This is a genomic window from Comamonas humi (assembly GCF_054782535.1).
The window spans coordinates 1-56100 of record NZ_BAAGSH010000009.1; the positions used below are offsets into that span (position 1 = coordinate 1).

At 66.9% G+C, this 56100-nt stretch carries 51 protein-coding genes (1 of these 51 only partly in view); 30 read left to right on the forward strand and 21 right to left on the reverse strand.

Features of this window, described 5'->3' with window-relative positions; genetic code table 11:
* Positions 1–795: 795 nt before the first annotated feature.
* Positions 796–1104 carry an antibiotic biosynthesis monooxygenase family protein gene (locus tag ACYVKR_RS11280; RefSeq protein ID WP_460481001.1) on the forward strand — a complete coding sequence of 103 codons (309 nt, stop codon included), beginning with the start codon at positions 796–798 and terminating at the stop codon, positions 1102–1104.
* A gap of 183 nt (positions 1105–1287) precedes the next feature.
* On the opposite strand, the gene ACYVKR_RS11285 is transcribed toward ACYVKR_RS11280, so the two are convergent.
* The 3 genes from ACYVKR_RS11285 to ACYVKR_RS11295 form a co-directional block, all read right to left on the reverse strand.
* Positions 1288–1512 (reverse strand): hypothetical protein, encoded by a 225-nt coding sequence (locus ACYVKR_RS11285; protein WP_460481002.1) that lies wholly within the window; start codon positions 1510–1512, stop codon positions 1288–1290.
* A gap of 376 nt (positions 1513–1888) precedes the next feature.
* On the reverse strand, positions 1889–2593 hold the full coding sequence (gene serB, locus ACYVKR_RS11290; protein WP_460481003.1) for a phosphoserine phosphatase SerB: 705 nt from the start codon (positions 2591–2593) through the stop codon (positions 1889–1891).
* Between the two features lie 19 nt (positions 2594–2612).
* Positions 2613–3494 carry a LysR family transcriptional regulator gene (locus ACYVKR_RS11295; protein ID WP_460481004.1) on the reverse strand — a complete coding sequence of 294 codons (882 nt, stop codon included), beginning with the start codon at positions 3492–3494 and terminating at the stop codon, positions 2613–2615.
* A 262-nt stretch (positions 3495–3756) separates the two neighbouring features.
* Here ACYVKR_RS11295 and ACYVKR_RS11300 point away from each other — a divergent pair, with 262 nt between their 5' ends.
* The 9 genes from ACYVKR_RS11300 to ACYVKR_RS11340 all read left to right on the forward strand — a co-directional run bounded on the left by ACYVKR_RS11300 (position 3757) and on the right by ACYVKR_RS11340 (position 14737).
* Positions 3757–4842: an ABC transporter ATP-binding protein gene (locus ACYVKR_RS11300; RefSeq protein WP_460481005.1), complete on the forward strand. Its 1086-nt coding sequence runs from the start codon at positions 3757–3759 to the stop codon at positions 4840–4842.
* A 13-nt stretch (positions 4843–4855) separates the two neighbouring features.
* Complete coding sequence (locus tag ACYVKR_RS11305; protein ID WP_460481006.1) at positions 4856–6502, forward strand: ABC transporter permease; 1647 nt, start codon at positions 4856–4858, stop codon at positions 6500–6502.
* Between the two features lie 24 nt (positions 6503–6526).
* Entirely contained in the window at positions 6527–7510 is a 984-nt protein-coding gene (locus ACYVKR_RS11310; protein ID WP_460481007.1) for an ABC transporter substrate-binding protein, read from the forward strand.
* A 172-nt stretch (positions 7511–7682) separates the two neighbouring features.
* A complete protein-coding gene (locus ACYVKR_RS11315; RefSeq protein ID WP_460481008.1) occupies positions 7683–9965 on the forward strand; it encodes an FdhF/YdeP family oxidoreductase in 2283 nt (760 codons plus the stop codon).
* Positions 9966–10086: 121 nt separating this feature from the next.
* Positions 10087–11475: a cytochrome ubiquinol oxidase subunit I gene (locus ACYVKR_RS11320; RefSeq protein ID WP_460481009.1), complete on the forward strand. Its 1389-nt coding sequence runs from the start codon at positions 10087–10089 to the stop codon at positions 11473–11475.
* A gap of 13 nt (positions 11476–11488) precedes the next feature.
* On the forward strand, positions 11489–12496 hold the full coding sequence (gene cydB, locus ACYVKR_RS11325) for a cytochrome d ubiquinol oxidase subunit II (RefSeq protein ID WP_460481010.1): 1008 nt from the start codon (positions 11489–11491) through the stop codon (positions 12494–12496).
* A 21-nt stretch (positions 12497–12517) separates the two neighbouring features.
* The gene (locus ACYVKR_RS11330) at positions 12518–13429 is read left to right on the forward strand and encodes a bestrophin family protein (RefSeq protein WP_460481011.1); all 912 of its coding nucleotides are present in this window, start codon (positions 12518–12520) and stop codon (positions 13427–13429) included.
* 91 nt (positions 13430–13520) lie between these two features.
* Positions 13521–14582: a GTP 3',8-cyclase MoaA gene (gene moaA / locus ACYVKR_RS11335; RefSeq protein WP_460481012.1), complete on the forward strand. Its 1062-nt coding sequence runs from the start codon at positions 13521–13523 to the stop codon at positions 14580–14582.
* Positions 14583–14596: 14 nt separating this feature from the next.
* The gene (locus ACYVKR_RS11340; protein WP_460481013.1) at positions 14597–14737 is read left to right on the forward strand and encodes a hypothetical protein; all 141 of its coding nucleotides are present in this window, start codon (positions 14597–14599) and stop codon (positions 14735–14737) included.
* A gap of 18 nt (positions 14738–14755) precedes the next feature.
* Here the strand turns inward: ACYVKR_RS11340 and ACYVKR_RS11345 are convergent, their stop codons facing one another.
* The gene (locus ACYVKR_RS11345; RefSeq protein ID WP_460481014.1) at positions 14756–16180 is read right to left on the reverse strand and encodes an aminotransferase-like domain-containing protein; all 1425 of its coding nucleotides are present in this window, start codon (positions 16178–16180) and stop codon (positions 14756–14758) included.
* A 470-nt stretch (positions 16181–16650) separates the two neighbouring features.
* Here ACYVKR_RS11345 and fusA point away from each other — a divergent pair, with 470 nt between their 5' ends.
* Positions 16651–18678, forward strand: a complete 2028-nt coding sequence (fusA, locus tag ACYVKR_RS11350) for an elongation factor G (protein WP_460481015.1) — start codon at positions 16651–16653, stop codon at positions 18676–18678.
* 62 nt (positions 18679–18740) lie between these two features.
* Here fusA and ACYVKR_RS11355 read toward each other — a convergent pair whose 3' ends face one another.
* Genes ACYVKR_RS11355 through ACYVKR_RS11365 form a run of 3 tightly spaced genes read right to left on the reverse strand, consistent with a single transcriptional unit; the run spans position 18741 to position 21357 of the window.
* Positions 18741–19175 (reverse strand): RNA-binding S4 domain-containing protein, encoded by a 435-nt coding sequence (locus ACYVKR_RS11355; RefSeq protein ID WP_460481016.1) that lies wholly within the window; start codon positions 19173–19175, stop codon positions 18741–18743.
* Between the two features lie 27 nt (positions 19176–19202).
* A complete protein-coding gene (locus tag ACYVKR_RS11360; protein WP_460481017.1) occupies positions 19203–20651 on the reverse strand; it encodes a sensor histidine kinase in 1449 nt (482 codons plus the stop codon).
* Between the two features lie 19 nt (positions 20652–20670).
* Complete coding sequence (locus ACYVKR_RS11365; RefSeq protein ID WP_460481018.1) at positions 20671–21357, reverse strand: response regulator; 687 nt, start codon at positions 21355–21357, stop codon at positions 20671–20673.
* A 131-nt stretch (positions 21358–21488) separates the two neighbouring features.
* Between ACYVKR_RS11365 and ACYVKR_RS11370 the strand changes: the two genes are divergently transcribed.
* The 9 genes from ACYVKR_RS11370 to ACYVKR_RS11410 all read left to right on the forward strand — a co-directional run bounded on the left by ACYVKR_RS11370 (position 21489) and on the right by ACYVKR_RS11410 (position 32070).
* The gene (locus tag ACYVKR_RS11370; RefSeq protein WP_460481019.1) at positions 21489–22454 is read left to right on the forward strand and encodes a Bug family tripartite tricarboxylate transporter substrate binding protein; all 966 of its coding nucleotides are present in this window, start codon (positions 21489–21491) and stop codon (positions 22452–22454) included.
* 108 nt (positions 22455–22562) lie between these two features.
* Entirely contained in the window at positions 22563–23150 is a 588-nt protein-coding gene (locus ACYVKR_RS11375) for a tripartite tricarboxylate transporter TctB family protein (protein ID WP_460481020.1), read from the forward strand.
* A complete protein-coding gene (locus ACYVKR_RS11380) occupies positions 23150–24664 on the forward strand; it encodes a tripartite tricarboxylate transporter permease (protein WP_460481021.1) in 1515 nt (504 codons plus the stop codon). Before ACYVKR_RS11375 ends, ACYVKR_RS11380 begins: the two co-directional genes overlap by 1 nt.
* Positions 24665–24866: 202 nt before the next feature.
* On the forward strand, positions 24867–27341 hold the full coding sequence (locus ACYVKR_RS11385) for a heavy metal translocating P-type ATPase (RefSeq protein ID WP_460481022.1): 2475 nt from the start codon (positions 24867–24869) through the stop codon (positions 27339–27341).
* Between the two features lie 310 nt (positions 27342–27651).
* A complete protein-coding gene (locus tag ACYVKR_RS11390; protein ID WP_460481023.1) occupies positions 27652–29055 on the forward strand; it encodes an amino acid permease in 1404 nt (467 codons plus the stop codon).
* A 23-nt stretch (positions 29056–29078) separates the two neighbouring features.
* Positions 29079–30179: a 4-hydroxyphenylpyruvate dioxygenase family protein gene (gene hppD / locus ACYVKR_RS11395; RefSeq protein WP_460481024.1), complete on the forward strand. Its 1101-nt coding sequence runs from the start codon at positions 29079–29081 to the stop codon at positions 30177–30179.
* A 12-nt stretch (positions 30180–30191) separates the two neighbouring features.
* A complete protein-coding gene (locus ACYVKR_RS11400) occupies positions 30192–30500 on the forward strand; it encodes a 4a-hydroxytetrahydrobiopterin dehydratase (protein ID WP_460481025.1) in 309 nt (102 codons plus the stop codon).
* 5 nt (positions 30501–30505) lie between these two features.
* Positions 30506–31384, forward strand: a complete 879-nt coding sequence (gene phhA / locus ACYVKR_RS11405) for a phenylalanine 4-monooxygenase (RefSeq protein WP_460481026.1) — start codon at positions 30506–30508, stop codon at positions 31382–31384.
* Positions 31381–32070 carry an SDR family NAD(P)-dependent oxidoreductase gene (locus ACYVKR_RS11410; protein WP_460481027.1) on the forward strand — a complete coding sequence of 230 codons (690 nt, stop codon included), beginning with the start codon at positions 31381–31383 and terminating at the stop codon, positions 32068–32070. Before phhA ends, ACYVKR_RS11410 begins: the two co-directional genes overlap by 4 nt.
* Before the next feature lie 67 nt (positions 32071–32137).
* Here the strand turns inward: ACYVKR_RS11410 and ACYVKR_RS11415 are convergent, their stop codons facing one another.
* The 10 genes from ACYVKR_RS11415 to cyoA form a co-directional block, all read right to left on the reverse strand.
* A complete protein-coding gene (locus ACYVKR_RS11415; RefSeq protein WP_460481028.1) occupies positions 32138–32776 on the reverse strand; it encodes a TetR/AcrR family transcriptional regulator in 639 nt (212 codons plus the stop codon).
* Positions 32777–32938: 162 nt separating this feature from the next.
* On the reverse strand, positions 32939–34222 hold the full coding sequence (locus ACYVKR_RS11420; RefSeq protein ID WP_460481029.1) for an O-acetylhomoserine aminocarboxypropyltransferase/cysteine synthase family protein: 1284 nt from the start codon (positions 34220–34222) through the stop codon (positions 32939–32941).
* A 243-nt stretch (positions 34223–34465) separates the two neighbouring features.
* Positions 34466–36295: a gamma-glutamyltransferase family protein gene (gene ggt, locus ACYVKR_RS11425; RefSeq protein WP_460481030.1), complete on the reverse strand. Its 1830-nt coding sequence runs from the start codon at positions 36293–36295 to the stop codon at positions 34466–34468.
* 70 nt (positions 36296–36365) lie between these two features.
* Complete coding sequence (locus ACYVKR_RS11430; RefSeq protein ID WP_460481031.1) at positions 36366–36908, reverse strand: response regulator transcription factor; 543 nt, start codon at positions 36906–36908, stop codon at positions 36366–36368.
* Positions 36901–38205, reverse strand: a complete 1305-nt coding sequence (locus ACYVKR_RS11435) for an ActS/PrrB/RegB family redox-sensitive histidine kinase (RefSeq protein WP_460481032.1) — start codon at positions 38203–38205, stop codon at positions 36901–36903. Before ACYVKR_RS11435 ends, ACYVKR_RS11430 begins: the two co-directional genes overlap by 8 nt.
* A gap of 112 nt (positions 38206–38317) precedes the next feature.
* Entirely contained in the window at positions 38318–39046 is a 729-nt protein-coding gene (locus ACYVKR_RS11440; protein ID WP_460481033.1) for an SURF1 family protein, read from the reverse strand.
* A gap of 59 nt (positions 39047–39105) precedes the next feature.
* On the reverse strand, positions 39106–39549 hold the full coding sequence (gene cyoD, locus ACYVKR_RS11445; protein ID WP_460481034.1) for a cytochrome o ubiquinol oxidase subunit IV: 444 nt from the start codon (positions 39547–39549) through the stop codon (positions 39106–39108).
* The gene (cyoC, locus tag ACYVKR_RS11450; RefSeq protein WP_460481035.1) at positions 39550–40185 is read right to left on the reverse strand and encodes a cytochrome (ubi)quinol oxidase subunit III; all 636 of its coding nucleotides are present in this window, start codon (positions 40183–40185) and stop codon (positions 39550–39552) included.
* Positions 40178–42181: a cytochrome ubiquinol oxidase subunit I gene (cyoB, locus tag ACYVKR_RS11455; RefSeq protein WP_460481036.1), complete on the reverse strand. Its 2004-nt coding sequence runs from the start codon at positions 42179–42181 to the stop codon at positions 40178–40180. The genes cyoC and cyoB overlap by 8 nt, the downstream gene beginning before the upstream one ends.
* A gap of 15 nt (positions 42182–42196) precedes the next feature.
* Complete coding sequence (gene cyoA / locus ACYVKR_RS11460) at positions 42197–43249, reverse strand: ubiquinol oxidase subunit II (RefSeq protein WP_460481037.1); 1053 nt, start codon at positions 43247–43249, stop codon at positions 42197–42199.
* 185 nt (positions 43250–43434) lie between these two features.
* Between cyoA and ACYVKR_RS11465 the strand changes: the two genes are divergently transcribed.
* Positions 43435–44775 (forward strand): MFS transporter, encoded by a 1341-nt coding sequence (locus tag ACYVKR_RS11465; protein ID WP_460481038.1) that lies wholly within the window; start codon positions 43435–43437, stop codon positions 44773–44775.
* 236 nt (positions 44776–45011) lie between these two features.
* On the opposite strand, the gene ACYVKR_RS11470 is transcribed toward ACYVKR_RS11465, so the two are convergent.
* Positions 45012–47015: a peptidase U32 family protein gene (locus ACYVKR_RS11470; protein WP_460481039.1), complete on the reverse strand. Its 2004-nt coding sequence runs from the start codon at positions 47013–47015 to the stop codon at positions 45012–45014.
* Positions 47016–47295: 280 nt separating this feature from the next.
* Here ACYVKR_RS11470 and ACYVKR_RS11475 point away from each other — a divergent pair, with 280 nt between their 5' ends.
* Together ACYVKR_RS11475 and ACYVKR_RS11480 are read left to right on the forward strand one after the other, a co-directional pair.
* Entirely contained in the window at positions 47296–47982 is a 687-nt protein-coding gene (locus ACYVKR_RS11475) for an FMN-binding negative transcriptional regulator (RefSeq protein WP_460481040.1), read from the forward strand.
* A gap of 5 nt (positions 47983–47987) precedes the next feature.
* Positions 47988–48203: a hypothetical protein gene (locus tag ACYVKR_RS11480; protein WP_460481041.1), complete on the forward strand. Its 216-nt coding sequence runs from the start codon at positions 47988–47990 to the stop codon at positions 48201–48203.
* A 67-nt stretch (positions 48204–48270) separates the two neighbouring features.
* Here ACYVKR_RS11480 and ACYVKR_RS11485 read toward each other — a convergent pair whose 3' ends face one another.
* On the reverse strand, positions 48271–50088 hold the full coding sequence (locus tag ACYVKR_RS11485; RefSeq protein ID WP_460481042.1) for a glutamine--tRNA ligase: 1818 nt from the start codon (positions 50086–50088) through the stop codon (positions 48271–48273).
* A 194-nt stretch (positions 50089–50282) separates the two neighbouring features.
* Between ACYVKR_RS11485 and ACYVKR_RS11490 the strand changes: the two genes are divergently transcribed.
* The 3 genes from ACYVKR_RS11490 to ACYVKR_RS11500 all read left to right on the forward strand — a co-directional run bounded on the left by ACYVKR_RS11490 (position 50283) and on the right by ACYVKR_RS11500 (position 52064).
* A complete protein-coding gene (locus ACYVKR_RS11490; RefSeq protein WP_460481043.1) occupies positions 50283–50612 on the forward strand; it encodes a hypothetical protein in 330 nt (109 codons plus the stop codon).
* A 122-nt stretch (positions 50613–50734) separates the two neighbouring features.
* Positions 50735–51187, forward strand: coding sequence for a type II 3-dehydroquinate dehydratase (gene aroQ, locus ACYVKR_RS11495; RefSeq protein WP_460481044.1), 453 nt, complete (start codon positions 50735–50737; stop codon positions 51185–51187).
* Positions 51180–52064 (forward strand): alpha/beta fold hydrolase, encoded by an 885-nt coding sequence (locus ACYVKR_RS11500; RefSeq protein ID WP_460481045.1) that lies wholly within the window; start codon positions 51180–51182, stop codon positions 52062–52064. The genes aroQ and ACYVKR_RS11500 overlap by 8 nt, the downstream gene beginning before the upstream one ends.
* Here the strand turns inward: ACYVKR_RS11500 and ACYVKR_RS11505 are convergent.
* Positions 52061–52381, reverse strand: a complete 321-nt coding sequence (locus ACYVKR_RS11505) for a hypothetical protein (protein ID WP_460481046.1) — start codon at positions 52379–52381, stop codon at positions 52061–52063. The genes ACYVKR_RS11500 and ACYVKR_RS11505 overlap by 4 nt on opposite strands.
* A gap of 257 nt (positions 52382–52638) precedes the next feature.
* On the opposite strand from ACYVKR_RS11505, the gene ACYVKR_RS11510 reads away from it, so the two are divergent.
* Positions 52639–53829 carry an aminotransferase-like domain-containing protein gene (locus tag ACYVKR_RS11510; protein ID WP_460481268.1) on the forward strand — a complete coding sequence of 397 codons (1191 nt, stop codon included), beginning with the start codon at positions 52639–52641 and terminating at the stop codon, positions 53827–53829.
* Positions 53829–54044, forward strand: a complete 216-nt coding sequence (locus ACYVKR_RS11515) for a SlyX family protein (protein WP_460481047.1) — start codon at positions 53829–53831, stop codon at positions 54042–54044. The genes ACYVKR_RS11510 and ACYVKR_RS11515 overlap by 1 nt, the downstream gene beginning before the upstream one ends.
* On the opposite strand, the gene ACYVKR_RS11520 is transcribed toward ACYVKR_RS11515, so the two are convergent.
* Positions 54038–54949 carry an HTH-type transcriptional regulator ArgP gene (locus ACYVKR_RS11520; protein ID WP_460481048.1) on the reverse strand — a complete coding sequence of 304 codons (912 nt, stop codon included), beginning with the start codon at positions 54947–54949 and terminating at the stop codon, positions 54038–54040. The genes ACYVKR_RS11515 and ACYVKR_RS11520 overlap by 7 nt on opposite strands.
* Positions 54950–55020: 71 nt before the next feature.
* Here ACYVKR_RS11520 and ACYVKR_RS11525 point away from each other — a divergent pair, with 71 nt between their 5' ends.
* Together ACYVKR_RS11525 and ACYVKR_RS11530 are read left to right on the forward strand one after the other, a co-directional pair.
* A complete protein-coding gene (locus ACYVKR_RS11525) occupies positions 55021–55683 on the forward strand; it encodes a LysE/ArgO family amino acid transporter (protein WP_460481049.1) in 663 nt (220 codons plus the stop codon).
* Positions 55684–55794: 111 nt separating this feature from the next.
* A protein-coding gene (locus ACYVKR_RS11530; protein ID WP_460481050.1) for an EamA family transporter crosses the window boundary here: on the forward strand, positions 55795–56100 show its start. Its footprint extends 564 nt past the window's final position; only the first 306 of its 870 coding nucleotides appear in the window; its start codon is at positions 55795–55797; its stop codon lies off the right edge, out of view.

The window sequence follows — 56100 nt, forward strand, 5'->3', positions numbered from 1 at the left end:
CACGTGGGTCAGGTTTGGATGGAAATCCCGGGGGTTACTGGGTCAGTTCTGCGTGGAAATCAACACGCTGGCCTGTGACTCCGGCGGCACTCGGTGGAGGCTCGGTGCCTTCCGGTCCGAATTGGCCTCGATGTCAAGTTTTTGCGGGTCTTTCGGGCTATTGATGATAGGCATGACCAATTCCATTTCGACGGCATTCACGGTGCTGGCTGTCGCTGGCCAAGCATCGTACCCAGCGCATCATGCGCTAAACCGTAGCGCTCATCATCATGCCCCTGATGCAGGTTCGTTTCATAGGCATGTATGCCAGTGTGTATGCCGAATAAATTAAACCTGATTTTTTATGATTGAAAATCAATGACGTACGGTATTTGTATTTAAGACGCAGGACTATGTTTTGCATAGCGGGTTTCTTCGTTTATGTGATGCCGTGTGAGACGTGTCTCATATCCAGCAGTCCATGCGGTCACGCCATTGGCGTGTCGTTGGGCTGAGCCGTAGCGTTCCATAGGGCCTTGATGTAGCGTCCGGTGGTCTTGTCGGAGTGCCCGTAGATATGCTTGATCGACCCGCCGGAGCTGTATAGAAACGGTCGCGCAAGATGCTTTCGATCAGCGTTTCGCAGCTTCATCGACCGGCAGAAAATGCGAACGGGATTTGAGCTGCCCTTGGTAGCCTGTGATCTCGGCGAGCAACATTGCTAGCCGGCGAGCGCGGATAATGCCGCGTGCCACATGGTGTTGGAGGCATGCCGTGCCTCCGCATCCAGCGGCCCCTTTATCCTCGGAGACATCCATGATCGTTGAAATTGCTGACTTCAAAATCGACCCCTCGCGGCATGACGAGTTCGGGCAGGCGCTGCAACAGGCCGCGCAGACGGTGCTGTCCAAGGCTCGCGGCTACCGCGGCCATGGCATCTATGCCTGCATCGAGACGCCGAGCCGCTATGTGCTGACGGTGCATTGGGACTCGCTGGAGGACCATATGGAGGGGTTTCGCGAGTCGCCAGCATTTGCGCAATGGCGAGGCATCATCGGCCCGTATTTCGTGCAGCCCCCGCATGTGGAGCATTTCTCCATCGTGGAGGGCGCCGTGCCGCAATAGGCATGCTTGGCTGAGTGAAGGCGCGCGCTGGGTTCAGTCGCTCCTTGAGTAGCTAGGCCTAGTTCGCTGGCGAGCATGTGTCTCGCAGCATGGTGCCATTGATGAAGTGCCTCGCTTCCTTGCCGATGTCCCTTGGCGGCTACAAGACTTCGCCCTGCAACTCGGAGCAGCCCAACTGCCAGCTCAACCCTGGTGCAATCCCTCCCGAATGCGGCGTATGGCGACGCGCAGTGCGCGCGCGTCTGCATCGGCCTGGCTGTCGCATGGTTGCTTATCCCTGACATCCTCCAGCGCCTGGCCGGTGGCTGCAATCTGCAGCCGGGCCAAGGGTAGCCATATGCCGGGTAATTCGTCGTGGGGATGGGAGTCGGGGGTGATCTTCACGCCCATGAAAAGAGAGCTGCTCATCGCTGTTTCCAAAGAAGGATAGGAGTATCTTGCCATCCTGGCTCCCTGTTGCGAAAGAGGATCCCGCGTTTATTCCCAGTGTGAGGGGGATATGGCAGCGAGTGAGCTATGCGTTGGCTTGCACCAAAGAAAAGGCCCGCGAGACAAGCTGCGGGCCTAGAAGAAAATGCCGATGCCCTTGGGGCTGCTGGAGGAAGATAGATAGAGAGGGAGGGTGGAGACCTCTAGCTCGGCGAAAAGGAATGGGCAGATGTTAATCGCTCGCTTTGACAAAGGCCATAGTACATTTTCACTATCGCAATCGTAGCAAGGCGCAGGCCTTGCCAATCTCGTGCTCGGCACCGTACATGGGGTGCCGGTGCCGTGCGGCGGCAGCTCAGCGCAGCACTTCGAGCAGGCGGTCCAGCCCGCCGGTGTCGATGGCCACGTCGGCCTGTGCACGTACGACGGGCTTGGCATGGTAAGCAACAGACAGGCCTGCAGCCCCCATCATGGGCAGGTCGTTGGCGCCGTCGCCCATCGCGATGGACTGGGCTGCATCGATGCCCATGTCGCTGCAGGTCTGCAACAGCATGTGGCGCTTTTCTGCCCCATCCACGATGTCGCCCCAGGGTTGGGGCAGCAGCCGCCCGGTGATTTTCCCGTCTTGCAGTTCCAGCACATTGGCGCGCACGTCGTCTAGGCCCAATCGTTCACGCAACCTGTCGGTGAAGCAGGTGAAGCCCCCGGTCACCAGGATGCAGCGCAGGCCAGCAGCCTTGCAGGCGGCGATCAATTCAGACACTCCAGGGTTCAGGCGCAGGCGCTGCTCGTACACCAGGTCGAGTACGCTCTGGGGCAGGCCGCGCAGCAGGGCTACGCGCTGGCGCAGGCTCTCCTTGTAGTCGGGCAGTTCGCCGCGCATCGCAGCCTCGGTGATGGCGGCTACCTCAGGGCCGCGGCCTGCCATCTCGGCCAATTCGTCCACGGTCTCGATGGAGATCAGCGTGGAGTCCATGTCGAACGCGATCAGGCGATAGTCCGATAGCCGCCGTGCTGTGGCCGCGTCGCGCAGCCACAGGCCAGGAAGAAATTCATGCATGCGAAACCCTTTCAAGCAATCAGAGATGCCCCAGCCAGTCAACGAACTGGCGTGCCAGCGCCGCCACCGGTGTCTCGGTGCGGTACATGGCGTAGATGCCCAGGCTGGGCAGGCGTGGCCCTTCGAACAAGGGGCGCAGGCGGCCTGCCTGGATGTCTTCCTCGAGCAGGCACCGAGGCGCCATGGCCAGGCCCAGGTCGTTCGTGGCGGCCTGCAGGCAGAGGAACTGGTGATCGAACACCGGGCCGGGCAGCTGGGAGGGCACTTCCAGCCCTGCCAACCCGAACCAACGCGGCCAGGCGTCCATGCTGCCGCGCACCTGTAGCAGTGGGTGGCCCAGGCAGTCGGCCGCGGTCTGGATGCGGTTCTTCTGGATGAAGCGCGGCGAAGCCACGGGCAACAGGTAGTCGTCCAGGCAGCGCACGCAGGTGTGCCCTGGCCGCTGCATGGGCGTGCGCCTAACCACCACATCGCTGCCCGCATCGGCGCGTTCGATGAAGGGGCGCCCGAGGGTCGATAGCTGCACCTCCACTCCGGGCGCCAGCGCCTGGAAGCCCGCCAGGCGCGGGATCAGCCACTTCATCGCGAGCGACGGCGAGGTGCAGACGCGCAGCACGCGTTGCGCGCCTGGCGACCTGGCGGCAAGGGTGGCCGAGGAGATGCGGTCCAGGCTGGCCTGCACCTCCAGGAAGTAGGCGCGGGCATGCGGCAACAGCACCACGCCGCGAGCCTCGCGCGCGAAGAGGGCATGGCCGAGGTAGTCCTCCAGGATACGTATCTGCTGGCTCACCGCGCTGTGGGTGATGCTCAGCTCTTCGGCAGCGGCCGTGAAGCTGGCATGGCGCGCGGCAGCCTCGAAGGCACGCAGCGCCTTGAGCGGGGGCAGCACGCGCCTGGCCATGTCCTGGTGTCAGCCCCGGGCGATTCCGGCCCGGCATGCTCCGCACGGCGCGCAGGCGGGCCGGTATCGGAAAAAGGCAGGGCAGGGGAGCGGCATGGTGGTTGGATGGGGTGCTGTGGCCCGGTGGGGCCGCGTATTTTCAGCGCAGCCATCTTAGGATGTAATCCGTTAGAAAAACTAACGGCTGGGCCAATAAATCAGCGCTTGTGTCGGGGCTCCGCGTTTTCTAGGATCGACGCCTGGCTTCAGTCCTCCTTCCCCCATGGCATCCATCACCATTGACGGTCTCGTCAAGCAATTCAGCGGACAGACCGTGCTGCAGCACCTGTCGCTGCACATCCCGGACGGCGCGTTCTACACCCTGCTGGGCCCCAGCGGCTGCGGCAAGACGACGCTGCTGCGCTGCATCGCGGGCTTTTATGAGCCCGATGGCGGGCGCCTGCTGTTCGACAAGGACGATGTCACGCGCGTATCCACCCACCACCGCGATATCGGCATGGTGTTCCAGGACTATGCGCTGTTCCCCGATAAATCGGCTTTCGACAATGTGGCCTACGGGCTGCGCGCGCGCAAGGTGGCCAAGCCCGAGATCGCACGCCGGGTGGGTGAGGCCCTCGACAAGGTGGGCCTGGCCGCGCTGGCCGATCGGTATCCCGCCCAGATGAGCGGTGGCCAGCGCCAGCGCGTGGCATTGGCACGTGCGCTGGTCATCCGTCCGCGCGTGCTGCTCATGGACGAGCCGCTTTCGAACCTCGACGCGAAGATGCGCCTGCAGATGCGCGACGTGATCCTGGACCTGGTGCGCGAGGCCGGCATCACCACCGTCTTCGTGACCCACGACCAAGAAGAGGCCTTGGCCATGTCGGACCGCATCGCCATCATGGACCGCGGCAGCATCGCCCAGCTCGGCACACCTGAGGAGCTGTATGGCACGCCGGTCAACGCCTACGTGGCGGACTTCATCGGCTCGGCCAACGTGCTGCCCGTGCCTGCCCAGGTGATGCCCGGGCGGTTTGACGATGGCGTACCCGCTCATGTGCGCTACCAGCTTGCCGGCCGTGAGCTGGACGGTGTGCAGGGAGGGCAGACCCTCGATGCGCAGGGCGTCCTGATCGCCCGGCCCGAAGATCTCTCGCTCATGGCGCCTGCGCCGCATGTGCCCAACGCCCTGCCTGGCCAGGTGCTGCGCAGGCAGTACCTGGGCTTCAAGACTGCCTATCGCGTGCAGTTGCAGGACGGCCCCGAAATCCGGGTCGAGCAGCATGCGGGCAATACCGTGGCCGACTTCCATCCTGGCGACCGGGTGCAGGTGCTGATGCCCGCGCACAGCCGCGTGGTGGCCGCTTGAGACGGAGGGCTCCATGAAAATCCAATGGTGGCCCTGGGGTGTGCTGACGGCCGTGAGCCTGGCGCTGCTGCTGTTCTTCGTGCTCTACCCGCTGGCCGTGCTGTTCGGCAACAGCGTGCTGGACGATTCGGGTGCCTATTCGCTGGGTGCCTTCGCCACGCTGGCGCGAGACACTGAGTACCTGCAGGCCTTCCGCAACACGCTGGTGCTGGGCTTCTCCGTCACCGCGTGCACGGTGCTGGTGGGCGTGCCCTTCGCCTACATGGTGGCGCGCTACGAGTTCCCGCTCAAGAACCTGGTGGCCGTGCTGCCGGTGCTGACCATCGTCATCCCCGAGATCATCGTCGGCCAGTCGTGGCTGCTGATCCTGGGCAACAACGGCCTGTTGACCAACTTCCTGGCCGGGCTCGGCATCGAGCTGCCGTCGTTCTATGGCTGGACGGGCATGGTCTTCTCGATGACGCTGGTGTACTACACCTACATCTACCTGGGCGTGCTCGCGGCGCTGCGCGGTTTTGACGGCCAGTTGGAGGAGGCGGGACTGAGCCTGGGAACCTCGCCCCTGGTCACCAAGCTGCGCGTGCTCGTGCCGGTGATGCTGCCCGCAGTGCTGGTCAATGCGCTCGTGGTGTTCACCCTGGTGGTCGGCAATTTCGCCCTGTCGATGATGCTGGGCAGCCGCGTGCCCCTGCTTTCGGTGATGACCTACAACACCTTCGTGAGCGAGATGGGGGGCAGTCCCGCATTGCAGAGCGCCATGTCGGTGGTCTCCATCGCCATCGTGGCCGTGGTGCTGTTCTTCCAGAAGCGCGTGGTGGAGCGCAAGGTCTACGCCATGACGCAGGGCCGTGCTCCTGTACCAGTGCGGGTGCGCTCGGGCGCGGCGCTGCTGTTCACCGGAGCGGTGGGCCTCATCATCCTCGCGTCCATGCTGCCGCTGATCGTGGTGTTCATTGCCGCGTTCACCGAGACCAGCGGCCCGGTGATGCGCTGGGGCTCATGGTCGTTGAACAGCCTGCAGCGCGCGCTGCATGGCGCACCCGAGCCCATCCTCAACTCGCTCTGGTTCTCCTCGCTGGCCACGCTCGCGGGGGTGGTCTTCGCGGTGCTGGTGAGCTACCTCACCATCAAGAAGCGCAATGTATTCACCCAGGCGCTGGACTACATCGTGGTGCTGCCGCTGACCATCTCGGGCACGGTGCTGGGCATCGCGCTGGTGCAGACCTTCAACACCGGCTGGCTCATCCTCGCGGGCACCTCGGGCATCATGGTGCTGGCCTATACCGTGCGGCGCCTGCCATTCGCGGTGCGCAATGCATCGTCCACGCTGTTCAACATACCGGACTCGATCGAGGAGGCCTCGGTGAGCCTGGGCGTCTCGCCGCTCATGACCTTCTTCAAGGTCGTGCTGCCGGCGATGAAAGCTTCGCTGATCTCGGCCGCCATCCTCATGTGGGTCACCACCATCTCGGAACTGTCGGCCTCGGTGGTGGTCTACACGGGCGGGCTGGAGACCATGCCCATCGCCATCTTCCGCCAGGTGGACGGCGGTCGCCTGGGCCTGGCCTCGGCCTACGGCGCCGCGCTGGTCAGCGTGATCCTGCTGCCCATCGTGGTGGCCATCAAGGTGTTCCGCGTCAATCTGTTCTCCAGCAAATAAGTGTTCCCAACCGAAAGGCCTTTCATGAAGATCAAGACCCTTTTGCAATCCATGCTGGCCACCGTGGGCCTGGTGGCTGCCGTGGCGCACGCGCAGACCGTGGTGCTGTACTCGTCCAACAACACGGAGACCATCGAAACCGCGCTCGGCGTGGTCAAGAAGCAATCGTCCTCGCTGAACGTGCAACAGGTCACGGGCGGCACCGGATCACTCATGAAGCGCATCCAGGCCGAGGCCAAGAACCCGCGTGGCGATGTGCTGTGGAGCGGGGGCTTCGGCACGCTGGGGGCCTACAAGGAGTTCCTGGAGCCCTACAAGGCACCTGGGGTCGAGGCCGTCCCGGCGGAGTTCCGTGGGCCGAACGACCTGTGGGTGGGCACCAATGTGCATGTGATGGTGATGATGGTCAACGAGCGCCAGCTCAAGGGCCTGGCTGCGCCCAAGACCTGGTCCGACCTGATGAAACCCGAGTGGAAGGGCAAGTTCGCCATCACCGATCCGAGCAAGAGCGCCACAGCCTACATGCTGGTCTACGGCCTGCTCAAGCAGTTCGGCAAGGAAGGACTGGAGAAAATCGCCGCGAATGCCGTGGTGACTTCTTCTTCCGGCACAACCTACAAAGGGGCGGCGGCGGGTGAATATGCCGTCGGCCTGACCCTCGAGTACGCCGCGCAGGAGTATGTGGCCGGCGGCCAGAAGGAGATCAAGCTCGTGTACCCGAGCGAGGGCAGCTACCTCGCGCCCGAAGGCATGTTCATCGTCAAGGGCGCGAAGAACATGGCCGCAGCCAAGACCCTGTACAACGGGCTTCTGAGCAAGGAGGTGCAGGAGGCCTTGCTGGTGAAGAACTTCCGCCGGCCCACGCGCACCGACATCGCCGTGTCGAAGCTGACCTCGCTGCCCGATCTGAAATCCATCAAGATCTTCCCGCTGGACCAGGAAAAGGCCTCGGCCGAATACGAGCAGTTGGTGGCACTGTGGAATCTGGCGGTGAACAAGGCTCGCTGAACGCTGCGCCACCCGTTTTTCCCTGCCGCGGCCAGGAGCACACGCACATGCTCCTGGCCGTTGCCGTTTGGTGGTTCTGCCAACTGTGCTCTTTTCCGGGGGGCTGAACTGAATACTTCCAGGGGGCCCAGGTCTCTCTACAGTAGCCTTATCAAGCGAAATGGAGATTCCCATGGCAAAACGCGAAGTTCCTGGCATTCGCCGTTACGACAGCCCGGCTGGCGGCTGGGGGGCACTGAAGGCCACGGCACAAGCCGTGCACCAGCAAATGGAGGTGCTGGAGGCGCCCATCGTGCTGATGCGTACCAACCAGCCCACGGGCTTCGACTGCCCGGGCTGCGCCTGGCCGGACAAAGAGCACCGCTCGACCTTCCAGTTCTGCGAGAACGGTGCCAAGGCCGTGACCTGGGAGGCCACCAGCAAGCGGGTCACGCCCGAGTTCTTCGCGCAGCACACGGTGACGGAGCTGCTCAGGCTCAGCGACTACGAGCTCGAGGATTTTGGGCGGCTGACGCATCCCATGGCCTACAACGCGGCGGACGACAAGTTCTACCCGGTGAGCTGGGACGCCGCGTTCGAGCGCATCGGCCAGGTGCTGCGCGGCCTCGAATCCCCCGACCAGGCCGAGTTCTACACCTCGGGACGCGCTTCCAACGAAGCGGCCTACCTGTTCCAGCTCTTCGCCCGTGAATTCGGTACCAACAACTTTCCCGACTGCTCGAACATGTGCCACGAGGCCACCAGCGTCGGCCTGCCGCAGTCCATCGGCATCGGCAAGGGAACGGTGTCGCTGGACGACTTCGAGAAGACCGAGCTCATCATCTCGATGGGCCACAACCCGGGCACCAACCATCCGCGCATGATGGGTACCCTGCACGAGGCGGCGCGCCGGGGCGTGCCGATCATCGTGTTCAACCCGCTCAAGGAACGGGCACTGGAGCGCTTTGCCGATCCGCAGAACATGATCGAGATGGCGACCTTCAGTTCGACGGCAATCGCCTCGACCTACTTCCAGGTCCGGGCCGGCGGCGATGCCGCCGCGCTCAAGGGCATCATGAAGGCGCTGCTGGACCTGGAAAGCAGCCAGGGCCAGGTCCTGGACCGCGACTTCATCGCCGAGCACACCGAAGGCTTCGATGCGCTGGTCGCCGACCTGGCCGGGACGCAATGGCCGCAGATCGAGAAGGAGAGCGGCCTCACGCGTGCCCAGTTGGAGCAGGTGGCCGAGGCCTATGCCAAGTCCAAGGCGACGATCATCGCCTATGGGATGGGCCTGACCCAGCACAACACCGGCACCTGGAACGTGCGCCTGATCGCCGACCTGCTGCTGATGCGCGGCAACTTCGGCAAGCCGGGCGCCGGCATCTGCCCGCTGCGCGGCCACTCCAACGTGCAGGGCAACCGCACGGTGGGCATCACTGAGAAGCCGTCGGAGGAGTTCCTGGGCAAGCTCGAAGCAGTCTTCGGCTTCCAGCCACCGCGGGAGCACGGGCACGACGCGGTCAAGACCATGCAGGCCATGGTCGATGGAAAATCGAAGGTGCTGATCTGCCTGGGCGGCAATTTCGCGGTCGCCATGCCCGACCCGGAGCTCGCGTTTCCCGCGATGAAGCAGCTGGACCTCAGCGTCCACCTGGGCACCAAGCTCAACCGCTCGCATCTGCTGGTCGGCAAGGAGACCTTCATCCTGCCCGTGATCGGCCGCACGGAGCTCGACATGCAGACCAGCGGCGCGCAGTCCATCACGGTCGAGGACTCGATGTCCATGGTGCATGCCTCGGCGGGTCGGCTGCGCCCGGCCTCGCAGTTCCTGCGCTCGGAGCCGGCCATCGTGGCGGGAATGGCCGTGGCCACGCTCAAGGGCAGCAAGACCGACTGGATGCACTTGGTGGACGATTACGACCGGATCCGTGAACTGATCGAGCGCACCATTCCCGGATTCGACGACTACAACGCGCGCATCCGCGTCCCCGGGGGCTTCCGCATGCCACTGCCGCCCACCGAGCGCCAATGGCCCACGCCCTCAGGCAAGGCTATGTTCTCGGTCTTTCCCGGCGTACGCGAGAACTATCTGCCCTGGGACGACGACGTGCTGCGCCTGGTCACCATCCGCAGCCATGACCAGTACAACACCACGATCTACGGCATGGACGACCGTTACCGCGGCGTCTTCGGCCGGCGCGACGTGCTGTTTATGAGCCCCGAGGACATGGCGGTGCACGGCATCGAGCATGGCGACCTGGTCGAGATCGAGACCGTCTCGCAGAACCGCTCGCTGCGGCTGGGCGGCATCACGGCCATCGAGTACGACATCGCGCCGGGCTCGGTGGCGGCCTACTACCCCGAGGCCAACGTATTGGTGCCGCTGGACTATATCGACGAGGAGAGCGGCACGCCGTCGTACAAGTCGATCCCCGTGCGCGTGCTGCGCCAGGAGCCCCCGCAGGCCGCCTGAGCAGGCAAGAAGAACACGGCACCGGGCCTCTTGCTTGCAAGAGGTCGGGGACGTGCTCGCCCTGCCGTTCCTCGCCCGTTCGCCTTGCCGCCATCCCTGCAACAGACAGGAGATTCCCACCATGGAAATGTTCGACGCCCTTCACCTGGCCCGGCTGCAGTTCGCCTTCACTGTTGCCGTGCATATCATCTTTCCGGCCATCAGCATCGGCATGGCCAGCTTCCTGGCGGTGCTCGAGTGGCGCTGGCTGGCCAATGGCAACAAGGTCTACCAGGACATGTTCTTCTTCTGGTCGAAGATCTTTGCCATCGGCTTCGGCATGGGCGTGGTGTCCGGTGTCGTCATGGCCTACGAGTTCGGCACGAACTGGAGCGGCTTCTCGCGCTTTGCCGGCAACATCACCGGGCCGCTGCTGACCTACGAGGTGCTCACCGCGTTCTTCCTCGAGGCTGGCTTCCTCGGCGTGATGCTCTTCGGCTGGCGGCGGGTGAGTCCGCGCGCGCACTTCTTCGCCACCGTGATGGTCGCGGTGGGCACACTGATCTCCACGTTCTGGATCCTGTCCTCGAACAGCTTCATGCAGACCCCGCAGGGCTATGAGATCCGCGACGGCCGCATGGTGCCGGTGGACTGGCTGGCGGTGATCTTCAACCCCTCGTTTCCTTACCGCCTGCTGCACATGACGATCGCGGCATTCATCGTCGCCGCCTTCATGGTGGCCGCCTGCGGCGCCTGGCATCTGCTCAGGGGCCGGCGCGACGAACCGGTCAAGCGCAGTTTCTCCATGGGGCTGTGGATCCTGCTGCTGCTCGCGCCGATCCAGATCCTGGTAGGCGACGCGCATGGCCTGAACACCCGCGAGCATCAGCCCGCCAAGATCGCCGCGATCGAAGGCCTGTGGGAGACGGAGCAGGGCGGCACCGCGCTCAATCTCTTCGGCATTCCCGACATGCAGGCGGAGGAGACGAAATACGCCGTGCAGGTGCCGCACCTGGGCAGCCTCATCCTCACGCACTCGTGGGACGGCGAGATCCGCGGGCTCAAGGAGTTTCCCAAGGAAGACCGGCCGAACTCGCTGATCGTCTTCTGGTCGTTCCGCATCATGGCGGGGCTGGGCATGCTCATGCTGCTGGTGGCCGTGCTGGGGCTGGCGCTGCGCCGTGGCGGGAGGCTGTACGAGTCGCGGACCTTCCAGCGCTTCGTGGTCTGCATGGGGCCCTCGGGGCTGATCGCCTTGCTCGCGGGCTGGGTCACCACCGAGGTCGGGCGGCAACCCTGGACGGTTTACGGCGTGCTGCGCACGGCGGACTCGGTGTCTCCCATCGGCAGCCAGCAGGCGGGCGTGTCGCTGCTGATCCTGGTGGTTGCCTACGTGCTGGTCTTTGGCGCAGGCGTGTACTACATGCTCAAGCTGATGGCCCAGGGGCCGCAGCCGCACGCCGAGCATGGCGCGGAGCACTCCGTGCGCCCGAGCCTGAGCAACCGTGACCAATTCCAGTCCTTCCACTGAGCGGGAGCACATCATGCACATGGATCTACCCATTGTCTGGGCCGCCATCATTGGCCTGGGTGTCTTTCTCTACGTGGTGCTCGATGGCTTCGACCTGGGCATCGGTCTGCTGTTCCCCTTCTTCGAGAACAAGGACGAGCGGCAGGTCATGCTCAACACCGTCGCACCGGTCTGGGACGGCAACGAGACCTTTCTCGTGCTCGGTGGCGCGGGCCTGTACGGTGCATTTCCGATCGCCTATTCGGTCCTGCTGCCCGCCAACTACCTGCCGCTGATCCTGATGGTGGTGGGCCTGCTGTTCCGTGGCGCCGCCTTCGAGCTGCGCTCCAAGGCGCGCCGCACCCAGCACGCCTGGGACCTGGCCTTCACCGGCGGCTCGGCGCTGGCGGCGTTCTGCCAGGGCGTGGTGCTGGGCTCGCTGCTGCAGGGCACCCGCGTCGTTGATGGCCGGTTTGCCGGCGGCCCCTTCGACTGGCTCTCGCCGTTCAGCATCTTCTGCGGCCTGGGCGTGCTCGTGACCTACGCCGCGCTCGGCTGTGGCTGGCTGATCTACAAGACGGATGGTGAACTGCAGCGGCGCATGCGCGTGCTGATGCGGCCGCTGGCCATCGTGCTGCTCGCCATGGTGTCCGCCGTCAGCCTCTGGACGGTGCTGGGCCTGCCTGCCGTGGCACAGCGCTGGTTCGGCAGCGGCCTGCTGGGCTGGTTCCTCCCCGTACCGGTGCTGGTGGTGGCCTGCGTGGCGGGCATCTTCCAGTCCATCCGCCATCGCCATGAAGTGCGGCCGTTCCTGCTCACCCTCGCGCTGTGCTTTCTGGGCTACACGGGCCTCATTATCAGCATCTGGCCCAACATCGTGCCGCCTTCGCTGAGCATCTGGGCCGCGTCGTCCAGCCCGGAGAGCCAGCGGTTCGCGCTGGTGGGAACGCTGATCGTGCTGCCGATCATCCTGGTCTACAACGTGATGCAGTACCGGGTTTTCCGTGGCAAGGTGCGCCATGGCGACGCCGGCTACCACTGATATGCCCAGGAGCGATGCATCATGATCGTGCGCCCCCAGCAAAACTGGCTCAGGCTGCTGTTCGTCTGGAACGGCTCCGTGCTGCAGTCCATCCTGCCCCAACTGCTCTTCATCGGTACGGTCAGCTGCGTGGCGGTGCTGACGCACGGGCGCATCTTCGGCGAGAAGATCCCGCTCAACACCACGCTGCTGACCCTGTTCGGGTTGACACTGGCGATCTTCCTGGGCTTTCGCAACACGGCCAGCTACGACCGCTTCAAGGAGGCCCGCTACCTGTGGGGCAGCCTGCTGATCGCCTCGCGCCAGCTCAGCTCGCAGATGCTGTGCTACCTGCCGCAGAAGGATCAGGCGCAGGAGCTGGCCCACCAGGTCTGCGCCGTGGCCTATGCGCTCAAGCATAAGCTGAGGGGCACGGACCCGGCCGAGGACCTGCGCCGCCTGCTCGGCCCCGAGCAGGCCGGAAGGCTCGCGGACAAGGTCTACCAGCCGAGCGACCTGCTGCTTAGGCTGCGCGTCTGGCTGGCACGGCTCAACCGGGAGCAGCAGGTTTCGGACATCCAGTTCCTGACGCTGGACACGCAGCTTGTCGAGATGGGCAAGGCAGTCGGCGGCTGCGAGCGCATTGCCAACACCCCGATTCCATTTGCCTACAGCGTGCTCCTGCACCGCACGGTCTATACCTACTGCATCTTGCTGCCGTTCGGCCTGGTCGATGCGACGGAGCTGTTCACCCCGCTGCTCTGCCTTTTCCTCGCCTACACCCTGATCGCACTGGAGGCCATTGCCGGCGAGGTAGCAGAGCCGTTCGGCCTGGCCCCGAACGCATTGGCGCTGGACGCCATGGCCCGCAACATCGAGCGCTCGGTCTGCGAGCTCTGCGGGCTGCCGTTGCCGGACCCCATCCAACCCCGCCAGCCCTACCAGTTGACCTGATCTGTGCTGCTGCACGGACCGGCAACTGTGCTTGCACCTCGCCGCAGAGGTGAGGGATGCTTGGTCCCATGGATGGATTCACGGAGCAATCATGAGCATTCTCGTTTCCCCTGCGCCCGCTGCCACCGCGGGCCTGCTCGACAGTGCAGGTCGCCCCTTGCGCGACCTGCGCCTGTCGGTGATCGACCAGTGCAACTTCCGCTGCACCTACTGCATGCCGCGCGAGGCCTTTGGCCCCGACTACCCCTTCCTGCGCGCCGACCAGCGCCTGTCCTTCGACCAGATGCTGAGGCTTGCCACGGCCTTCGCCGAGCTGGGGGTGCGCAAGATCAGGCTCACCGGCGGCGAGCCGCTGCTGCGGCGCGGCATCGAGGCGCTGATCGAGCGCCTGGCCGGGCTGACCACGCAGGGCGGCGCGCCGATGGAGATTGCGCTGACCACCAATGGCGTGCTGCTGGCCGACAAGGCGCGCGCCCTGCGCAATGCCGGGCTCAGCCGCGTGACGGTCAGCCTGGATGCGCTCGACGACCAGACCTTCCGCCGGATGACGGATGCGGGCGTGCCCGTCGCCCGCGTGCTGGAGGGCATTGCCGCGGCCAGCGCCGCCGGGCTGGCGCCGGTCAAGGTCAACACGGTGGTCGAGCGCGGCGTCAACGAAGACCAGGTTTTGCCGCTGGTGCGCTTCTTCAAGGGCACGGGGGTGGCGCTGCGCTTCATCGAGTACATGGACGTGGGCGGCGCGTCGGCCTGGGCCTCGGGCAAGGTGGTCACCGCGCAGGAGCTGCGCGCCAGGGTGGAGCAGGTCTACCCGCTGGTGGAGGAGGGCGGGCGCGACGGCGGCACCGCCATCAACTTCCGGCATGCGGACGGCGGCGGCAGCCTGGGTTTCATCGCCAGCGTGTCGCAGCCCTTCTGCGGCGACTGCTCCCGCGCCCGGGTCTCGTCGGATGGCCAGCTCTACACCTGCCTGTTCGCGGCGCAGGGCCTGGACCTGAAGCCCTGGCTGCAGGAGGGCGGGGACGACGCGGGGCTGCTGCAGGCGCTGCGCCAGCGCTGGTCGCAGCGCGAGGACCGCTATTCGGAGCAGCGCGCCACGCTGAAGGCCGGGCGCCAGGCCTACCCGGTGGTACGCATGTCGCTGGTGGGTGGATGAACGGAGAGATGCCTATGCCGTGGATTCAACAGGTGTGGCGCTGGCTGGCGAGCCGGCCGCTGGCGTGGTTTGTGCTGCTGTGGCTGGCCGGTGTGGCCGGCATGGCGCTGCTGGCCCTGCCGTTCCATCTGCTGGTGATGGCGGCCAGGCACTGAGCGGAGCGGGCCAACGGGTCAGCGAGCACCGTGGGCGGCGATCTTGCCCACGGTGGCCACAGCCTGCTCGATCTCGCGCGTCCAGGGGCTGCTGTAGTTCAGGCGGATGAAGTGCCGGTAGCTGTTGGAGACCGAGAACATATAGCCCGGCCCCACGGTGATGCCGCGCTCCAGCGACTGCTGGTACAGCTCCAGGCCATCGACCTGGGGCGGCAGCTCCACCCACAGCAGGTAGCCGCCCTCGGGGGTGGAGGTGCGTGTGTCCGCGGGAAAGCCGCGGGCTACCGCATGGCGCATCAGGCTGGCCTGCTGCGCATAGGTCTTGCGCAGGCGCCGCAGCTGGTGTTCGTAGCCGTCGCGCTCCAGGTACTCGGCAATGGCGAGCTGGGGAATGGACGGCGTGGTCAGCGTGTTCAGGAACTTCAACTTCTCGACCTGGTCGCGGTAGCGCCCCGGCAGCGCCCAGCCAATGCGGTAAACCGAGGTCAACGTCTTCGAGAACGAGGAGCAGTGCAGCACCAGACCCTTGCGGTCGAAGGCCTTGAGCGTGCTTGGCGGCGCGTCCCCGTAGTACAGCTCGTTGTAGACGCCGTTCTCGATGATGGGGATGTCCAGCTCCGTCGCCAGCTCCACCAGGGCGCGCTTGCGCTCGTCGGGCATGCGGTAGCCCAGAGGGTTCTGGAAGTTGGGCATCACCATGCAGGCGGCAATGGGCAGCTCGCGCGCGAGCCGGGCCAGGGTCTCCACCTCGATGCCGTGCACCGGATGGGTAGGCACCTCGACCACCTTCATGCCCATGCGCTCGATGGCGTGCAGCATGGCGTAGAAGGTGGGCGACTCCACCGCCACCACGTCGCCGGGCTTGGCCACGGCCTGCAGGCACAGGTTGATGGCCTCGGTGGCGCCGACGGTGATGATGGGCTCGCCCGGGTCCACCACCAGGCCCTGGTCCAGGTGGCGGCGCACGATCTGCCGGATCAGCAGCGGATGGCCGGGCGGCAGGGCATTCTGCAGGTCGTGCAGCGAGGCCTGCTTGCCAGCCGCGGAGGCGTAGCGATTGAGCTTCTCGAAGGGAAAGCCCGCCGGGTCGGGGTAGGGCGAGCCCAGCGGCACGGCGCCGCCCGCCGAGATCGTGCGCAGCGTGGACAGCACCAGGCGGCTCACGTCCACCGAGGCCGAGATGGCGATGGGCCGGGGCTTCTCTGGCGCCTCCGGGGGCGCCTCGGGCGCTCCGCGGCGCAGGCTCACGAAGAAGCCCGACTGCGGCCGGCTCACGATCAGCCCGCGACTTTCGAGCAGCAGGTAGGCCCGGACCACGGTGGTGACGCTGAGCTGGCGCTGCCGGCTGGTCTCGCGCACCGACTGCAGGCGTTCGCCGTCACGGTACACGCCCTTGCGGATCTGCTGTTCGATGTCCTGGGCCAGCTTCTCGTAGAGCTTCATAGGCTGCTTTCAGGGTGGGGCGGCGCTTGCGGCGCACAGGGGGCAACTGTACTGCAAGGCAGGTTCGCGCGAGGCGGTGGCGATGGCTGGGTGGCCGCCCCTACTGCGTGTCGGGGCACTCGATTGCCGGGACAATAGCGGCATGTTCAAGTTCAACGCCCTCCAAGTCACGTTCGCTGCATAGCTGCGTCCTTTCGATGGCAATCGGAAGGCGATGACCTTCCGGCCCACAACCCCGGCAGGCATGGTCTTCCGGGGTTTTTGTTTTTTCGGGTTTCACCATGTTCATGCGCACCTACGACAAGCTGATCGCCACGATTTCCGCCCGCCGGAACGTGGGGTGCGTGCGCGTGCGCCCGCGTCCGTGTTTCGGCCGACCGACTCCGTCCTGAGCCAGCCCCGGTGATCCATGCCGGGGCGGCTCGATCGTCCCGACATGTGGACCCGCGAAGGGTCCGGAAAGATTCACCATGAACCGCAACAACAACAGCCCCAGCATCCGCAACATCGGCATCATTGCCCACGTGGACGCAGGCAAGACCACGACCAGCGAACGCATCCTCTTCTATACGGGCGAGAGCCACCGCATGGGCGAGGTGCACGACGGCGCCGCCCACATGGACTTCGATCCCGAGGAGCGCCGGCGCGGCATCACCATCAACAGCGCCGCCACCACCGTGCACTGGCGCGGCGTGCAGATCAACCTGATCGACACGCCCGGCCACATCGACTTCAACATCGAGGTGGGCCGTGCGCTGCGCGTGCTCGACGGCGCCGTGGTGGTGCTCGACGGCGTGGCCGGCGTGGAGCCGCAGACCGAAACCAACTGGCGCCTGGCCGACCGGCACGAGGTGCCGCGCATCGCCTTCGTCAACAAGCTTGACCGCGTGGGAGCGCGCTTCGACCAAGTGGTCGGCAGCATGCGCGAGCGCCTGGGCGTGCAGGCCGTACCGGTACACTTGCCCATAGGCGTCGAGGCCGATTTCCGCGGCGTCGTCGATCTGGTGCGCATGCGCGCGCTGCTGTGGGAGCGTGGCGATGCCTCGCAGCCGGTGCAGGAAGCGCCCATACCCGCCGAACTCCTGGCCGAGGCCCAGGCCGCCCGCGCGCGCCTGCTCGAAGCCGTGGTCGAGCAGGACGACGAGGCGCTCGAAGCCTGGCTGCGCGGCGAGGAGCCGTCGGTGGAGCTGCTGCTGCGCTGCATCCGCGCGGGCGTGCGCAAGCGCGCCTTCGTGCCGGTGCTCGCGGGCTCGGCCTTCCGCAACCGTGGCATCGAGCCGCTGCTTGATGCGGTGGTCGATTGGCTGCCCGCGCCCGGCGAACGCGAAGGCGGGGCCAGCGCCAGCGAAGGCGCGCCGCTCGCCGCGCTGGCTTTCAAGCTGGTGGCCGACGAGCATGGCAGTCTGGTCTTCGTGCGCCTGTACGCGGGCCGCTTGCGGCGTGGCGACAGCGTGCTCAACACCAGCACCGGACGCATGGAACGCGCGTCGCGCCTCTACGAGGTGCATGCCGACCAGCGCATCGAGCGCGAGGAACTGGTGGCGGGTGAGATCGCGGCGGTGGCCGGCTTCAAGGACACGCTCACGGGCCATACCCTGAGCGATCCCAAGCACCCGGTGCAACTGGAGTCCATTGTGGTGCCGGAGCCGGTAATCCACCTGGCGCTGGAGCCGCGCAGCAAGGCCGATCAGCAGGGCCTGTCCAAGGCACTGCAGACCATGCTGCGCGAAGACCCCAGCCTGCGCCTGCGCCAGGACGAGGAATCGGGCCAGACCATCCTGTCGGGCATGGGCGAGCTGCAGCTGGAGGTGGCGGTGCACAAGCTGCACGAGCGCTTCGGCGTGGACGTGGTGGTGGGCCGCCCGCAGGTGGCCTACCGGGAGACCATTGCCGCGGTGGCCGAGCTGACGCACGTGCACAAGAAGCAGACCGGCGGCCCTGGCCAGTTCGCGCAGCTGACGCTGCGCCTGGAGCCGCTGGAGCGCGGTGCCGGCGTGCAGTTCGACAGCCGCATCGTTGGCGGCGCGATCCCCCGCGAGTTCATACCCGCGGTGGAGGCGGGCATCCGGCGCGCGGCCGAGGCCGGGCCGGCCGCTGGCTACCCGGCCGTGGACTTCCGCGCCGTGCTGCTCGACGGGGCTTTCCACGAGCGCGACTCGTCGGCGATGGTGTTCGAGCTGGCCGCGGGCCATGCACTGCGCGAGGCCTTTGCCAAGGCCAGGCCGCAGCTGCTGGAGCCGGTGATGGCCGTGGAGGTGATCACGCCCACCGAGTACCTCGGCGACGTGATCGGCGACCTGCACCGGCGCCGTGGCCACGTGCGTGGGCATGAGCTGCGCGGCACGGCCACGGTGGTCGATGCCGGCGTGCCGCTGAAGGAGATGTTCGGCTACATCGGCACGCTGCGCGCGCTCTCATCGGGCCGCGCGCAGTACACGATGCAGTTCGACGGCTACCAGGTGGCGCCGCAGGCCGTGGCCGAGCTGGCTGCCGCGTAAACCAAAAAAGGGTGCAGTCCCATGGGGCTGCACCCTTTTTTCTTGGAAGGACCTTGGACGCATCACTCCTCGTGCGATGCGCTCCAGCGGTTGTTCCACTGCTTGGCGCGGTCCATGTCGCGGCGGTCGCGCTTGGTGGGGCGGCCGTCGGCGATGGTCGCGGCGGGCTCGGGGGCCAGGCGACGCTGCTCGGCGGCCTGCTGGCGCGCGGCCAGGCTCTCGGCGGTCTCCTCGTAGAGCTGCTGGGCCACCGGTGCGGGGCCGCGGTAGTTGGAGAGCTGGCGCACGACGACGGTTTTGGCCAGTGTGCCCTGGCGCAGCGCGATGGTGTCGCCGGGGCGGATTTCCTTGGCGGCCTTGGCCGACTGGGTGTTCACCGTCACGCGGCCCTTGCCGATCTCTTCGACGGCGAGGGCCCGCGTCTTGTAGAAGCGCGCGCACCAGAGCCATTTGTCCAGGCGCATGGAAACGGGGGCGGAAGTGTCGTTGACGGGCATGGAAACGAAGGTAATGGGTGACAGTCTCTAGATGGGGGCGGCCAGCGGAAACACCACCACTGTGTCCAGACCGGCGACCTGGCCGTGCTCGCTGCGGTTTTGCAGCTGGATCGTGGCGCCGCAGGCCTGCGCGATCTCGTGGCAGATGGCCAGGCCCAGGCCGGTGCCGCTGTGGCCCTGGCTGCCGGCGGTGGTGGCCGAGAAGGGCTGGAACAGCCGCGCCTGCGCCTCGGGGCTCAGGCCGGTGCCGTGGTCGCGGATCAGCAGCCGGGCCTGCCGGGGCGCGACGGCCTGCAGGCTGACTTCCAGCGGCGCGTCGGGCGGCGAATGCTGGATCGCGTTGTGCAGCAGGTTGCGCAGCATCTCGCGCAGCATCCAGTGGTGGGCGCGCACCTGTACCGGCGCGGCGTCCAGCGAGAACTGCAGGTTCTTGTCGGCGATCAGCGGCGACAGCTCGATCACCATGGCGCGCAGGATCTCGGTCAGGTCCTCGTCCTGCGCCGGCGCCTCCTGGCGCACCTGCTCGATCTTGGCGAGCGACAGCATCTGGTTGGCGAGCTGCGTGGCGCGGTCCACGGTGGCGGCGATCTCGGCCAGGGCCTCGGGCGCGGGCAGGTCGCCGCGCTGGGCCGACTGCACCTGGGTCTTGAGCACTGCCAGCGGCGTGCGCAGCTGGTGCGAGGCATCGCGCACGAAGCGCTTCTGGTGGCGCAGCAGGTGCGCGAGCCGGGCCATCACCTGGTTGGTGGCGTCGACCAGCGGGCGGATCTCGCGCGGCGTGTCGGCCGGGATGCGCAGCGCCGACAGGTCATCGCCCGAGCGCTCGGTGAGCTGGCGGCTGAGCTGCAGCACCGGCTGCGTGGCCCGGCGCACCACCACCAGCACCACGATGGCGATGCAGGCGAACAGCAGGCCCTGCTTGATCAGCGTGGCGATCAGGATCTCGCGTGCCAGCGACTCGCGCTGCTCCAGCGTCTCGGCCACCTGGATCACCGCCATGCCGCGCCCGGTGTCGCTGGCCACGGGCTGCAGCAGCGCGGCCACGCGCACCGGCATGCCGCGGAACTGGGTGTCGTAGAAGTCCACCAGCGCCGCATAGGCCGGGCGCAGCGGGATGTGGCCCTTCCAGGCCGGCAGCTCGGCAAAGCCCGAGATCATCTCGCCTTGCAGCGTCGAGACGCGGTAGAACATGCGCGTCTGGTTGTCGGCCTCGAAGGCCTCGAGCGCCGAGTACGGCACGGTGGAGCTGACGACGGCCAGCTCGTCGTAGCCGTGCACGTCGAGCTGTTCGCTGATGACCTTGGCCGACGCCAGCAGGCTGCGGTCGTAGGCGATGTGCAGCGCATTGAGCGACTGCCGGTACAGGCTGGTGGTGTTGTAGACCACGAAGACCACCACGGGCAGCAGGATGCCCCACAGCAGATCGCGGCGGATGGAGCGCGTGCGCAGCAGGGGGGCAGGGGCGGCGGTGGACACAGGGAGGCGGATTCTACCGTCAGCCTACCTTGAGCAGATAGCCCAGCCCGCGCAGGGTCATCAGCTGCAGACCGGTGGGCGCGAGCTTCTTGCGCAGGCGGTAGGCCACCACCTCCACGGCCTCGAGCTGCACGTCGGCCTCGCCGGCGAACACCGCGGCGAACAGCCGCTCCTTGGTGACGGCTTGGCCGAGCTGCTGCATCAGCGTCTTGAGCAGCGCCACCTCGCGCGGCGACAGCTCCAGCAGCTCGCTGCCCAGGTAGAAGGCGCCGGCGGCCTTGTCGTAGCGCACGCCGCCCGCGTGGGCGGCATCGGCCTGCTCGGGCCGGGCAGGGCTGTCGTCGCTGCGGGCGCGGCGCACCAGGGCACGCAGCCGCGCCTCCAGCTCGTCCAGGTCGAAGGGCTTGGCCAGGTAATCGTCGGCGCCGGTGTTCAGGCCCAGCACGCGGTCGCCCACGGTGCCGCGGGCCGTCAGGATCAGCACCGGCGTGGCCCAGCCGCGGCCGCGCGCGGCGGCCAGCACTTCCAGCCCGTCCATGCCGGGCAGCGACAGGTCCAGCACCACGGCGTCGGGCTGGGCGGCCTGCCAGGCGGCCAGCGCCTGCGAGCCGTCGTGCACCTGGGTCACGTGGATGCCCCGCCGCGACAGCGTGCGCTGCAGCGTGGCCTGCATGGCGGCATCGTCCTCGATCAAAAGCAATTGCATGCGCGAACCTTAGCATTTATGGGGTCGGCTCAGAGTTTTCCCTAGGGATTTAGCCCCCGCCTGACAGCCAGATGACAGCTTGGCCTCCGATGATCACGGCTGTCCGCAAACCAATCAACGAGGAGACTGCAATGCGTCGTGACCAATTCCTGAAATCGCTGGCAGCGATGGCCGCCGTGGGTGCCCTGCCGCTGTCGGCGAATGCAGCCGCCGCCGTGAAGATGATGCTGCCTGCCAACCCCGGCGGCGGCTGGGACACCACGGGCCGCGCGCTGGGCAAGGCGCTGCAGGAGGCCGGCGCGGCCAGCTCGGTGACCTATGACAACAAGGGCGGCGCGGCCGGCGCCATCGGCCTCGCGCAATTCGTCAACGGCAGCAAGGGCGACGGCAACGCCATGATGGTGATGGGCGCCGTGATGCTGGGCGGCATCATCACCGGCAAGCCGCCGGTGGACCTGAGCCAGGCCACGCCGCTGGCGCGCCTGACGAGCGAATACAACGTGTTCGTGCTGCCGGCCAACTCGCCCTTCAAGAACATGGCCGAAGTGATCGCCCAGCTCAAGAAGGACCCCGGCAGCGTCAAGTGGGGCGGCGGCTCGCGCGGCTCCACCGAGCACATCGCCGCGGCCATGATCGCCAAGGCCGTGGGCGTGGACCCGGCCAAGATCAACTACGTGGCCTTCCGTGGGGGCGGCGAGGCGATCGCCGCCATCCTGGGCGGCAACGTGACGGTGGGCGGCAGCGGCTTCAGCGAGTTCGCCGAGTACATCGCCACCAAGAAGATGAACCCCATCGCCGTGACCTCGGCCAAGCGCCTCGACGGCGTGGACGTGCCCACGCTGAAGGAGCAGGGCATCGACGTGGAGATCGGCAACTGGCGCGGCGTGTACGGCGCCCCCGGCATCACGGCCGAGCAGCGCAAGAACCTGATCGACATGATCGACAAGGCCATGAAGACCAAGAGCTGGGCCGAGTCCGTCAAGAAGAACGACTGGACCTCCGCTTGGCTGGCCGGCGACGACTTCAGCAAGTTCGTGACCGCCGAGTTCGCCAGCCTGCGCGACACCATGACCCGCGCCGGCATGGTGCAGGGCTGACCAGCCCCCCGCCTGCCGCTCCCGGCAGGCGAATGCTCCTGAAACAATAGCTGCTTGCGCTTGTTACATAAGCGCCAGCGGCTTTTTTTGACCATAAGTGAGGCCGTAATGTCCGAACTCCCTTCCTCCTCCTCGGGGGCGGCGGTATCTCCGCCGCCGTCCGATGCCGCGCCTGACTTCGAGCATGCGCACCAGCCGCGCACCTCGATGCAGCTGCTTGTGGGCATCGCGGTGCTCGTCACCGCGGGCCTGCTGTCCTGGGGCGCGCTGAGCATTCCGTCGCAGGCCGGCTACAGCGGCGTGGGCCCCGACTTCCTGCCCTGGCTCACCGCCAGCGTGCTGGGCCTGTGCGGCGTCTGGCTGTGCTGGGAGGCGCTGACCGGGGGCTTTCGCAACCTCGATGCACCCGATGGCGCGCAGCACGGCGACTGGGGCGCCCTGGCCTGGGTGTGCGCCGGCCTGCTGATGAATGCGGCGCTGATCACCACGCTGGGCTTCATCCTGAGCTGCACGCTGTGCTATGCGCTCGCCACGCAGGGCCTGCGCCGCGCGTCGGGCCAGGCCGGGGTGGGCAGCTTCAAGACCATCGCCAAGGACGTGGTCACCGGCGCACTCATCTCCGCGCCCGTGTTCTGGGCCTTCACGCAATTCCTGGCGATCAACCTGCCGGGCCTGACGGAAACGGGGTGGCTGTGATGGATATCTTCAACGCACTGATTCAGGGTTTCGCCACCGCGGCCACGCCGGTCAACCTGCTGTGGGCGCTGGTGGGCTGCGCGCTGGGCACCGCCGTGGGCGTGCTGCCGGGCATCGGCCCCGCCGTGGCCGTGGCCATGCTGCTGCCGATCACCGCCAAGGTGGAAGTCACCGCCTCGATGATCTTCTTCGCCGGCATCTACTACGGCGCCATGTACGGCGGCTCGACCACGTCGATCCTGCTGAACACACCGGGCGAGACCGCGAGCATGGTGACCGCCATGGAGGGCAACAAGATGGCCAAGAGCGGCCGCGCCGGCGCGGCGCTCGCCACCTCGGCCATAGGCTCCTTCGTGGCCGGCACCATCGCCACCGTGGTGGTGACGTTGTTCGCGCCCTATGTGGCGGACTTCGCCGTCAAGCTCGGCCCGCCCGAGTACTTCATGCTGATGGTGCTGGCCTTCACCACCGTGAGCGCGGTGCTGGGCAAGAGCAGCCTGCGCGGCATGACGGCGCTGTTCGTCGGCCTGGCGCTGGGCTGCGTGGGCATGGACCAGATCACCGGCACGGCGCGCTACACGGCGGGCAAGCCCGAGCTGCTGGACGGCATCGACATCGTGCTGGTGGCCGTGGGCCTGTTCGCGGTGGCCGAGGTGCTGTACTTCGCACTGTACGAAGGCAAGACGCGCGACTCGCAGAACAAGATGGGCCGCGTGCACATGTCGGCCCGCGACTGGAAGCGCTCGGTGCCCGCGTGGATCCGCGGCACGGTGATCGGCACGCCCTTCGGCTGCATTCCGGCCGGCGGCACCGAGATCCCGACCTTCCTGAGCTACGCGACCGAGAAGAAGCTGGCCAAGGGCGCGGACAAGGCCGAGTTCGGCACCACCGGCGCCATCGAGGGCGTGGCCGGCCCCGAGGCCGCCAACAACGCCACGGTGACGGCGGCGCTGATCCCGCTGCTGACGCTGGGCATCCCCACCAGCAACACCACGGCGGTGCTGCTGGGCGCCTTCCAGAACTACGGCATCAACCCCGGCCCGCAGCTGTTCACCAGCTCGGCCGCGCTGGTGTGGGCGCTGATCGCGTCGCTGTACATCGGCAACGTCATGCTGCTGGTGCTGAACCTGCCCATGGTGGGCATGTGGGTCAAGCTGCTGAAGGTGCCCAAGCCGCAGCTGTACGCCGGCATCCTGATCTTCGCCACGGTGGGTGCCTACGGCATGCGCCAGAGCACGTTCGACCTGTTCCTGCTGCTGGCCATCGGCGTGCTGGGCGTGGTGATGCGGCGCTTCGACTTCCCGACCGCGCCGGTCGTGGTCGGCATGATCTTAGGTCCCTTGGCCGAGGCGCAGATGCGCAACGCCGTGGCCATCGGCGAAGGCAGCTGGAGCATCTTCGTGCAGCGGCCCATGTCGCTGGCGCTGATCGTCATCGTGCTGGCCGTGCTGATCGTGCCGCGCGTGCTCAAGCGCCGCGCGCAGCGCCAGGAGGCTGCGCTCGAAGGCGCATGACGGTACTAAAATGAGAGCTGCTGGCGCTTGATGGAAAGGAGTTTCAGTGCCAAAGGTATCTGAAACCAAGGAGGGGAGAGCGCCAGCAGCTCCTTATTTTGATAAGCAACGCCGCCTTGTGCGGCGTTTTTCTTTTTCCCGCGCCGGCGCTTGACTCTCTCATGATGGCAATGTTTAGAGTGCAGGGCATAGGAGTTGAGCGATGAACAATGCTTCGATGCAATTGCCGATTGAAGGCATGACCTGCGCCTCGTGCGTGGGCCGGGTGGAGCGCGCGCTGAAGGCCGTGCCCGGCGTGAGCGGCGCGGCGGTGAACCTGGCGACGCAGCGCGCCAGCCTGGAGCTGGCCGCCGGCAGCGATGCGCCCACCGTGCTGCAGGACGCGATAGGCGCCGTGCAGCGCGCGGGCTACGAGGTGCCGGACAGCACGACCACTCTGGCCGTCAAGGGCATGACCTGCGCCTCGTGCGTGGGCCGGGTGGAGCGCGCGCTCAAGGCCGTGCCCGGCGTGCGCAGCGCCAGCGTCAACCTCGCCACCGAGCGCGCCACCGTCGAGGCCCATGGCGGCGTGGCGCGCGAGGCGCTGGTGGCCGCCGTGGCCAAGGCCGGCTACGAGGCGCAGCTCGCCGGCGGCGAGGGCGCGGACGAGGCCCAGCGCCAGCGGCAAGAACAGGAAATGGCCGCGCTCAAGCGCTCGCTGGCCTGGGCCATGGCGCTGGCGCTGCCGGTCTTTGTGCTGGAGATGGGCGGCCACCTGGTGCCGGCCTTCCACCACTGGCTGGCGCAGGTGTTGCCGCAGCAGGTCAACTGGCAGGTGCAGTTCGCGCTGGCCACGGCCGTGCTGCTGGGGCCGGGCGCGCGCTTCTACGCCAAGGGCATTCCGGCGCTGCTGCGCGGCGCGCCCGACATGAACTCGCTGGTCGCCGTGGGCACGGGCGCGGCTTTCGCCTATTCGCTGGTGGCGACCTGGGCGCCGGCATGGCTGCCGGCCGGCACGGTGCACGTGTACTACGAAGCCTCGGTGGTCATCGTCGCGCTGATCTTGCTGGGGCGCTACCTCGAGGCGCGCGCCAAGAGCCACACCTCGCAGGCCATCCAGCGCCTGGTGCAGTTGCAGCCCACCACCGCGCGCGTGCAGCGCGGCGGCGAGGTGCTCGACATCGCCGTGGCCGACGTGCTGGTGGGCGACGAGGTGCTGGTGCGGCCCGGCGAGCGCGTGCCCGCCGACGGCGAGGTGACCGAGGGCGACAGCTACGTGGACGAGTCCATGATCAGCGGCGAGCCCGTGCCCGTGCGCAAGACGGCCGGCGCCACCGTGGTGGGCGGCACCGTCAACCAGACCGGGGCCTTCCGCTTTCGCGCCACGCAGGTGGGCGCGGGCACCGTGCTGTCGCAGATCATCCGCCTGGTGGAGCAGGCCCAGGGCAGCAAGCTGCCGATACAGATGCTGGTGGACCGCGTGACCATGTGGTTCGTGCCGGCGGTGATGCTGGTGGCGCTGGCCACCTTCGCGGCCTGGATGTGGCTGGGGCCGTCGCCCGCGCTCAGCATGGCGCTGGTCAACGCGGTGGCGGTGCTCATCATCGCCTGCCCCTGTGCCATGGGGCTGGCCACGCCCACCTCCATCATGGTGGGCACGGGCCGGGCCGCGCAGCTCGGCGTGCTGTTCCGCAAGGGCGATGCGCTGCAGGCGCTGCAGGGCGCCCGGGTGGTGGCGGTAGACAAGACCGGCACGCTGACCCAGGGCCGGCCCGAGCTGACCGACCTGCTGCCGGCCTTCGGCTTCGAGCGCGCCGGCGTGTTGGCCGCCATGGCCGCGGTGGAGGCGCAGTCCGAGCACCCCATCGCCCAGGCCCTGGTGCGTGCGGCGGAGCAGGAGCAGCTGGCGCTGGGCGCCGTGGCAGGCTTCGAGTCCCTCACCGGCCGCGGCGTGCGCGCCACGGTGGACGGCACCGAAGTCCATGTCGGCTCGGACCGGCTGATGGGCGAGCTGGGCCTGGCCACGCCGCTGCAGGATTTTGCCGGCGCGGCCGAGCGCCTGGGCAGCGAGGGCAAGTCGCCGATGTACGTGGCGATAGGCGGGCGCCTGGCGGCCATGCTGGCGGTGTCCGACCCGATCAAGCCCACCACCCGCGAGGCGATTGCCGCGCTGCATGCGCTGGGGCTGACGGTGGCGATGGTCACCGGAGACAACCGCCGCACCGGCGAGGCCATCGCGCGGCAGCTGGGCATCGACGAGGTGGTGGCCGAGGTGCTGCCCGAGGGCAAGGTCGCGGCCATCCAGCGCCTGCGCGCCGAGCACGGCCCGATTGCCTACGTGGGCGACGGCATCAACGACGCCCCGGCGCTGGCCGAGGCCGACGTGGGGCTGGCCATCGGCACGGGCACCGACGTGGCGATCGAGTCGGCCGACGTGGTGCTGATGGGCGGCGACATGCGCGGCGTGCCGCAGGCGGTGGCGCTGTCGCGCGCGACTATGCGCAACATCCGCCAGAACCTGTTCTGGGCCTTCGCCTACAACGTGGCGCTGATCCCGGTCGCCGCCGGGCTGCTGTACCCCATCAACGGCAGCCTGCTGTCGCCGGTGTTCGCCGCTGGCGCGATGGCCCTGTCCAGCGTGTTCGTGCTGGGCAATGCGCTGCGGCTCAGGCGCTTTCAGCCCGTGGTAGGACATTGATGCTTCGCTATTGATAGCTGCTTGCGCTTGATGGATAAGCGCTGGAGGCTGATTTTATCCAAAAATGATCCACACAGCCAGCGGGCCCCGGTCCGCTGGCTTTTTTGCGGCCGGTTTGCGTTGGGGGCTGGCGGGGCAGGGCGGCGCGTGCTATTGGGGTATTTCCCTAAGAATAAACAATAAACGTATATTGCAACTTGGAATGTCGGCGCATAAACTTTGCGGCCATTGCAACCATGACAATGCGCGGCCCCGGGCCCACAAGGCCCGGCCGGACCCAGACCTACAGACATCCAAGGAGCACCCACCCATGCAGAGCAGTTCATCTTCCGGCCACCTCGAGCGCAAGCTCAAGAACCGCCACATCCAGTTGATCGGCCTGGGCGGCGCCATCGGCACCGGGCTGTTCCTCGGCCTGGCGGGCACCATGAAGCTGGCCGGCCCCGCCGTGCTGCTGAACTATGCGCTGTGCGGGCTGGTGGTCTTCCTGATCATGCGCTTCCTGGGCGAGATGCTGGTGGACGAGCCCACGGCCGGCTCGTTCAGCTACTTCGCCAACCGCTACGTGGGGCGCTTCGCCGGCTTCATGGCGGGCTGGAACTGCGTGGCCCTGTACGTGCTGGTGGGCATGCTCGAGCTCACGGCCGTGGGCAAGCTCATCCAGTTCTGGTGGCCCCAGGTGCCGACCTGGGCGACGGCCGCCGCGTTCTTCGTGCTCATCAACGCGGTGAACTTCATCAACGTCAAGGCCTTCGGCGAGTTCGAGTTCTGGTTTGCGCTGATCAAGGTGGTGGCGGTGGTCGCTATGATCCTGATGGGTCTGTACCTGCTGATGGGCAGCGGCAATCCGCAGCAAAGCGTGAGCAACCTGTGGAAGCACGGCGGCTTCATGCCCAACGGCATCCAGGGCATGCTGATGGCTTTTGTATTCACGATGGTGGCTTTTGGTGGCGTCGAGATGCTGGGCTTTGCCGCAGCCGAGACCGAGCGTCCGCAGCAGGTGATCCCCAAGGCCATCAACCAGCTGATCGTGCGCGTGCTGGTGTTCTACGTCGGTTCGCTGGCGGTGCTGATGTCGCTCACGCCCTGGAACCAGCTGGTGGCCCAGATCGAGGCCGGCGGCGACACCTATGGCAGCAGCCCCTTCGTGATGGTCTTCTCGGGCCTGGGCGCCAACCTGGCCGCCAACCTGCTGAACTTCGTGATCCTCACCGCCATGCTGTCGGTCTACAACAGCATGGTCTACAGCAACAGCCGCCTGCTGTACGGCATGGCCCAGCAGGGCGATGCGCCCAAGTCGCTGGCGCAGGTCAACGGCCGCGGCGTGCCGGTGCGCGCCATCGTCTATCCGGGCATCGTGACGGCGCTGTGCGTGGTGCTGAACTACGTGGCGCCCGCCAGCGTGATGGAGATCCTGCTGTCGCTGATCAGCGCGGCGCTGGTGATCATCTGGACGGTGATCGTCGTTGCCCACCTGCGCTACCGCAAGGCCCAGGTGGCCCGCGGCGCCCGCTCCAGCTTCCTGGCCCCGCTGTTTCCGCTGACCAACTACCTGTGCCTCGCCGCGATGGCGCTGGTGGTGGTGGTGATGGCCGTGACCCCGTCGCTGCAAGCCTCCGCGCTGGCGATCCCGATCTGGATCGGCCTGGTCTATGCCGCCTATCGCATCATTGTTGTTCGCCCCTCGTCCGCACTGGTTCGGACACCCGCCTAAACTGTTTTTCTGGAGAATGAATCATGGCTGACCTGTTTGACAATCCTATGGGCCTGATGGGCTTCGAGTTCGTGGAATTCGCCTCGCCCACGCACGGCGTGCTGGAGCCCCTGTTCGAGAAGATGGGCTTCACGCTGGTGGCCAAGCACCGCTCCAAGGACGTGGTGCTGTACCGCCAGGGCGGCATCAACTTCATCATCAACCGCGAGCCCAAGAGCCAGGCCGGCTACTTTTCCGCCGAGCACGGCCCCTGCGCCTGCGGCCTCGCCTTCCGCGTGAAGGATGCGCACAAGGCCTACAACCTGGCGCTGTCGCTGGGCGCGCAGCCCATCGACATCCCCACCGGCCCGATGGAGCTGCGCCTGCCGGCGATCAAGGGCATCGGCGGCGCGCCGCTGTACCTGATCGACCGCTTCGAGGAAGGCAAGTCCATCTATGACATCGACTTCGAATACCTCGAGGGCGTGGACCGCAACCCCGTGGGCCACGGCTTCCAGGTCGTCGACCACCTGACGCACAACGTCTACCGCGGCCGCATGGCCTACTGGGCCGACTTCTACAACAAGCTGTTCAACTTCCAGGAAATCCGCTACTTCGACATCAAGGGCGAGTACACCGGCCTGACCTCCAAGGCCATGACCGCGCCCGACGGCCTGATCCGCATCCCGCTGAACGAGGAAGCGCGCCAGGGTGGCGGCCAGATCGAGGAATTCCTGATGCAGTTCAACGGTGAAGGCATCCAGCACATCGCGCTGCTGTGCGAAGACCTGCCCACCGCCATCGACCAGCTGCAGATGGCCGGCATCCCGCTGCTGACCGCGCCCAACGACGTTTACTACGCCAACCTCGACAAGCGCCTGCCCGGCCACGGCCAGGCCGTGGGCGAGCTGCAGGCCCGCGGCATCCTGCTCGACGGCACGACCGAAGGCGGCCAGCCGCGCCTGCTGCTGCAGATCTTCTCCGAGCCGCTGCTGGGCCCCGTGTTCTTCGAGTTCATCGAGCGCAAGGGCAACTACCGCGAAGGCTTCGGCGAAGGCAACTTCAAGGCCCTGTTCGAATCGATGGAGCGCGACCAGATCACCCGCGGCGTGCTCAAGGTCGACGAAGAAGGCCAGACGGCTTAAGAGGAACCCACGATGAAGCTCTCCGACCAGCAACTGCAGCCGCTGCTCGCGCAGCTGCCCGAATGGCGCTTCGCTCCCGACCGGGGCGGCATCATCGTGCGCGAATTCCGCTTCCATGACTTCGCTCAGGCCATGGGTTTCATGGCCCAGGTGGCGGTCATCGCCGAAAAGCGCAATCATCACCCTGAGTGGTTCAACGTGTACAACAAGGTCGCGGTGACGCTGACCACCCACGACGTGGACGGCCTGTCGATGAACGACATCGAGCTGGCCCGCTACATGGACCAAGTGGCCGCGGCCTTGGCAGCGCAGCAGAGGTGATCGACATGCAAGCTAGCAAGCATGGCCTGGCCGGCGGGCAGGCGCCCGAGCGGCCCGACTGGACCATCGACCAGGGCTGGGCCCACTACACCGCCGAGGAGCACGCGGTCTGGAAGACGCTGTTCGAGCGCCAGAGCCGTTTGCTGCCAGGCCGCGCCTGCGACGAGTTCCTCGCCGGCATGGAGCACCTGCCCATCGGCCCCGAGCAGATCCCGAACTTCGAGCAGCTGTCCGAGATCCTGATGAAGCGCACCGGCTGGCAGGTGGTGGCCGTGCCCGGCCTGGTGCCGGACGACGTGTTCTTCGAGCACCTGGCCAACCGCCGCTTTCCGGCGGGCCAGTTCATCCGCAAGCCGCACGAGCTGGACTACCTCGAAGAGCCCGACGTGTTCCACGACGTGTTCGGCCACGTGCCCATGCTGCTGAACCCGGTGATCGCCGAGTTCATCCAGGCCTACGGCCAGGGCGGCCTGCGCGCCAAGGAACTGGGCGTGCTCGAAAAGCTGGCGCGCGTGTACTGGTACACGGTCGAATTCGGCCTGGTGCGCCAGGCCGAGGGCCTGCGCATCTACGGCGCAGGCATCGTGTCCTCGTCCACCGAGACCGTGTTCTCGGTCGAGGACGCCTCGCCCAACCGCATCGGCTTCGAGCTGGAGCGGGTGATGCGCACCCTCTACCGCATCGACGACTTCCAGGAAACCTACTTCGTGCTGGACAAGCTCGACGACCTGCTGGCGCTGGCGCAGATCGACTTCGACCCGTACTACGCGCGGGTCAAGGTCGCCGGCGACCACGAGCCGGGCGACGTGCTGGCCGGCGACACCGTGCTGCACCGGGGCACCGGCAACTACCACAGCAACAAACGCAAGAAAGCCATGGCATGAGCAACGCACAGCCAACCGTGATGATCACCGGCGCCGCCGGCCACCTGGGCCGCGCCGTGGCCGCCGCCTTTGAGGCGCAAGGCGCGCGCCTGGTGCTGCTCGACCGCGATGCCGGCGCGCTGCAGAAGGCCTTCGGCCACCTGGCCGGTGCCACGCTGCTGGCCGCCGACCTGCTGGACCGCGATGCGCTGGCCGATGCCGTGAAGGGTGTAGGCCGCATCGACGTGCTGTGCCACCTGGCCGGGGGCTTTCGCATGGGCGAGCCGGTGCATGCCACGGCGTCCGCCACCTGGGACTTTCTGATGGACCTGAACGCCCGCAGCCTGCTGAACGTGGCCGCGGCCGTGGTGCCGCAGCTCGTCGCGCAAGGCGCGGGCAAGGTGGTGACGGTGGGTGCGGGCGCCGCACGCCAGGGCGGCGCGAACATGGGGGCCTATGCGGCGTCCAAGAGCGCGCTGATCCGGCTGACCGAGTCTATGTCCGCCGAGCTGCGCGACCAGGGCATCAACGTCAACTGCGTGCTGCCGTCGATCATCGACACGCCGGACAACCGCGCCGGCATGCCCGATGCCGACTTCGCCCGCTGGGTCGCGCCCGAGGCGCTGGCCGAGGTGATCGCCTTCCTGGCGTCGGACGCGGCGCGCGCCGTGCACGGCGCGGCCATCCCGGTCACCGGGCGGGTCTAAGCCATAGCAAAAAAGAGAGCGGCCAGCGCTTGTGCAGCAAGCGCTGGCCGCTTTTTTTACCAAAAGATCAGCTGCGTCCGGCCTGCACGATCATCTGCGCTACCACGGCGAGCTGCTGGCGCGTGGCCTCGGGGTCGAGCTTGAACAGGCCCAGCACCGACAGGCCACGCAGCGCCGCCAGGATGACGGCGGCGAAGTTCTCGGGTTGCGGGTGGTTGCGGGCGATCTCGGGGAAGGTGTCTACGAAGTGCGCGAAGTACATCGGGTCGTGCTGCGCGCGGTGCTCGTCGATGCGGTCGAGCAGGGCGGGCGTGGTCTTGCAGCCGAAGAACATGCCCCAGGCCGCCACGTAGCTGGGCGTGCCGTAGACTCGCTCCCACGCGGCCTGCACGAAGAGCTGGGCGCGGCTTTCCAGCGGCTCGCCTTTGATGTCGCCTTCGTCCACCCAGCCCAGCTCGCCCAGCGGCGCCATCACCTCGTCCACCAGGCGCTCCATCAGCGCGTTGCGCGTGCCGAACTGGTGCTGCACAGCGCCCAGCGTCACGTCGGCGCCGCGGGCGATGTCCTGCAGGTTGGCCTGCTGGTAGCCCACCTCCTGCAGCAGCTTCAGCGCCGAGGCGATGATCTTGCGCTGCGTCTCCTGGCTGCGCTCCGCCTGCGTGCGCCGTTTGATCGGCCTGGCTGCGCCGGGCGGTTTGATGTCCATCGTCTTGTCTCCTTACATTTTTGATTTAACGGATGATGCAGCCCGCATCCTACACCGGATGGGCGGCGATGTCGGCACTTTGGCGACTGCTATCAAAAGAAAAGCTGCTGGCGCTTGCTGCACGAGCGCTAGCAGCCTTTTTGGCTGAAAAACTAGCGGAGGCTAGACCTGTTCCAGCGCCTGGTTCAGGTCGGCTAGCAGGTCGTCGATGTGCTCGATGCCCACCGACAGCCGCACCATGCCCTCGCTGACGCCGGCCTTGGCCAGCTCGGCCGCGTCGAGCTGGCGGTGGGTGGTCGAGGCCGGGTGCGTGGCCAGCGACTTGGCGTCGCCGATGTTCACCAGGCGGGTGAAGAGTTGCAGCGCGTCAAGGAAGCGCGCGCCGGCCGCGCGCGGATCGCTGTCGCTGGACTTGAGGCTGAACGACAGGATGCCCGAGGCCTTGCCGCCCGACTGGCGCTGCACCAGCGCGTGGTCGGGGTGGTCGGGCAGGCCGGCGTAGCGCACCCATTCGACCTTGGCGTGCTTCTGCAGGGTCTCGGCGATCTTCTGCGTGTTGTCGCAGATGCGGTCCATGCGCAGCGCCAGCGTCTCTATGCCCTGCAGGATCAGGAAGGCGTTGTGCGGCGAAACGGCCGCGCCGGTGTTGCGCAGCGGCACGACGCGCACGCGGCCGATGTAGGCGGCCGGGCCCAGGGCCTCGGTGTAGACCACGCCGTGGTAGCTCACATCGGGTTCGTTCAGGCGTCTGAAGCGCGCCTTGTGCTCGGCCCAGGGGAACTTGCCGCTGTCCACCACCGCGCCGCCCACGCTGTTGCCGTGGCCGCCGAGGTACTTGGTGAGCGAGTGCACGACGATGTCGGCGCCCAGCTCGATGGGGCGCAACAGGTAGGGGCTGGGCACGGTGTTGTCCACGATCAGTGGCACGCCATGGTCGTGCGCCACCTTGGCCAGCGCGGCAATGTCGGTCACGTTGCCCAGCGGGTTGCCGATGGACTCGATGAAGATCGCCTTGGTGCGCTCGTCGATCAGCGGGCCGAAGCTGGCCGGATCGCGCGGGTCGGCGAACTTCACCGTGATGCCCTGCTGCGGGAAGGTGTGGGCGAAGAGGTTGTAGGTGCCGCCATAGAGCGTGCTGGCCGAGACGATGTTGTCGCCGGCCTCGGCGATGGCCTGGATGGCGTAGGTGACGGCCGCCATGCCCGAGGCCACGGCCACCGCGGCGATGCCGCCCTCCAGCGCCGCGACGCGCTTTTCGAGCACGTCGGTCGTGGGGTTCATGATGCGCGTGTAGATGTTGCCCGCGACCTTCAGGTCGAACAGGTCGGCGCCGTGCTGGGCGCTGTCGAAGGCGTAGGCCACGGTCTGGTAGATGGGCACGGCCACGGCCTTGGTGGTGGGGTCGGGCGAATAGCCGGCGTGGACGGCCAGGGTCTCGATGCGCATGGGGAAGGGCTCCTTGGTTGTGTGCAACTGCCTTTGTAGCAGCTTTGCGGCGCGGCCTCCAACCAACGAATCGGCATGTGCTTATGCCGATGCGCCGGCGAGGCCATGGAAAATGGCTCCCCACGCTCCCCACTGCGTGTGGTCGCTGCCCCTCCCAGAGGGGCGCTTTTCATCTTGGGGCGGCCCGGCGATGAAAAAAGGAACGCCTCGCGGCGTTCCTTGTCTGTCCAGGTCGGGGCGGGCTCAGTAGCCCAGCGCCTTGCCGTCCGGGTTGCGCGGATCGGAGTAGCCCCAGAACTCGCCGTTGCGCACCTGGATGGTCTGGGTGCGGCCCATCGAGGGCTTGACCACCACGTTCTCGCCGCGTGCCTTCAGCGCGTTGATGGTGTCCACCGAGAAACCCTTTTCCACGCGCAGCTCGTCCGGCGTCCACTGCTGGTGGAAGCGCAGCGCGGCCGTGGCCTCGGCCGGGTTCATGCTGAAGTCGATGCTGTTGGTGATGACCTGCAGCACGGTGGTGATGATGCGCGCGCCGCCGGGGCTGCCCGTCACCAGCCAGGGCTTGCCGTCCTTGAGCACGAAGGTGGGCGTCATCGACGACAGCGGGCGCTTGCCGGCCTCGATGGCGTTGGCGTCGCCGCCGACCAGGCCGTATGCATTGGGCACGCCGGGCTTGGCCGAGAAGTCGTCCATCTGGTTGTTGAGCATGATGCCCGTGCCCTTGGCCACGATGCCGCTGCCGAAGTTGGTGTTGAGCGTGTAGGTCACGGCGACGATGTTGCCGGCCTTGTCCATCACCGAGAAGTGCGTGGTCTGGTCGCTCTCATAGGGCTGGGGCTTGCCGGGCTTCACCTCCTTGGCGGGCAGGGTGCGCTCGTCGGTGATGCGCTTGGCCAGCTCGGCCGCGTAGGGCTTGGAGATCAGGCCCTTGACCGGTACCTTCACGAAGTCGGTGTCGCCCAGGTACTCGGAGCGGTCGGCATAGGCCAGCTTCATCGCCTCGGCCATGTGGTGCACGGTGCGGGCGCTGTTGTGGCCCCACTGGTTCAACGGCCACTGTTCCATCATGTTGAGGATCTGCACCACGTGGATGCCGCCGGACGAGGGCGGCGGCATGGTCACGATCTGGTAGCCGCGGTAAGTGCCGCGCACCGGCTCGCGCTCGACCACCTTGTAGGCGGCCAGGTCCTCCAGCGTGATCGGGCCGCGGTGCACGGCCATCTCGCCGACGATCTTCTTGGCGATCGGGCCCTGGTAGAAGGCCTTGGCGCCGCCCTGGGCGATCTGGCGCAGCGAGTTGGCCAGATCCTTCTGCACCAGGCGGTCGTCGCGCTTGAGCGGCGCGCCGTTCTTCCAGAAGATGGCCTTGGTGGCGTCCCACTTGCCCATGTTCTTCTGTTCCTGCTTGAGGATGGTGGCCAGGGTCTCGCTCACCGGGTAGCCCTTGTCGGCCAGCGTGATGGCCGGCGCCATCACGCGCGACAGCGGCATGGTGCCCCATTTCTTGAGCGCATGCTCCATGCCCGCCACGGTGCCGGGCACGCCGACGGCGAAGTGCGTGTGCAGCGACTTGTCGTCGATCACGTTGCCCTTGTCGTCGAGGTACATGTTGCGCGAAGCGGCCTTGGGCGCCATCTCGCGGAAGTCCAGCGCGATGTCCTTGCCGCTCTTGGCGTCGTGCACCATCATGAAGCCGCCGCCGCCGATGTTGCCCGCGTTGGGCAGCGTGACGGCCAGCGCGAAGCCCATGGCGACGGCCGCGTCCACTGCGTTGCCGCCGGCCTTGAGGATGTCCAGGCCCGCCTTGGAGGCCAGTTCCTGCTCGCTCGCCACCATGCCCTGGCGGGCGATGACGGGATGGAACACGTCCATGTCGTAGTCGTAGGCCGCGGCGGCGGCCAGCGTGGCCGCGGTGGCCTGCGGCGCGGGGGCCGCGGCCGGGGCGGTCGCTGCGGGTGGCGTGGCGGCGGCGTCCGCGCTGGCGGCCTGTTGCTGCTTGTCGGTGGGCGTGCTGCACGCGGTCAGTGCGGCGATGGCCAGGACGCTGAGCGTCCACTTGATGGGGTTGTGCACCGGGAGGTCTCCTTTCGTTGTGCCATGCCGCGCAGGGCATGGACAACGCAGTGTATCTCCCGCGGCGCCGCTATTTCACCCTTTGCTTTTCGAGCTTGCGCGCCAGCGTGCGGCGGTGCATGCCCAGGCGCCGGGCGGTCTCGGAGATGTTGAAGCCGGTGGCGGCCAGGGTCTCGTGGATCTTCTCCCACTCCAGCGTCTTGATCGACGTGGTGCTGGTCGAGAGTTCCACGTCGGGCGTGCCCTCGGAGCGGCTGAACGCGGCCTCGATGTCGTCGGTGTTCGAGGGCTTGGCCAGGTAGTGGCAGGCGCCGAGCTTGATGGCCTCGACGGCGGTGGCGATGCTGGCGTAGCCGGTCAGCACCACGATCAGCGCGTCGGGGTTGAGCTGGTGCAGCATCTGCACGCAGTTCAGGCCCGAGGCGTTGCCGGCGAGCTTGAGGTCCATCACGGCGTACTGCGGGCAGTGCTGCTGCAGCAGCACCTCGACCTCCTCGGCGCTGCTGGCGTGCAGCACGCGGTAGCCGCGCCGCTCGAACGAGCGCTGCAATGCGCGCGCGAAGGCGGCGTCGTCCTCGACGAGCAGGAGCAGGCGTTCGGAGGTGTCAGTCATCGGTTTCTTCAAAGGCTATCGAGGACAGCGGCAGCGTGATGCGCACCTCGGCGCCGCCGCTGTCGCGGTTGCGGGCCCGCACGCTGCCACCCAGCGAGCGGGCCACGTTCATCACCAGGAACAGGCCCAGGCCGCCGCCGGGGCGGCCCTTGGTCGACTGGTAGGGCTTGCCCAGGTTCTCGAGGATCTGCGGTGCGAAGCCCGGGCCGCGGTCCGAAACCTGCAGCGCCAGCGCGTCGCCGTGGCTCTCGATCAGCAGCTGGACCTCGGCGGGCGAGGCTTCGAGCGCATTGTCCAGCACATTGAAAATCATCTGCTGCAGCGAGGTATCCGAGATGATCGGCTGGTCGTGCTCCAGGTGCTTGAGGTAGATGAAGCGCGCCGGCTGGCGGCGGTCGCGCCACTGCTGGGCCACCTTGTCCATGAAGGTGATGAGCGTGGTGCTCTCGGGCGCGTCGCCGCGGGTCTCGCCAGCCGACAGCAGCACGCCGGTGACGATGGACTTGCAGCGCAGCACCTGGTGCTGCATCTCCTGCACGTCCTGCAGCAGCTCGCTGTTGTGGGCGATCTGCGGCAGGCGCTGCCAGTCGCCGAGGATGACCGACACCGTGGCCAGCGGCGTGCCGAGCTCGTGCGCGGCGCCGCTGGCCAAGAGGCCCATGCGCACGATGTGCTCCTCTTCGGCGGCGCGCTGGCGCAGCTGCGCCAGGCGCTGGTCGCGGCGCTGCAGGTTGGCCATGATACGGTTGATGAAGGCCACCAGCAGGATGGCGTTCAGCCCGAAGCTGATCAAGAGGCCGATCAGGTACAGCCGCGAGATGCTGCCCTGCTGGTGCTGCAGGATGGCCAGCGGCTGGTGCGCGAAGGCAAGCGCGGCGGCGCAGGCCGTGCTCACGCCCACGATGGCCCAGGCAAAGCCCGGCCGCAGCAGGATCGCGCCCAGCGTGACCTGCAGCAGGTACAGGCCGATGAAGGGGTTGTTGGCGCCGCCGCTCAGGTAGAGCTGGAAGGTGAGGGCGCCCACGTCCACCAGCAGCGCGACGAAGAGGTCGAGCGAGGTGACGTCGTGCTGGCGCCAGCGCAGCCAGCCGATGTTGAGGGCGTTGAAGGCGACCAGCGCCGCCACGATGAGCAGCATGGGCTGCAGCGGCAGCGCGATGTCGAGGCCGTAGTGCACCAGCGAGATGGTGACCACCTGGCCCACCACCGCCAGCCAGCGCAGCTGCACGAGCAGCTGCATGTTGCGGCGGTCGGTGGTGTGGGTGACGCTGAACGGGGAGTCGGAAGTGGAAAACACGCTGCGATCTTAAGACGGCAGGCTGGTTAAAAAATAATAGCTGATGGCGCTTGCTGCATGAGGGATTCAAATATCTTTGTATCTGAAATGACCATGCAGCAAGCGCCAGCCGCTATCTTTTCTTTCTGCCGTGGCGCACCACCAGCCAGGCGGCGCCGACCACCATCGCGGCCAGCCCGTACCAGGTGAGGGCGTAGACCAGGTGGTTGTTGTGGAAGCGCACCACGGTCATGCCGGGGCGCGGTGCGTCTGAGGCCGCGGCGCCGGGCAGGGCCGCGGCCTTGGACGGGATGCCCGCGTCGATGAAGAACGGCGCGGCGGCGTCGAGGCCGCCCGCCTGCGCGATGGCCGCCACGTCGCGCGAGAACCAGCGCTGCTGCGCCGGCTCGTTGCTGCGCAGAAAGCCGCCGTGCGGCTCGGACAGGCGCAGCAGGCCGGTCACGCCCACGGGGCCGGCCTGCGTGTGGCTGGCCGCGTAGGCGGCATCGCTCCACGCGGCGCGCTGGCTGTCGGGGATGAAGCCGCGGTTGACCAGCACCTGGCCGCCCTGGTCCAACTGCAGCGGCGTCAGCACCCAGAAGCCGCTGCCCAGCTCGGTGGCGGCCTGGGCCAGCACCGTCTTGCCGGCCAGCCATTGGCCTTCGGCGCGCACGGCCTGGTATTCGAGGTTGCCCAGGTCCAGTCGCGGCCAGCCGGCCTGCGGCGGCAGCGCCACCGGGCTGGCGTGCACGCGCTGCTCCACGCGCTCGATCAGCGCCAGCTTCCACGACAGGCGCTGCACCTGCCAGGTGCCGAGTGCGGCGAAGCCAATGAATAAGGCGATGCCCGCCAGTGCAAGCATCGCCTTCAGAAGAGAGGACCGCCGGGGCCGGCGGTCCGCGTCCGCTGCGGTCGCCACCGTCAGTGGTGCGCGCCGTGCGGTGCGGCCTGGGTGGCTTCGGTGCCGCCCGGCATCAGGTGCTGGTGCTGCGGCATCATGTGGGCGTTCATGTTGTGCATGACCCAGAGCGTGCCGGCGATCACGATGCACACGAAGATGATGGTGAAGATGGTGGACAGCATGGTCCAGCCGCCCTCGACCTTGCCGTTCATGTGCAGGAAGAACACCATGTGCACCAGGATCTGCACCACGGCGAAGGCCGAGATCACCAGCATCGTGGTGGTGCGGCTCTCGAACACGTCGCCCATCACCACGGCGAAGGGGATGGCGGTGAGGATGATCGACAGGAAGAAGCCGATCATGTAGCCCGAGAAGGTGCTGTGCGGGCCGTCGTCGTGGCCGTGGCCATGGCCATGGTCATCGTGGTGGTCGCCGTGGGCAGCGTGGTTGTGTTGCGCGCTCATTTACAGCACTCCCATCAGGTATACGAAGGTGAAGACGCCGATCCAGACCACGTCCAGAAAGTGCCAGAACATGGACAGGCACATCAGGCGGCGGTTGTTCTCGCGGGTCAGGCCGTGCATGCCGATCTGGATCAGCAGCACGGTCAGCCAGATCAGGCCGAAGGTGACGTGCAGGCCGTGCGTGCCCACCAGCGTGAAGAACGACGACAGGAAGGCGCTGCGGCCAGGGCCCGCGCCTTCGTGGATCAGGTGGTGGAACTCGTACAGCTCCAGGCCCAGGAAGCCCAGGCCGAACAGCGCGGTGACCACCAGCCAGGCCATCGTGCCCTTGACCGAGCCCTTTTGCTTCATCAGCATGGCGAAGCCGAAGGTGATGGACGAGAACAGCAGCAGCGCCGTGTTCATCGCCACCAGCGGCAGGTCGAACAGCTCGGCGCCGCTCGGGCCGCCGGCATAGCTGCGGCCCAGCACGCCGTAGGTGGCGAACAGCACGCCGAAGATGAGGCAGTCGCTCATCAGGTAGAGCCAGAAGCCCAGCGCGGTGCCGTTCTCGGGATGCGGTTCTTCCTTGGGGAAGTAGTCGCGCGCCAGCGGGGCGCCGGCCGCGGGGTGGTGCAGGGTGGTCGTATCAGACATGGCGTGCCAGGAGTTGGGTGCGGGCTTCTTCGGTGGCGGCCACTTCGGCTGCCGGGATGTAGTAGTCGCGCTTGTAGTTGAAGGTGTGGATGATGGCGCTGAGCACGATCGCCGCGAACGACGCCACCGCCAGCCACCAGATCTGCCAGATCAGCGCGAAGCCGAGCACCATGGCGAGCATCGAGATGATGAAGCCGGCCGCGGTGTTCTTGGGCATGTGCACGTCGGCATAGCCGCCGAGCCTGCGGGCGAAGCCGTGCTTCTTCATGTCCCACCAGGCATCGCTCTCATGCACCTGGGGCGTGAAGGCGAAGTTGTAGTTCGGCGGGGGCGAGGAGGTGGCCCACTCCAGCGTGCGGCCGCCCCAGGGGTCGCCCGTGTGGTCGGCCAGTTCCTTGCGCTTCATGATGCTGACGCCCAGCTGCACGAAGAAGGCGGCGATGCCGATGGCCACCAGCACGGCGCCGAAGGCGGCGATGATGAACCAGATCTGCAGCGAGGCGTCCTCGTAGTGGTTGATGCGGCGGGTCACGCCCATCAGGCCCAGCACGTACAGCGGCGTGAAGGCCACCCAGAAGCCCACCAGCCAGAACCAGAACGACACCTTGCCCCAGAACTCGTCCAGCTTGAAGCCGAAGGCCTTGGGGAACCAGTAGTTGATGGCGGCGAACACGGCGAACACCACGCCGCCGATGATCACGTTGTGGAAGTGGGCGATCAGGAACAGCGAGTTGTGCAGCACGAAGTCGGCCGGGGGCACGGCCAGCAGCACGCCGGTCATGCCGCCGATCACGAAGGTGAACATGAAGCCCATGGTCCACAGCATCGGCACGTCGAACTTGATGCGGCCGCGGTACATGGTGAACAGCCAGTTGAACACCTTGGCGCCCGTCGGGATCGAGATGATCATCGTCGTGATGCCGAAGAAGGCGTTGACGCTGGCGCCCGAGCCCATGGTGAAGAAGTGGTGCAGCCACACCAGGTACGACAGGATGGTGATCACCACGGTGGCGTAGACCATCGAGGTGTAGCCGAACAGGCGCTTGCGGCTGAAGGTGGCGACGATCTCGGAGAACACGCCGAACGCGGGCAGCACCAGGATGTAGACCTCGGGGTGGCCCCAGATCCAGATCAGGTTCACGTACAGCATGGCGTTGCCGCCCAGGTCATTGGTGAAGAAGTGCGTGCCGGCGAAACGATCGAGCGACAGCAGCACGAGCACGGCGGTCAGCATGGGGAAGGAGGCAACGATCAGCGCGTTGGTGCACAGCGAGGTCCAGGTGAAGATGGGCATCTTCATCAGGTTCATGCCGGGGGCGCGCATCTTGATGATGGTCACGATCAGGTTGATGCCCGACAGCGTGGTGCCCACGCCCGCGACCTGCAGCGCCCAGATGTAGTAATCGAGGCCCACGCTCGGGTCGTTGTAGCCCAGGCCCGACAGCGCCAGCCAGCCGTAGGTGGAGAACTCGCCCAGGAACAGCGAGAGCATCACCAGCACGGCGCCGCTGGTCGTCATCCAGAAGCTGAAGTTGTTCAGGAACGGGAAGGCCACGTCGCGCGCGCCGATCTGCAGCGGCACCACGTAGTTCATCAGGCCCGTCACGAAGGGCATGGCCACGAAGAAGATCATGATCACGCCGTGGGCGGTGAAGATCTGGTCGTAGTGGTGCGGCGGCAGGTAGCCCATGTTCTCGCCGACGGCGATGGCCTGCTGCGCGCGCATCATGATCGCATCGGAGAAGCCGCGCAGGAACATGACCAGGCCGAGGATCATGTACATGATGCCGATCTTCTTGTGGTCGATGCTGCAGATCCAGTCCTTCCAGAGCGGACCCCAGAGGCGGAACTTGGTGATGGCGGCCACCATGAACAGGCCGCCGAGCACGACGGCGATGAAGGTCCACAGCACGATGGGCTCGTGCACCATCGGTATGGAATCCCAGGTGATCCGCCCGAGCAGCGAATCGTGGTTGAAGTTGGAAATGGCAGACATAGATGGGATATCCGGTTACTGGGCGACGATGGCCTGGGCTTCGCCAGCGGACAGGGTGGAGGCGATCCGCACGGCGTCGCGGACGGTGCAGACATCGTCTGCGGGCGGATTCAGCAGCGACTGCTTGCTCTCGGCGCGGGCCTTGATGTTGGCCAGGGCGTCCTTGGCCATCATCTCGTCCATGCACATCTTGCCTTCCTCGACGCAGCGGTTCAGCACGGCGTGGTACAGGTCCTTGTCCACGGCCTTGAACAGGCGCACCGGATCGCGCTCGCTGGGCTTGGCCAGCTGCTGGTACTCGCCGCGGGTCAGGCTGCCGCCCTCGGCCTTGGTCTTCTGCACCCACTGGGCGAAGTCGCCGTCGGACAGGCCGTGGAGCTTGAAGGTCATGCCGGCAAAGCCCGCGCCGCTGTAGTGCGAGCCCTTGCCCTCGAACACGCCGGCGCGGTTGATGACGCCGTTCAGGCGCGTCTCCATGCCCGGCATCGCGTAGATCATGCCGGCGAAGTCGGGCACGTAGAACGCGTTCATCGTCGTCGTGGCCGTCAGCTTGAACTCGACCGGGCGGTCCACCGGCGCGGCCACCTCATTGACCGTGGCGATGCCCTGCTCGGGGTAGATGAACAGCCACTTCCAGTCCATCGCCACGGCCTCGATCACCAGCGGCTTCGTGCCTTCGGGCAGCGGGCGGCTGGCGTCGATGCGGTCGATCGGACGGTAGGGATCGAGCTTGTGCGTATAGATCCAGGTCAAGGCGCCGAGCGCGATGATGATCAACAATGGCACGGACCAGATGATCAGCTCCAGCGAGGTGGAGTGGTGCCATTCGGGATCGTAGTCCGGGGCGGCGTTGGACTCGCGGTACTTCCAGGCAAAGAAGAAGGTCAGCAGCAGGACCGGGATGATGATGATCAGCATCAGCAGCGTGGCGATCACCACCAGGCGGCCCGACTGCGCGGCCACGTCGCCGGCGGGGTTGAGCACCACCATGTTGCAGCCGCTGAGGCTGGCGGCCACCAGGGCGGCAATGAGCCAGGACGGCCCTCTGAGTTTCTTGAAGTTAGACATGCGCAGAGCGCCGGCAGGCGCGATTAGGTAGAAACATGGATTGCAAAATACCGCCAAATGTAAATGCTTGAGGCAGGCCTGTCGATTGGACATTTTGTCCTACGTCCCGCGTGAGAAAACCCTGCCAGGCTCCTGGGTGGGTACCATGAGGACAGGCCTTTTCTGCTTGAGTGAGGAGCATTTGCATGAGTAATCTGAGTTACGCAGCAGCCCCAGCGGGGGGAGTCACAGGCCCGGAGGGTCGGTCCAAGGGCCACGACGAGGAGGTCACCCCGAGCGAGATCGCTGTCGGCGTGATTATCGGCCGTTCTTCCGAATATTTTGATTTTTTCGTGTTCGGTATCGCTGCGGTGCTGGTGTTCCCGTCCGTCTTCTTTCCCCATTTTTCCAAGCTCAACGGCACCCTGCTGTCCTTCGGCGTTTTTGCGCTGGCCTTCATCGCGCGCCCCATAGGCACCGCGATCTCGATGGCCATCCAGCGGCGCTGGGGCCGCGCCACCAAGCTGACGACGGCGCTGTTCCTGCTGGGCAGCTGCACGGTGGGCATGGCCTTCCTGCCCAGCTATGAAACCCTGGGCCGCACGGCCATCGCGCTGCTGGTGCTGTTTCGCTTCGGCCAGGGCCTGGCGCTGGGCGGCTCCTGGGACGGCCTGCCCTCGCTGCTGGCCATGAGCGCCCCCAAGGGCCGCCGCGGCTGGTACTCGATGATGGGCCAGCTGGGTGCGCCGCTGGGCTTCGTGCTGGCGGCCTCGCTGTTCGCCTACCTGTATGGCTCGCTGTCCGAGGAGGAATTCCTCACCTGGGGCTGGCGCTATCCGTTCTTCGTGGCTTTTGCCGTCAACGTGGTGGCGCTGTTCGCCCGCCTGCAGCTGGTGATGGGGCAGAACTATTCCAAGCTGATGGAAGAGCGCGAGCTGGTGCCGGTGGGCGTTGCCAAGCTGATCGACGAGGAGGGCGGCAACGTGGCCCTGGGCGCCTTCGCGGCGCTGGCCAGTTTCGCGCTGTTCCATCTGGTGACGGTGTTCCCGCTGTCGTGGATCGTGATGTTCTCGGACCAGCCCGTGGTCGAGGTGCTGAGCGTGCAGATCGCCGGCGCCTGCTGCGCCGCGGTGGCGATCGCCGCCTCCGGCTGGATTGCCGACCGCTTCGGGCGCCGCAACACGCTGGGCGTCATGGCCGTGCTGATCGGGCTGTTCAGCCTGGCCACGCCCATGCTGCTGTCCAGCGGCACCTCCGGCAACAACGTGTTCATCATCCTGGGCTTCATCCTGCTGGGCCTGTCCTACGGCCAGTCGTCCGGCACGGTGACGTCCAACTTCTCGCCTACTTACCGCTACACCGGTGCGGCGCTCTCCACCGACATGGCCTGGCTGATCGGCGCGGCCTTCGCCCCGGTTGTGGCGCTGGGCCTGTCGGCCAAGTTCGGCCTGATCGCGGTGAGCATCTATCTGCTGTCGGGCGTGGTGTGCACGCTGGTGGCGCTGGCCATCAACCGCGCGGTGGAAGGCCGGGAGACCACGGCATGAGTTTGTTTCTGGTTCGGAGCCGTTGCCGCTATTGAAGCGGTGGCGAAAGGCGGGGTTGCACCGGCCTTGAAGCTCCCGACTCGAAAAGGCCGCCAATTCATTGGCGGCCTTCTTTTATGGGCGTGTGGCGGGCGCTTATTCAAAAATGAGAGCTTCTAGCGCTTGCTGTGTAATCAATTCAGATGGTTTTGTGCCTGAATCGATTATGTAGAGAGCGCCAGATGCTCATATTTTTATCAGGCCTGCGTGGGCGCGGGGCGCGTGCGGTAGAACTGCATCGGGAACTCCTGCATCTCTTTGAAGTGCTGGTTCATCACCGATTTCTTCATCTTGCCCACCACGTGCATCTCGCAGGGCTTGCAGTCGAAGCGCAGCGTGAGCTTTTCCTTGCCGTTGATGAGCTGTAGCGGCTCGGCCTTGATCGTGCCCTTGACGCCGATCACGCCCTTGGCCTGCTTGGGGCACAGGCTCATCGAGAAGCGCACGCAGTGCTTGGTGATCATCAGCGAGACTTCGCCTTCCTCTTCCTTGCTCTCGTAGGCCGCGTCGATCACCTTCACGCCATGCTTCACGTAGAAGTCGTGCGCCTTGTTGTTGAACACGTTGGCCAGGTAGCTCAGCGTGTCTTCGGGGAAGGGCGCGGGCGGCTCCACCGGCGTGGCGCGCGGCAGGCGGACAAAGCCCTTGGCGCGGTTCTCCTCCAGCGCGGCCACGGCATCGCGGCGCAGCTGGTTCAGCGCCGAGGCGGGCACGAACCAGGGTTGCGACAGCTGCAGGCTGATGTCGTTGACGGCGAAGACGGTGGCGCCGAAGCGGCCCAGCTGCTCGCGCAGCGAGGCCTCGGCCTTGACGGCATCGGTGGCGGCCTGGTGCAGCTGGGCGATGGCGGCGCTGCCGGTGAAACCGTCCTCGTCGGTCAGCACCAGCGCAAAGCCGTCGGCGCTCTCGCGCAGCTCGGCCCACAGGGCTATGCGGCGGTCGCTCGACTTCTTGTCCAGCGTGCGCACCCAGTCCATGTCGCGGTTGCGGTTGATCTCCAGGCCCTTGCGCAGGTCCTTGAAGCCGGCGATGGCGTCCTTGGGGAAGACGCGCCAGATGCCTTTTTTGGCGTTCACGCATTCGGCGCGGTTGATGTGCACGCCCACCAGTTCCTTCTGCAGGTCGTAGTAGCACAGGCCGTCGCCGTTGTGCAGCACGGCGGCCTTGTCGCTGACCTCCAGTTCGAACCACTTGTCGCCCAGCTGCGTGACCCAGCCGATGGCGCGGCCCGGCGTCTTGGGCGTGTCGAAGGCGCCGATGTCTTCCTGGCGGCCGTTGACGAAGTAGTCGGTGAACTCGCGGTTGAAGTTCTGGTCCGGATCGGGCTCGAAGGTAAAGGTCGTGCGTCCCGAGGACGAGCGTGCCAACGGTGCATCGGAGAACTCGCGCTCCTCGATGATCTCGTCCAGCAACTTGCGGTAGTGGGCCGTGATGTTCTTCACATAGCCCATGTCCTTGTAGCGGCCCTCGATCTTGAAGCTGCGCACGCCGGCGTCGATCAGCGCGCGCAGGTTGTCGCTCTGGTTGTTGTCCTTCATCGACAGCACGTGCTTCTCGTGCGCGATGATGCGGCCGCTGGCGTCCGTCACCTCGTAGGGCAGGCGGCAGGCCTGGTTGCAGTCGCCGCGGTTGGCGCTGCGGCCGGTGTGGGCGTGGCTGATGAAGCACTGGCCCGAATAGGCCACGCACAGCGCGCCGTGCACGAAGAACTCGATGGTGGTGCGCGCCGGATCGGTGGCCGCGCGCACGGCGGCGATCTGGCGCAGGTCCAGCTCGCGCGCCACCACGATCTGCGACAGCCCCGCGTCCTGCAGGAAGCGCGCCTTCTCGGGCGTGCGGATGTCGGTCTGCGTGCTGGCGTGCAGTTGGATCGGCGGCAGGTCGAGCTCCAGCAGGCCCATGTCCTGGATGATGAGCGCGTCGGCACCGGCGTTGTAGACCTGCCAGGCCATCTTGCGGGCATCCTCCAGTTCGTCGTCGCGCAGGATGGTGTTGAGCGTGATGAAGATGCGGCTGCCGAAGCGGTGGGCGTGCTGGATGAGCCGCTCCAGCTCGCGGATATCGTTGCCCGCGGTGGCGCGCGCGCCGAAGGCCGGGCCGCCGATGTAGACGGCATCGGCGCCATGGTTGACGGCCTCGATGCCGATGTCGGCATTGCGCGCGGGGGAAAGCAGTTCGAGCTGGTGGGGCAGGAGGGACATGGGGCGGGATTATCCCTAGGGCGCGCGGCCGGGGCGGCCGTCGCCGGGTGCCGGCGCGCCACAGGCGGGCGCCAGCCACAGGGATGCATTCAAGTGTTTGATTTGCTTGTATTTTACCTTGCAGACGGATTCCAGGGCCCAGCGGTCGGCAAAGATATTCGCCTTGTCAATGGATGACACCCGGGTGATTGATGCCGGCTGAGCATCAATTGCCGCCAAAAAACGCAGCGATGGGCCTGGTGTTGGCGATACGCTGCCTGCTTCACCTGTGAGCGCTCCCATGACCGAAGCTACGCCACTCCCCACCATGTACCTGCCGCGCCAGTTCGCCAGCCAGGATGTGCAGCATGCGCTCACCGTCATGCGCCAGCACCCGCTGGCCAGCGTGACGGCGGTCGACGAGGGGGGCTTTCCGTTCGTATCCTATATCCCGCTGCATGCGGAGCACCGGCCCGAGGCCGGCGGCGCCGGGCTGACGCTGTGGGGCCACTGCTCGCGCGGCAACCCGCACTGGAAGCTGCTGCAGCAGTCGCCGCAGGCGCTGGTGGCCTTCCGCGGCGCGCAGGCCTATCTGTCGCCCAGCGTCTACCCCGACCTGGAGCGCGTGCCCAGCTGGAACTACGTGGCCGTGCACTGCCGCGTGCAGGTGGAGCTGATCGACCAGCCCGAGGACAAGGACCGCCTGCTCAAGTGCCTGATCGGCGACCACGAGCCCGCCTACGCCGAGCAGTGGCGCGGGCTGGATGCCGATTTCACCCGCAAGCTGCTGGGCGGCGTGGTGGGCCTGCGCATGCAGGTGCTGCAGTGGGAGTGCAAGCTCAAGCTCAACCAGCACCGGCCCGAGTCGTATGCGGCCCTGCGCGCGGCCTACGAAACCCATGCCGAGCTGGGCGACGACGATGCGCACGAGCTGCTGCAGTGGATGGACCGCCTGGGCATGCGCGAGACCGAAGAGGCGGCCCGGTGAGGTTCATGCTGGGCCTGGTCGGCCTGCTGGTGGTGCTGGCGCTGGTCGCGGTGCTGGGCAAGAAACAGCTGCAGGCCACGCGCGAGATCGCCGTGCAGCCGGGAGGGCCGGCGGTCACGGCCGGCGGCAATGTGCGCGAGCAGAGCCAGCAGATCCAGAACCAGGTCAGGCAGCAGCTGGAGTCGGCCATGCAGCCGCGGCCGGTGGATGCCGAAGATTAACCATGAAAAAAGCTGCTGGCGCTTATGCAGTAAGCGCCAGCAGCTTTGTTTTTGATAGCGATTGGGTTTATTTACCCCAACTGTCCTTCAGCCCCGTCACGCGGTTGAATACCGGCTTGCCGGCCTGGTGGTCCTTGCGGTCGGCCACGAAGTAGCCGAAGCGCTCGAACTGGAACTTGTCGTCCGCCTGGGCCGTGGCCAGCGAAGGCTCCACGTAGGCGGTGACGGTCTGCAGGCTGTCGGGATTCAGCAGCGCCAGGAAGTCCTTGCCGCCGGCATCGGGCTGGGCGTCGGTGAACAGGCGGTCGTACAGGCGCACCTCGGCGGCCAGGCCGTCGGCCACGCCCACCCAGGTGATGGCGGCCTTGACCTTGACGGCATCGGCGCCGGGCGTGCCGCTCTTGGTGTCGGGCACCACGGTGGCCAGCACCTTGGTCACCTGGCCGTCGGCATCCTTCTCGCAGCCGGTGCACTCGATCACGTAGCCGCCCTTGAGGCGCACCTTGTTGCCGGGGAACAGGCGCTTGTAGCCCTTGGGCGGTACCTCGGCGAAGTCCTCGTGCTCGATCCAGACCTCGCGGCCCAGCGTGAAATGGCGCTCGGGCACAGCCTCGCCCTCGCCATGGTGGGGCAGGGCGGGCAGGGTGCAGGCTTCGAGGTGGTCGGCCGCGCCGAAGACCTCGGCCCAGTTCGTCAGCTCCAGCTTCACCGGGTCGAGCACCACCATCGCGCGGTGGGCCTTGTTCTCCAGGTCTTCGCGCAGGCAGCCTTCGAGCGTGCTGTAGTCGATCCAGCTGTAGTCCTTGGTGACGCCGATGCGCTCGCAGAAGAGCTGGATGCTCTCGGGCGTGTAGCCGCGGCGGCGCAGGCCGACCACGGTGGGCATGCGCGGGTCGTCCCAGCCGTTGACGATGCCGCTGTCCACCAGGTGCTTGAGCTTGCGCTTGCTGGTGATGACGTAGGTCAGGTTCAGGCGCGAGAACTCATACTGGCGCGGCTGCGGCGCGGCGATCATGCCGCCTTCGCGCAGGTGGTCGAGCAGCCAGTCGTAGAACGGGCGCTGGTCTTCGAACTCCAGCGTGCAGATGCTGTGGGTGATGTGCTCCAGCGCGTCCTCGATGGGGTGCGCGAAGGTGTACATCGGGTAGATGCACCACTGGTTGCCGGTGTTGTGGTGCTCGGCATGGCGCACGCGGTAGATGGCGGGGTCGCGCAGGTTGATGTTGGGCGAGGCCATGTCGATCTTGGCGCGCAGCACGGCGGCGCCGTCGGGCAGCTTGCCATCCTTCATGTCGGCGAAGCGCTGCAGGTTCTCGGCCACCGAGCGGTCGCGGAAGGGGCTGTTCACGCCGGGGCGGGTGAAGTCGCCGCGGTTGGCCTTCATGTCGTCGGCCGACTGCTCGTCCACATAGGCCAGGCCCTGTTCGATCAGGTACACCGCACAGCGGTGCATGAAGTCGAAGTAGTTGCTGGCGTAGTACAGGTTGGCGTGGCCGTCGGCATCCTTCCAGTCGAAGCCCAGCCAGTGCACGGCATCGATGATGGCGTCCACGTACTCCTGGTCTTCCTTCTCGGGATTGGTGTCGTCGAAGCGCAGGTGGCAGGTGCCGCCGAAGTCGCGCGCCAGGCCGAAGTTCAGGCAGATCGACTTCGCATGGCCCACGTGCAGGTAGCCGTTGGGCTCGGGCGGAAAGCGCGTGCGGATGCGGGCGGCGTCGACCGGCCCCTGGTCATGGTGGGCGGCATCGCCGGGGCCGCCGCCCCAGCGGCGCTGGGCGTAGGTGCCATGGTCCAGGTCGGACTCGATGATGTGGCGCAGGAAGTTGGTGGGTTTGACCGCCTCTGCGGGGTCGGCTTTCGGGTGCTTGTTCGCGTCGGAGCTCATGGTTGCTATTGTAGGTTCGGCTGCGGCAGTTACCGATGGACACGGAATTGAGGAGATGGATACTATTGTTTTACCCAACAATGCCAACCTGTGGGCCGGCTGGCGCGTTAGAGATGCAGGATAGTTCCAGCATGGAAATGGCAAGCACCGCTGGCCGTCTCTGCCCGTGAAAGGGGATGAATATGAATACCAATATGCGTTCTATGGCCGCCAAGGCCGTGGCTTCGGGCCTGCTCCTGGGTCTGGGCCTGGTTTCCGGCGCAGCCCATGCCAGCCGGGTGAACTGGTCGGTAGGCGTCAACGTGGCCCCGGTGGCCATCGGCGTGAGCAATGGCTACTATGCGCCGGCGCCGGTCTATGCGCCCGCACCGGTGTATGTGGCTCCGCAGCCGGTCTATATGCCGCCGCCCCAGGTGGTGTACCGCCCCGTGCCCGTGTACCGTCCGGCACCGGTGTACTACGGTCCGCCTCCGGGCTACTACCGCCACCATCGCCATCACCGCCACCACGGCGACTGGCGCTGAATCAGCATTCACGCAGAAGGCCCGGCAGATGTCGGGCCTTTTTGTTGGGGCTGTCGCATGGATGCGCCCTGCGGTTCGGTGGGACGGGATAATGCCGCTTTTGAGCGACTTCCCTCCATCCCATGAAGACCGTCTTTGTTCTCAACGGCCCGAACCTGAACCTGCTTGGCCTGCGCGAGCCGGGCATCTATGGCGCCAGCACCCTGCAGGACGTGGAGCAGCTGTGCGAACAGGCTGCCCAGCGCAACGGCTTTGCACTGCGCTTCCACCAAAGCAACCACGAGGGCGAGCTGATCGGCTGGCTGCACGAGGCCGGCGCCCTGCGCCGCGAGGGCAAGCTCGCCGGCGTGGTGCTGAATGCCGCTGCCTATACCCACACCAGCGTGGCGCTGATGGATGCCATCAAGGGCGCCGATGTGCCGGTGATCGAGCTGCACATCTCCAACGTCCATGCCCGCGAGGCCTTCCGCCACCATTCCTACATCGCGCCGGTGGCCCGCGCGGTGATGTGCGGCCTGGGCGTGCAGGGCTACAGCCTGGCCATCGACGCGGTGGCCCAGTGCCTGCATGATTAATTTCCGCGCCGCAGCGCCGGTCGATATCGACGCGGTGCGGCAGCAACTGCCCGCGAGCTGGCAGGCGCTGGAGGCCAGCGCCCGGCGCGTGGCCACGCCCTGCGGCGATGGCGATCTGGTCTGGCATGCCTGGGGCGAGCCAGGACAGAAGCCGCTGGTGCTGCTGCATGGCGGCAGCGGCAGCTGGTCGCACTGGATCGCCAACATCCCCGCGCTGCTGGGGCAGGGCTACCAGGTCTGGGCGGCGGATCTGCCGGGATTCGGCGATTCGGCGCTGTCGCCCGATGGCTGCGATGCCCAGGCCATGGTGGAGCCGCTGTACGCCGGCTTGCGCGCGCTGGGCCTGCTGGGCTGCCAGCTGGTGGGGTTCTCGTTCGGCGGCCTGTCGGCGGCCCTGCTGGCAGCGGCCCATCCCGATGTGGCCCGGCAGCTGGTGCTGGTCGGCGCGCCGTCGATGGGCGTGGTGGCGCAGCGGCAATACACGCTCAAGGGCTGGCGGCACCTGCCGCAGGCGCTGCAGCACGAGGCGCACCGCCACAACCTCGCGGCGCTGATGCTGCACGACCCGGCCCGCATCGACGCTGCCACGCTGGCGCTGCACGAGTACAACGTGCTGCGCGACCGCATGCCGCGCCGCCGCGTGGGCCCGTCGGACACGCTGGCGCAGACGCTGCCGCGGCTGCACGGCCCGGTGGCGGTGGTCTATGGCGAGCACGATGCGCTGTACCGTGGCCATCTGGCGCAGCTGCGGGCCGCCTACGAGGCCGGGCTGCACCGATTGCAGGAATTCGTGCTGGTGCCGGAGGCCGGCCACTGGGTGCAGTACGAGCAGCCCGGGGCCTTCGACCGCGAACTGCTGCGGCTGCTGGAAGCCTAGCGCCGCAGCTTGGCGCAGGCCTGGTCCACGAACTGCAGCACTGGCAGCGGCGCCCAGGGGCGGTCAGGGCCTGGGTGGACCATGATCCACCACAGCGCGATGGCCGCGAAGCCCGTGCCGTACACCACCAGGCCCTTGCGGGCCTTGCGCCGCTGCCACAGCATGGCGATGCACAGCAGGCCGCCGCCAACCCAGACACCCAGAATGAGCGCGCGCGCCGGCGCCGACGATATCGAGCCGGCCAGCCGGAACCACAGCGCGCTCGCGCCCCACAGCAGCCCCGCCAGCATCAACACGGAAGCCAGCAGCTTCAGCAATCCCAGTACCCACGCAAGCAACCGCATACGCCCACTACCCCCGATGGCTTTGTCCAGTGGCGCATGGCAGCGCCGGGCGCGAGCATAGCCGAGTTTCGGGGGCGTTTGGCCGTCGCCGGGCGGTGGATGCGGGACAATGGCCCGTCCGCCGGCCCTCGGAGGCCGGCACGCTGGTATTTGCCCGTATTGATGGCGATCGCAACTTACGTTAATCTCTTATTTTTTCTTTGGGGCGTTTTATGAGTCAGCCTTCCGCTTTGCCTTTTGCCACCCGCTTGAACAATGTCGAAACCTCGGCCATCCGCGAGCTTTTCAAGCTGCTGGGCAAGCCGGGCATCATCAGTTTTGCCGGCGGCTTTCCTGATGCCGCCATGTTCGACGTGGATGGCATCCAGCAGGCGGTGGATGCCGCGCTGAAGGAAGAACCGGGCGCGGCGCTGCAGTACGGCGCGACCGAGGGCTACCAGCCCTTCCGCGAGCAGATCGCCCAGCTGATGGCGGGCAAGGGCGTGCAGGACCTGGCACCCGACCAGCTCATCGTCACCACCGGCAGCCAGCAGGCGCTGGACCTGCTGGGCAAGACCATGATCTCGCCCGGCGACAAGGTGATCGTCGAGGGCCCGACCTTCCTGGCCACCATCCAGTGCTTCCGCCTCTACGGCGCCGAGCTGATCAGCGCGCCCATCGACGAGCACGGCGTCAAGACCGACGAGCTGGAGAAGCTGATCGCCGAGCACAAGCCCAAGCTGGTCTACCTGATCCCCACCTTTGGCAACCCGAGCGGTGCCATGCTGTCGCTGGAGCGCCGCAAGCAGGTGCTGGAGATGGCCGTGCGCCACCAGACCCTGATCGTCGAAGACGACCCCTACGGCGACCTGTATTTCGGCGATGCGCCGCCGCCCAGCCTGCTGGCGCTGTCCGCCCAGGTGCCGGGCAGCCGCGACTTCCTGGCCCACTGCGGCAGCATGAGCAAGGTGCTCAGCCCCGGCCTGCGCCTGGGCTGGCTGATCGCGCCGGCCGAGCTGCTGGCCAAGTGCGTGATGTGCAAGCAGTTCAGCGACGCCCACACCAGCACCTTCAGCCAGGCCACCGCCGCGCAGTACCTGAAGGCCGGCCGCATGCCCGCCACGCTGGCGCGCGTGCGCAAGACCTACGGCGAGCGCAGCCGCGCCATGGGCGACGCGCTGCGCCGCGAGTTGGGCGACGCCGTGCGCTTCGTACAGCCGCAGGGCGGCATGTTCTTCTGGGTGCAGCTCACGGGCGCGAACGGCCAATGCGCCGACGGCGAGGTCTTCGCCAAGCGCGCCATCGAGAAGAACGTGGCCTTCGTGCCGGGCACGCCCTTCTTCTGCAACAACCCCGACCGCTCGACGCTGCGCCTGTCGTTTGCCACCAGCGACATCGCCAAGATCGAAGAGGGCATCGCCCGCATGGCGCAGGCCCTGTGATGGCCGACGCCTTGCGCGAGCGGCTGGAGGCGCTGGAGGTCAAGCTCGCCTACGCCGACGACCTGCTCGAGGAGCTGAACCTCACGGTCTTCCGCCAGCAACAGCAGATCGAGCTGCTGCAGGAGCAGATCCGCCAGTTGCGCCAGCAGCTGCCCGCCGACACAGGCGGCGCGGCGGTGCGCAGCCTGCGCGACGAGCTGCCGCCGCACTACTGAGCCGGCTGCTGGATCAGCCGTTCCCGGGCCGCCCGCATCACGCAGTCGGTCAGGCGCTGCAGGCCCGGCTGGGCCATGCGGGTGTGCACCCAGTACAGCGGCACGTCCAGCTCGGCCTGCGGCAGCAGTGGCACCAGCCGGCCTTCGCGCAGCTCGCGCTCCACCATGATGAGCGGGTGCATGCCCCAGCCTATCCCGGCCTGGCTCGCGCCGATGAAGGCACTGACCGACGGCAGCCAGTGCGCCGGCGGCGGCCGCCGCGGGGCCAGGCCCTGGGCCTGCAGCCACTGGTCCTGCAGGCGGTCCTTGCGGTCGTAGATCAGCATGGGCGCGCGCGCCAGCGCCTCGGGCGTAGGGCCGTCCGGCAGATGCCGCGCCACGAAGCTGGGGCTGGCCGCGGCCACGTAGGCCATGGTGCCCAGCGGCCAGGTGTTGCAGCCGGCGATGGGGCTGGCCGTGGCGGTCACGGCGGCCATCACCTCGCCCTGTCGGATGCGCTGCGCCGTGTGGTTCTGGTCGTCGATGCCAATGTCCAGCAGCTCGTTGCCGCCCTGGGTGAACTCGGCCATGGCCTGCATGAACCAGGTCGACAGCGAATCGGCATTCACCGCCAGCTTGAGCGTGGGCGCGATCGACTGCCCATCGTCCGCCAGCTCGGGGTGGGCGCGGCGCAATTCGTTTTCGAGCAGGCCGACCTGCTCCAGGTGCAGGCACAGGCGCTGGCCCAACTCGGTGCCCGTGCAGGGCTGGCCGCGCAGCACCAGGATCTGGCCCATGCGCTCCTCCAGCTGCTTGACGCGCTGCGACACCGCCGACGCGGTGATGTGCAGCCGGCGCGCCGCGCGCTCGAAGCTGCCTTCACGGATCACGGCGTTCAGGGCGGCCAGGCCGAGGTAGTCGAGCATGAAGCAATGCTTAATATGGCTTAGAGGATTTAATTTTACTAATCTGAATGCGCCCCGCACAATCCGCCGCCATGTGGAACAGCGAAATCACTGCATCCTGGCTGGCGGGCTTCGGCATCTGCCTGTCGCTCATCGTGTCGATCGGCGCGCAGAACCTGTATGTGCTGCGCCAGGCCGTCAACGGCCAGCATGTGCGCGCCTGCGTGGCCTGGTGCGTGGCGAGCGACGCGCTGCTCATAGCCCTGGGCGTGGCCGGCATGGCCCAGGTGCTGGGCGCGCGGCCGCAGCTGGCCTACTGGCTGACGCTGGGCGGCGCCGTCTTTCTGCTGGGCTACGGCCTGCTGGCATTCTGGCGCATGGTGGCGGCGCCGGATGCGCAGGTGCAGGCCGACGTGGACGGCGGCCGGGCGGGCCAGCGCGCGTCGCGCAGCCTGCTGGGCGTGCTGGGGGCGCTGATGGCGATCACCCTGCTGAACCCGCATGTCTACCTGGACACGGTGGTGCTGGTCGGCTCGATAGGCGCGCGCCAGCCGGGGCTGCTGAAATGGGTCTTCGTGCTGGGCGCGGCCAGTGCCAGCCTGGGCTGGTTCGTGCTGCTGGCCTGGGCCGGCCGGCGCATGCAGAAGCTCTTCGCCCGCCCGATGGCCTGGCGCGTGATGGACGGGCTGACCGCGGTGATGATGCTGGCCCTGGCCTGGTGGGTGTGGGGCAGCCTGGATGCGCTGGCCGTATGATGCTATCTATTTAAGAGCTGCTGGCGCTTGTGAATCGGGCGCTGGAGCCTGTTTTGAGCTAAATCGCAGCATTGCCGCCCGGCCTGCCTGGGCGCCACTATGATGGCGGCCATGTCACATTCTCTCGTGCAGCGCGTGCTGCCGTCGCTGGCCGTGCTGGGCTCGGTCGTCTCGCTGTGCCTGGGCACCAGCTTTGCCAAGCACCTGTTCCCCATCGTTGGGGCACAGGGCACCACGGCGCTGCGCGTGGGCTTCTCGGCCGTGCTGCTGCTGGCCATCTGGCGGCCGTGGCGCTTCGGGCCGAGCCGGGCCAACCTGAAGCAGATTGCCTGCTTCGGCGTGGCGCTGGGGCTGATGAACCTGCTGTTCTACATGGCGATCAAGCGCCTGCCGTTTGGCGTGACGGTGGCGATCGAG

Excerpts from the sequence above, each read along its gene's own strand:
- ACYVKR_RS11280 (WP_460481001.1), top strand. The coding sequence starts at position 796 with ATGATCGTTGAAATTGCTGACTTCAAAATCGACCCCTCGCGGCATGAC.
- ACYVKR_RS11285 (WP_460481002.1), bottom strand. The coding sequence starts at position 1,512 with ATGAGCAGCTCTCTTTTCATGGGCGTGAAGATCACCCCCGACTCCCAT.
- serB (WP_460481003.1), bottom strand. The coding sequence starts at position 2,593 with ATGCATGAATTTCTTCCTGGCCTGTGGCTGCGCGACGCGGCCACAGCA.
- ACYVKR_RS11295 (WP_460481004.1), bottom strand. The coding sequence starts at position 3,494 with ATGGCCAGGCGCGTGCTGCCCCCGCTCAAGGCGCTGCGTGCCTTCGAG.
- ACYVKR_RS11300 (WP_460481005.1), top strand. The coding sequence starts at position 3,757 with ATGGCATCCATCACCATTGACGGTCTCGTCAAGCAATTCAGCGGACAG.
- ACYVKR_RS11305 (WP_460481006.1), top strand. The coding sequence starts at position 4,856 with ATGAAAATCCAATGGTGGCCCTGGGGTGTGCTGACGGCCGTGAGCCTG.
- ACYVKR_RS11310 (WP_460481007.1), top strand. The coding sequence starts at position 6,527 with ATGAAGATCAAGACCCTTTTGCAATCCATGCTGGCCACCGTGGGCCTG.
- ACYVKR_RS11315 (WP_460481008.1), top strand. The coding sequence starts at position 7,683 with ATGGCAAAACGCGAAGTTCCTGGCATTCGCCGTTACGACAGCCCGGCT.
- ACYVKR_RS11320 (WP_460481009.1), top strand. The coding sequence starts at position 10,087 with ATGGAAATGTTCGACGCCCTTCACCTGGCCCGGCTGCAGTTCGCCTTC.
- cydB (WP_460481010.1), top strand. The coding sequence starts at position 11,489 with ATGCACATGGATCTACCCATTGTCTGGGCCGCCATCATTGGCCTGGGT.
- ACYVKR_RS11330 (WP_460481011.1), top strand. The coding sequence starts at position 12,518 with ATGATCGTGCGCCCCCAGCAAAACTGGCTCAGGCTGCTGTTCGTCTGG.
- moaA (WP_460481012.1), top strand. The coding sequence starts at position 13,521 with ATGAGCATTCTCGTTTCCCCTGCGCCCGCTGCCACCGCGGGCCTGCTC.
- ACYVKR_RS11340 (WP_460481013.1), top strand. The coding sequence starts at position 14,597 with ATGCCGTGGATTCAACAGGTGTGGCGCTGGCTGGCGAGCCGGCCGCTG.
- ACYVKR_RS11345 (WP_460481014.1), bottom strand. The coding sequence starts at position 16,180 with ATGAAGCTCTACGAGAAGCTGGCCCAGGACATCGAACAGCAGATCCGC.
- fusA (WP_460481015.1), top strand. The coding sequence starts at position 16,651 with ATGAACCGCAACAACAACAGCCCCAGCATCCGCAACATCGGCATCATT.
- ACYVKR_RS11355 (WP_460481016.1), bottom strand. The coding sequence starts at position 19,175 with ATGCCCGTCAACGACACTTCCGCCCCCGTTTCCATGCGCCTGGACAAA.
- ACYVKR_RS11365 (WP_460481018.1), bottom strand. The coding sequence starts at position 21,357 with ATGCAATTGCTTTTGATCGAGGACGATGCCGCCATGCAGGCCACGCTG.
- ACYVKR_RS11370 (WP_460481019.1), top strand. The coding sequence starts at position 21,489 with ATGCGTCGTGACCAATTCCTGAAATCGCTGGCAGCGATGGCCGCCGTG.
- ACYVKR_RS11375 (WP_460481020.1), top strand. The coding sequence starts at position 22,563 with ATGTCCGAACTCCCTTCCTCCTCCTCGGGGGCGGCGGTATCTCCGCCG.
- ACYVKR_RS11380 (WP_460481021.1), top strand. The coding sequence starts at position 23,150 with ATGGATATCTTCAACGCACTGATTCAGGGTTTCGCCACCGCGGCCACG.
- ACYVKR_RS11385 (WP_460481022.1), top strand. The coding sequence starts at position 24,867 with ATGAACAATGCTTCGATGCAATTGCCGATTGAAGGCATGACCTGCGCC.
- ACYVKR_RS11390 (WP_460481023.1), top strand. The coding sequence starts at position 27,652 with ATGCAGAGCAGTTCATCTTCCGGCCACCTCGAGCGCAAGCTCAAGAAC.
- hppD (WP_460481024.1), top strand. The coding sequence starts at position 29,079 with ATGGCTGACCTGTTTGACAATCCTATGGGCCTGATGGGCTTCGAGTTC.
- ACYVKR_RS11400 (WP_460481025.1), top strand. The coding sequence starts at position 30,192 with ATGAAGCTCTCCGACCAGCAACTGCAGCCGCTGCTCGCGCAGCTGCCC.
- phhA (WP_460481026.1), top strand. The coding sequence starts at position 30,506 with ATGCAAGCTAGCAAGCATGGCCTGGCCGGCGGGCAGGCGCCCGAGCGG.
- ACYVKR_RS11410 (WP_460481027.1), top strand. The coding sequence starts at position 31,381 with ATGAGCAACGCACAGCCAACCGTGATGATCACCGGCGCCGCCGGCCAC.
- ACYVKR_RS11415 (WP_460481028.1), bottom strand. The coding sequence starts at position 32,776 with ATGGACATCAAACCGCCCGGCGCAGCCAGGCCGATCAAACGGCGCACG.
- ACYVKR_RS11420 (WP_460481029.1), bottom strand. The coding sequence starts at position 34,222 with ATGCGCATCGAGACCCTGGCCGTCCACGCCGGCTATTCGCCCGACCCC.
- ACYVKR_RS11430 (WP_460481031.1), bottom strand. The coding sequence starts at position 36,908 with ATGACTGACACCTCCGAACGCCTGCTCCTGCTCGTCGAGGACGACGCC.
- ACYVKR_RS11440 (WP_460481033.1), bottom strand. The coding sequence starts at position 39,046 with ATGCTTGCACTGGCGGGCATCGCCTTATTCATTGGCTTCGCCGCACTC.
- cyoD (WP_460481034.1), bottom strand. The coding sequence starts at position 39,549 with ATGAGCGCGCAACACAACCACGCTGCCCACGGCGACCACCACGATGAC.
- cyoC (WP_460481035.1), bottom strand. The coding sequence starts at position 40,185 with ATGTCTGATACGACCACCCTGCACCACCCCGCGGCCGGCGCCCCGCTG.
- cyoB (WP_460481036.1), bottom strand. The coding sequence starts at position 42,181 with ATGTCTGCCATTTCCAACTTCAACCACGATTCGCTGCTCGGGCGGATC.
- cyoA (WP_460481037.1), bottom strand. The coding sequence starts at position 43,249 with ATGTCTAACTTCAAGAAACTCAGAGGGCCGTCCTGGCTCATTGCCGCC.
- ACYVKR_RS11465 (WP_460481038.1), top strand. The coding sequence starts at position 43,435 with ATGAGTAATCTGAGTTACGCAGCAGCCCCAGCGGGGGGAGTCACAGGC.
- ACYVKR_RS11470 (WP_460481039.1), bottom strand. The coding sequence starts at position 47,015 with ATGTCCCTCCTGCCCCACCAGCTCGAACTGCTTTCCCCCGCGCGCAAT.
- ACYVKR_RS11475 (WP_460481040.1), top strand. The coding sequence starts at position 47,296 with ATGACCGAAGCTACGCCACTCCCCACCATGTACCTGCCGCGCCAGTTC.
- ACYVKR_RS11480 (WP_460481041.1), top strand. The coding sequence starts at position 47,988 with ATGCTGGGCCTGGTCGGCCTGCTGGTGGTGCTGGCGCTGGTCGCGGTG.
- ACYVKR_RS11485 (WP_460481042.1), bottom strand. The coding sequence starts at position 50,088 with ATGAGCTCCGACGCGAACAAGCACCCGAAAGCCGACCCCGCAGAGGCG.
- ACYVKR_RS11490 (WP_460481043.1), top strand. The coding sequence starts at position 50,283 with ATGCGTTCTATGGCCGCCAAGGCCGTGGCTTCGGGCCTGCTCCTGGGT.
- aroQ (WP_460481044.1), top strand. The coding sequence starts at position 50,735 with ATGAAGACCGTCTTTGTTCTCAACGGCCCGAACCTGAACCTGCTTGGC.
- ACYVKR_RS11500 (WP_460481045.1), top strand. The coding sequence starts at position 51,180 with ATGATTAATTTCCGCGCCGCAGCGCCGGTCGATATCGACGCGGTGCGG.
- ACYVKR_RS11515 (WP_460481047.1), top strand. The coding sequence starts at position 53,829 with ATGGCCGACGCCTTGCGCGAGCGGCTGGAGGCGCTGGAGGTCAAGCTC.
- ACYVKR_RS11520 (WP_460481048.1), bottom strand. The coding sequence starts at position 54,949 with ATGCTCGACTACCTCGGCCTGGCCGCCCTGAACGCCGTGATCCGTGAA.
- ACYVKR_RS11525 (WP_460481049.1), top strand. The coding sequence starts at position 55,021 with ATGTGGAACAGCGAAATCACTGCATCCTGGCTGGCGGGCTTCGGCATC.